Raw genomic sequence first — 51,572 nt, forward strand, 5'->3', positions numbered from 1 at the left:
AACAAGAGCGCCAACGCGCCGAACGAGCAGAGGCGCAACTGCAAGAAGAACAGCAGCGCTATCAGGCTCTCATCGAGAGACTGCGCGCGCGAGGCATGGATCCGGAACAGTTGTAAGCGCGCCAGGGGGTTCACCCACAAGACACAGTGGCGATCGCACCTCTAGGGGCGATCGCCACAAGTGACTGACTGGCATTTAACGCGACCCCTCAAAGGTTTTTGGCGAAACCTCAACCGCGTCCACCTCAATGGTTCCCGGCGGCGTCAACCGTTCGAAATGGTCTTGTGCTCCCTTCAGCGGTTCCCCACAACTGGGACATTGAAACTGAGTTTGATTCAAACCGGTAATTTCATAACTGCAAACCGGACAGCGATCGATAATGATATTGCGCTTCAGCCACCAGCGCAAGCCAACAAATGCCACCACTGGCGCGATCGCTATTAATGCGAGTATAATCAAAATCGACTTAACGACCCATCCCAAACCAATCGACACCAACAACCACACGATTAACAGTGGCACCACCCATCGGCTCAATTCCGAAAGGGCAAACATAAAATTTTTAGTCGTTCCTTGATTCACGATTTACTCCTGTGTCATATTATCCAACACTTCCATACTACTCAGAAACCGCGAGTAATTGTTGGAGGCGGTGAGTGAAGGCATCCGTACCAAATGCCGCCAACGTCTCTTGACGCAACCACTCCCCGTCACAGCGCTTGTCCTCGCCTTTGAGGATTTCGATGCAAGCTTTCGCCACCGCCTCCGGGTCGCGATGGGGCACTCGCCAACCCAACCTGCCATCTTGCAGGGGATCTGCCGATCCATCCCTATCCCCAGACAGCACCGGTTTTCCCGTGGCCATCGCTTCCATGTACACGATGCCAAACCCTTCTTGAGAGGGCATGATATAGGCATCGGCAACCCGATAATGTGCGCTTAATTCCTCCGCCGGCACGAACCCGGCAAAGACCACCCGATCGCTCACCCCCAACTCTCGCGCCAGTTGCTCCAATCGCGGGCGATCTTCCCCCCGTCCGATAGCCAAATACTTGACATTGGGAATCGCTTGTGCTATAATTGGCAAAGCCCGAATGGTGACATCCACCCCTTTATAAATATCCCCGGGCCACAGACGTGCCACGGTCATCAACACCCGGGAATCCGCCAACCCATACCGTTCCACTAACTCCGGCGGTTTCGGACCGGGGGTAAATAGGGTTCCATTCACCGCGCAAGGGAGCAAGGCAAACTGTTTCCGATCCAATCCATTCTCCTCACAAGCGCGATCGCGACTGTACCGACTGATCGTCCAAATCCGATCCGCCTTCTGCAGCGACTTTTGCGCCCTAGGGTCTAACGGTTCCCACACTTCCTTCCCGTAGGTCAACACCGTGTAGGGAATTCCGAGGGGTTTGCACAACAGTTGTACCAACGGCCCTAAATTAATATGACCGCAAAACACCCATTGAGGACGCCGCTGCACCAACAGCGCCAGTAATGTCATCGCCAGACGCCAGCGCCCCCGCCACGGCGGTAGGGTTTTGAGATAATGAAATTCAAACGCCTCATTATCGGCAAATGGATTATCGCACTCCGGATCGTCGCGCAATAGCAACACCTGCGCCTTCATCTGATTTTTCGAGGCAATTTGCCCGTAAGCTTGCAGAATATCTTTCACATAAGACTGAATTCCCCCTTCCCGGGAAAAAATTTCTAAAAACACGAAGATATGTTGGGTTTTACCTGCCACGTTTTGCTCCCATTTTTAACCGATAATCTTGGCGATCGCCCCCTAATTTTTTCCCAAAAAGATCATCCCCTTGCAACAGCTTCACCCTGCGGATTTTCCCATCGCCTGACCCGCCAACCAACTGGTGGTCCAAGCACTTTGGAAATTAAACCCTCCCGTTACCCCGTCAATATCCAGGATTTCTCCAGCAAAATAAAGACCGGGACAGCACCGACTTTCCATTGTTTTAAAATTCACTTCTTTGAGTTTGACACCGCCGCAGGTGACGAATTCTTCTTTAAACACCCCTTTCCCCGTAATTTGATAGCGTCCCCGCGTTAATTCTTCCACCAAGCGATTAAACGCTTTTTTGGAAATTTCCGCACAACGGGTTTGGGGGTCGATCGCCACCGTGGCGAGCAATCGTTCCCAAAGGCGGCGCGGAAGGGCAAAGCAGTTACACTTGGCGATCGCCGATTTTGGCGCAGCAGACTTTAACTGTAGCAACTCGGCCCGCGCGGTTTCCGGGTTATATTGCGGTACCCAATTTATTGTTAATGGGGCGCGATACTTTTGTGCGGACAAATATCTCGCCCCCCATGCAGAAAGTTTGAGCGCTGCAGGACCGCTCAGTCCCCAATGGGTAATTAACACAGGACCAGTTTGCTGTAATTTGGCCTCGGGTAATTGCACGATCGCATTCGCCACCGAAATTCCCGCTAAATCCTTTAGGCGATCGCCCTCCAGATTAAACGTAAACAAAGACGGTACCGGCGGTTCGATTTGGTGTCCCAGGGACTTGGCAATTCGATACCCGAGGGGATGACTTCCCGTTGTTAATAATAGGCGATCGCATTCCAACTTTGCCCCAGACTTTAACAAAATTTCAAACTTTCCCCCCTCAACCCCCTCAGTTCCGGAGTTTGCAGGATGTGCGATCGCCCCCACCACCGCCACCCCCGTGCGAAGTTGCACCCCCGCTTGTTTTGCTTCCCCCATCAAACAACCCGCAATCGTTTCCGAATCATCGGTGATGGGAAACATTCGCCCATCCGACTCAGTTTTCAGCTTCACTCCCCGCGATTCAAACCACTCCACCGTATCCCGGGGTTGAAACCGCGAAAAAGCACCGCGCAACGCTTTTCCTCCTCGGGGATAATTTTGCACTAACAGCGCCGGTTCAAAACAATGATGCGTCACATTACAGCGCCCCCCACCGGAAATTCTGACCTTCTTCAGCGGATCGCGTCCCGCTTCCAATATCGTCACCTCCGCATCGGGATGGGTTTGGGCGCAGGTAATCGCACCAAAAAATCCCGCCGCACCTCCCCCGACGACGATCGCTCGCAATTTATCTGACCTCAAGGCCGATTTACGCTTGATAATTGACACTCCACCTGACGATAAATAAGTATGCCAAATAATTCTAACTCATTCTAACTCATTCTAACCCATTTGAATCCATTTAACTCGTTCCCAGACTCCTGCCTGGGAACGCCCTATTTGAGGCTCCGCCTCCCCCCGTAACCATGCCAAATAACTCGCCCACTGTGGCTATTTACCCCTACAATTGAAAGCGAAACTGCTGCAACTGTTCTCGCAAATCCGGCGGATTGTAGCCCAATGCAAACGCCTTTGAACTATCCAACGACACATCCGGTGGCCGTGGTGCCGCCATTTTTACTTCCGCTTGCCGACCTTCTTTTAGGTTAGCATCCCTCAGTTGCAGCACCTCCACCGCTATCGCCAAAAACTGATAGCGCGACACCCGTTCTTTCCCGCCCAAATGTAGCAATTCCGGTGCTTTTTCTAGGGCTAATAACAACCCCTCTGCGCCCACTTTCCCGCTGACCGGGGTGCGGAATTCATCCACAAACAAACTCAGTTCTTTTCCTTCCCGCAGGGTTTGCAACATCGGTTGCAAGAAACTTTTCGCCACCGGCCCGCCATAACCAAACATTAACGGCATCCGACAAACCACCGTTTTCGGATAGCGATCGCGCATTCCCTGTTCCGCCATCACTTTATGCTCGCCATAAATGCTCACCGGACACACCGGATCTGTTTCTTTGTAAGGCGGATTTAACCCATTAAATACCAAATCAGTAGAAGTAAAAACGCAAGCAATCTCCGCATCGGCACAAAGACCCGCCAGATTGCAAGATGCCTTCACATTGATTTTATGGGATTCCTGGGGATGAACTTGACAAAAATTCGGTTGAGATTGGGCCGCCGTATGAATCACCGCATCCGGTTTAATCTCTTCAAACAAACGCTTCATTGCCGCAAAATCCCTCAAGTCAACCTGTAACAAATTTACCCCGGGAATGCTGCTCGGTTTTAGGGAAAAATAAGTCCCATAAACCTGCCAGTTTTGTTTGGCTTTTTGACCCAGATTCCATCCTAAAAAGCCGCTAGCACCAGTAATTAACAGTTTATTAGTCATTCGTCAATTTTTATTAGTCAATTGTCATTGGTCATTGGTCATATTGGTCATTGGTCATATTGGTCATATTGGTCATTGGTCATATTGGTCATATTGGTCATTGGTTTTGGGGTGTAGGGTGCGTCACCCCCGCCACCCTATCACACAAATCAACCAATCCCCGACGGGGGTGACGCACCGATTCCCGTGCGGCTCATTGGTCAATTGTCATTGGTCAAGTGTCATTGGTCATATTGGTTATATTGGTCATTGGTCATATTGGTCATTGGTCATCTGGTAACAGGTCATTGGTACTCCTTCAAAGGACAAATGACAAATGACAAATGTCCAATGACAAATGTCCAATGACAAAGGACAAATGACAAAAATCCCTACTGTGGTTCAAAATCGGTTTTATCCACACCACATACCGGGCACACCCAATCCTCGGGAATATCTTCAAAGGCGGTTCCGGGTTCGATTCCGCCGTCAGGATCTCCTTTTTCCGGGTCGTAAACGTAACCACAGACGGTACAGACATATTTTTTCACGATCGCTCTCCACTTTCATCTCGGCGTGACTCTTATTTTAAGGGAAAGGCGATCGCAATCTTGCTTTGCTCTCCCCAAAGCAGCGATCGCCCCATCCAATCCACCGGATCTTCCGTCATAATTGGGAACGATTTACACTCACCCAATCCCTGCTGCACTCTATGACCACTCCCAGAGACCCAAACACCAACCATCTGCGCCGCCTTCGTACCCTGTCTCGCCTCCTCGATAGCGCGATTACCATCCCCGGAACCCGCTACCGGGTCGGATTGGATCCCCTCCTGGGACTCCTCCCTGCTGGGGGCGATATCGCCGGTGCCCTAGTTTCGGCGTATATCGTCTTTGCGGCGGCGCAAATGGGCGTACCGCGCAACAGTTTATTGCAAATGGTCTACAACATTCTCTTGGAAACCTTAGTGGGTACAGTTCCCGTACTCGGCGATTTGTTTGATGTTGCTTGGAAAGCCAATCTCAAAAATATGGAGCTGTTGGAGTCTCACCTTGGTTCCCCCCGCCCCGCCAAACCCGCCGATAAATGGTTCGTCTTCTTGCTGTTGGCGGGATTAATACTGGCTGTTCTGGCGATCGTCGCCCTCGGTCTCTGGATCCTCAGCCTCATCGTCGGCGCGGTATTTCAATGAGCAAAATAACTTTTTTCTGCAAGGTTTGAAAATCGCATAATTTCTGATTTGCTTGGCTTACAGGCTAGCAATAGCTTGCAAAAAATTAGCAATTTGTACTGACAAAGTAATAAATCTCCGCCAAGGGCGCTTTCGGGGTTGACAAAAAAATCAACCTCGGTTATATTGATTCTAGAGCGTTGGGAGGGTAGCGGGTAGAAACCGGATGGCTATACCCACTCTTTGCCTGGGCAACGAATGAGTTATAGAATGTTTCTTCGCCTTGTTATCTACTACTAAACCGACGCTTTAGTGGCACGCCAATTGGGTTATAAATTTATCCCCCGGAGGTATATCAATGACGATGAAAACCATTGATGTTTTGTTCAGTTTTGATACCACAGGCAGCATGTATCCTTGCCTGACGCAAGTTCGCAAAAAAATCAAAAGCACCGTCACGCGCCTTTTAGATGAAATCCCCGGAATTCGTATTGGAATTATCGCCCACGGAGACTATTGCGATGCAGGCAAAACCTACGTCACGAAAACCTTAGATTTTTCCGGAGATCTGGATAAAATTTGCCACTTCGTGCAAAATGTTGAGGCAACTTACGGCGGCGATGCCCCGGAATGTTATGAATTAGTCTTGCATGAAGCGCGATCCCTATCTTGGCTTCCCGATAGTACGAAAACCGTGGTAATGATTGGGGATTCGATTCCCCATGCGCCGGCCCAAACCCCTGAAAAATTGAATTGGCGCAAAGAATTAGACAAATTAGCAGCGATGGAAATTCCCGTTTATGGGGTGCAAGCGCTGAACCGCTCTCATGCTACGCCGTTTTATCAAGAACTCGCCGATCGCTCTGGTGGCTTTCACATTAGTTTAGACCAGTTTTCCTACATCACTGACCTATTTTTTGCTGTCTGCTACCAGCAATCCTCCGACGAACAACTGCAAGCATATGAAAAAGAAGTTGCCTCCCAAGGGCGCATGAGTCGCGGATTAAACAAAATGTTTAATTCCATGATGAATCGCGAGGTAGCAGTGTATGAGGAAGCTGCCGATTTGCGTGCGGTTCCTCCGGGACGATTCCAGGTTCTCGAAGTAGATAAAACCTGTGCGATTAAAGGATTCGTCCAAGAAAATGGCCTAATTTTCAAGCGCGGACGCGGCTTTTACGAATTCACAAAAACCGAAACTATCCAAGGTAAAAAAGAAGTCATATTGATGGATCGCAAAACCGGAGATTTATTTGCCGGCGAAGCAGCGCGGGAAATGCTGGGATTGCCAAAAGGGGAAACCGTGCGGATAAAACCCGCCAACTTGGAACAGTATGCAGTGTTCGTGCAAAGTACCTCTTACAATCGCAAATTGATGGCGGGCACGCGGTTTCTCTACGAAGTAGAAGACTGGGACAAGTAATTAAACAATCACAGGTTTTTTGACTTATTACCAGGATAGTGCTGGGAACGAGAGCATAAAACTCTGATAAAATATCCGGCATTGGGGGTGGGGCAGCTCATCCCCAAACTGGGATGAAAAGCGGCTATAATTCTTAACTGGATAACAGAGGAAAAGGAGACTTGTCCCTTGCCAGAATCGACAGCAGAAATTAAACAGCGCGCCAAGCAACTGCGCCAACAGCTACAACAAGCTAGTTATGCCTATTACGTCCTCGACAATCCGATAATGGAGGATGCGGTTTACGATAAGCTTTATCGGGAATTACAAGAGCTAGAAAATCAATATCCGGAACTGATTGCGCCGGATAGTCCGACGCAGCGGGTGGGGGAAAAGCCGGCGACGCAATTTGCTACGGTAAAGCATAATATTGCGCTGTACAGTTTGGACAATGCCTTTGATTTGGAAGAATTTGCCCAATGGGAGTCAAAATGGCAGCGGATTGCACCGCGAGAGGAATTTGAGTATGTGTGCGAATTGAAAATCGATGGGTCGGCATTGGCGCTCACTTATGAAAATGGCCTGTTGGTGCGCGGGGCGACGCGGGGCGATGGGGTGACGGGGGAGGAGATTACGCAAAATGTGAAGACGATTCGCTCGATTCCCTTGCGGTTGAAGGGCGAGAATCTGCCGCCAGTGGTGGAGGTGCGCGGGGAGGCATTTTTGGCGCTGGATGTGTTTGAGCGGATTAATGAAGAACGATCGCGATCGCATGAGGCAGCATTTGCCAATCCGCGCAATGCGGCGGCGGGCACTCTGCGCCAGCTAGATTCACGCATTGTCGCACAGCGGCGGTTGGATTTCTTTGCCTATACCTTGCAGGTGCCGGATGTGGAGGATATCCAGGTGGCGCAGACTCAGTGGGAGTCTCTGGAATTATTGCAAAACATGGGGTTTAAAGTCAATCCCCACCGGACATTGTGCCGATCGCTCGATGAAGTGAAGGCATATTACCAGTATTGGGACAAGCAACGGGTGGATTTACCCTACATGACTGATGGGGTGGTGGTGAAACTCAACAGTGTGACCCTGCAAAAACAACTGGGATTTACGCAAAAATCCCCCCGCTGGGCGATCGCGCTCAAATATCCCGCCGAAGAAGCCCCCACTCGGGTGGAATCCGTCACCGTGCAAGTGGGACGCACCGGCGCGCTGACCCCAGTGGCCAATTTATCCCCGGTGCAATTGGCGGGCACTACCGTGTCGCGCGCCTCCCTGCATAACGGCGATCGCATTGCTCAGTTAGATTTGCATATCGGCGATACGGCGATCGTTCGCAAAGCCGGTGAAATCATCCCGGAAGTGGTGCGAATCCTGCCGGAATTGCGCCCGGACAATGCCCAACCCTTCCGCATGCCCACCCACTGCCCGGAATGCGGTCAACCCACGGTCAAACCCGCAAGTGAGGCAGTGGCGCGCTGTATCAACGCCTCTTGTCCCGCCATTTTGCGCGGGTCTCTCGTCCACTGGGGCAGTCGCGATGCTTTAGATATTAACGGATTGGGGGAAAAGCTGGTCCAGCAAATGGTCGATCGCCAATTCGTGCAGTCCGTAGCGGATTTATACGACCTCACGATAGATAAACTCTCTGCCTTAGAGCGATTTGGCCGGAAATCCGCCCACAACTTGCTCCAGGAACTGGAAAAATCCAAAACCAAACCCTGGGCGCGGGTATTATACGGATTGGGCATTCGCCATGTAGGCAGCGTCAACGCCCAATTGCTGACAGAAAAATTCCCCGATGTGGAGCAATTGTCCGCCGCATCCCCGGCGCAAATCGAAGCAGTTTATGGCATCGGTGCGGAAATTGCCGATTCTGTGGCGCAATGGTTCCAAGTCCCGGCAAACCAAACGTTAATCCAGCGATTAAAAGCGGCAGGATTGCAATTCTCTGCTGCCCCCAGTTCCCCACAATCTGCCGCAGAAAAACCCGCCCAAACCTTCGCCGGGAAAACCTTTGTCCTCACCGGCACTTTGCCTACCTTGACGCGCAATGACGCAAAATCTTTGATTGAAAATGCCGGGGGAAAGGTGACGAGTTCCGTGAGTTCTAAAACCGATTATTTGGTGGTGGGAGAAGATGCCGGCTCTAAGTTGAAAAAAGCCCAAGATTTGGGAATCGCGCAATTGGGAGAAGCGCAGTTATTGGCATTGTTGGAGCAATAGTTGCAAACCCCTGGGAAACTCGGGGATCCGGTTAGTAGTGGTGAGAAACCGGGTTTTTTTACCGCATATTTACTGATTCGGCAAGCCCACGTCGGGTGCTTGTATCCCCTCGGTGGGAGAATTGCACAACCGAATTGGGGGGTTTATGCACCCGACGCTGGCTGATTTTAATGCCTCTTGGATTGGGTTACAGCTTTTCGATGGTCTTCATCGCCGAAACTTTGGGATTTTTCCGGGTCGAACCGGTTCCCACGGGTACCCGACCGATTAATTGCTGAGGGAAGTCATGGGCCGCGATCGCCCGCGCCCGCGCCCGGGCGATCGCTTGTTGGGCGCGGGTTTTTTCCGGACGACTCTGGGCGCTGTGCAAACTTTCCCGGGCAGTTTCTAAAGCACTATCCGCCATCGCACAATCGATTTCGTCTCCGCGTTCTGCGCCATTGACCACCACCGTCACTTCGTCTGCTTCAACTTCGGCAAATCCTCCCATCACGAATATCGGAAGCCAATCTTTTTCAAACCGCACCCGTATCACCCCGACTTGGAGAAATGTTACAATCGATACATGACCCGGGAGGATGCCAATTTGACCGTTAGTGGTGGGCAAAATGATTTCGGGGGTGGGCGCATCCCAGACGACTTTTGTGGGCGTGACGACATGAAGGTTCAAAGTCATAGCAATTTTAGATTTTTCGATGTTACATTCAACATGAATTCACCATGCAAATCTTAAACTGTGAAATTATAGCACTGCTGTGGGTTCCTTTTTCTCGTGAGACTTCCCCCTCCCCCACCCGATCGCGCCTTTCCCCCCGATCGCCCGCACTGGCGTAGGCATCCCACCCGCGATCGCGCAATCGCCTCGCCATTTTTCCCTTGCTGATTGCCGATTCATCATCTAAAATCATTACCCATCATTAACTTGAGAGTTGCAGATTGCAGGGATTGCAGAAACATCGGCGGCTGACGCCGGGGCCTTGGGAGAATAAATTGCATTGTGTTCACGAGAAAAACCGGTGGGGTCCCCCAGACATCCCTGGATCCCGACAGTGAGCCCGGGGGAGATTTGTTTAAAAATATGTTAACCGAGCCGTCAAATTTTTTACGATTCGCAATCTACACCTTTCACGTTTTATGATATTATGGTTAGTTGCTTTTTTTTAAAACAAGTAACCGCACCACAAAAAAGCGAGCGGCAGCTTGTTAAAAAATATTAAGGGCGATCGGGATAGACCCAAAGCAAAGAAAGGCCGGAAAATTTCAGCACAAACCAGAGGTAAAATAGAAAAAGTCCACCGGGTGCATCTGGGAAAAAAATCAAGGGAAAAGCACTGGCCGATGGGGGGAATCGAGGCGGCTGAGTAGGGGCAGAAACCCTGTGTCCGTGAACGTTGCGGCCAGGGAGAGATTGCGATCGGGCAACCGAATCGAAGCGATCGCATCTCTGATACTTCGGATAGATTTTTCGCCCTGAGATTCACCATCTGTGGTTTTTGTCGTTTAGGATCGAGATGAGCTTGTCGGAAATGGCAAGTCAAGAAACCCGATCGAAAAACAGAAGTGAAACCCTGTTTTCATGGAGACCTTATGAAAAAACTAACCTTTAGAAGACAACCGATTTAACAACTGAGGATATTCGACGCAAGCAGGTGAAACAGCCGCCATGAGAATTTTACTGGTGGAGGATGACGAGCCGATCGCGCAAGCGTTAGTCGCCACACTCCGAGAGCAAAACTATGTTGTAGACATCGCCACCGACGGACAAGAAGGGTTAGAACTGGTCGAAGCCTTTGGCTACGACTTGATTCTGCTCGACGTCATGCTACCCAAGCTCGATGGTATCAGTTTGTGTGGCAAGCTACGAAACTCCGGCTATCAGATGCCGATTTTATTGCTCACCGCAAAAGACACCACCGAAGACAAAGTTAAAGGACTCGATGCCGGGGCAGATGATTATCTGGTCAAACCCTTCGACATTCCCGAATTAACCGCAAGAATTCGCGCCTTATTGCGGCGAGGAAATGCCCCCTTATCCGCGATACTAGAGCGGGGACAACTGCAACTGAACCCCAACACCTGCGACGTCACCTATGCCAGCAAACCCGTCACCCTGACCCCCACCGAATATCGCTTGCTCGAACTCTTTTTGCGAAACAGCAACCGAGTTTATAGCCGCAGTGCCATCCTCGATCACCTGTGGTCTTTTGACGAACCCCCTGCAGAAGACACGATTCGGGCGCATATCAAAGGCTTGCGACAGAAATTGAAAGCCGCAGGCGCGCCTGCGGACTTAATCGAAACCGTGTATGGGATTGGATATCGGCTCAAACCCCTCAGTTCCGAGGACAAATACCGCGAACCGCCCAAGATTCTCATGGCGGGATTGCCAGAAGAATTGGGTTTTTGGTTACAGCAGCGACTGGGGAAAGTCTCGGTGCGAGTCACCCATACCGGAGAAGAGACCCTGCAAGAAATCAGCGCCGCGCCCCAGAGTTGGTCGCTGTTAATCGTAGACGTGCAGTTAAAAGAACCGGCAGGGGTGGAAGTGCTGCGCCAGGTAGCCAGCATGAGAAAAGGCAAACACGAACTGCCGACGATTTGGTGTGTGGAGAAAGGGGAACAGACGGGAAATGGGGAGCGCTTCAACGGAAAAGGGAAGGGAAAAACTGCCGGAAACGGAGCCAGCGATCGCGTGACTCATGCAACCTGCGTCTTAGTTCATCCCATCGATCGCGTAGAACTAGCGCGCCAAGTGGCCAAAATCCTGGAATTGCCCCTGAGTACGCGAGAAGACGGTTCCTCTGAGGAAGCCACCTTAGCCGCCGTAGGGAAAGTTTGGGAGCGGTTCAAAGACCGGATCGGCGATCGCGTCACCACCCTAGAGCAAGCCAGCAATGCCCTCAAAAGCGGCGAACTCAACTCAGACTTGCACGCCAAAGCGCAAAGAGAAGCCCACAAACTAGCCGGATCCCTAGGGACCTTCGGGTTTTCCAAAGGTTCAGAAATTGCCAAAGAAGTGGAGCAGTTATTGCGCGATCGCCCCTTGGAGTGTGAAGACGGGTTGCATTTATCGAAATTAGTAGTAGAACTTCGCAGCCAGCTCGAGCGCAGTCCCTCTCCAAAGCAGACTGCATCCGTGGGGGTTGCGGAAGACAAACCGATGCTGTTGCTGGTAGATGGAGACCCAGAGCAAGGGTCTCGCCTGACAGCAGAAACCCAGCAGTGGGGAATGCACGGAATCGTCGCCAATACAATTGCCAGGGCCAGAGCGGCGATCGGCGATCGGCGGCCCGAGGTAGTGATTTTAGACCTCGATGTCCCCGCCCCAGAAACAGACGGCAAACGCCCCCATCAAGAAGCATTAGATTTCCTCGCCGAACTCGCCAACCGCTTCCCCCCCATTCCCGTGGTGGTTTTAACCGATCGCAGCAGCGTAGAAGAGCGCTTAGAAGTCGCCCGACTCGGCGGACGCGCCTTTTTGCAAAAACCCCTGCGCCCCGAGCGCATTATGGAGGTAGTCACTCAGGTTCTGCAACGCGCCCACAACACCGAGGCGAAAATTATGGTGGTAGACGATGACCTGCAGGTGCTTTCCCTAGTGCGAACCTTTCTCGAGCCTTGGGGTCTCAAATCCCTCCCCCTTTCCGACCCCCATCGCTTCTGGGAAACCCTGGAACACACCATGCCCGACTTGCTGGTGCTGGATGTGGAAATGCCTCACATCAGCGGCATCGAACTATGTCAGGTAGTTCGCAACGACCCGCGCTGGAGCGGACTGCCGGTGCTATTTCTCACCGGACACCGGGATCCGAATACCGTGCATCGAGTGTTCGCCGCCGGGGCCGATGATTACGTCAGCAAACCGATCGTCGGGCCGGAATTGGTGAATCGGATTCTCAATCGCTTAGAACGAGTGCAGTTATTGCGAAATATGGCCGAAACCGATGCCCTGACTGGCGTGGCCAACCGTCGCAAGTCTACCCAAGAGTTAGAGAAGTTTCTCAAGCAAGCTGCCACTCACGACCAACCCATGTGTTTGGCGATTTTGGATCTCGATCGCTTCAAATGGGTGAACGATCGCTACGGTCATGCCACCGGGGATACTATGTTGCGTCATTTTGGCAAACTGTTATTACGCACCTTCCGCAGTGAAGATGTGGTCGCCCGCTGGGGCGGCGACGAGTTCGTCGTCGGGATGTACGGGATGACGAAAATCAATGGAATGAAGCGTCTGAGCGAGTTGCTCGATATCATGCACCAAGAATCGGCAATCCCGGTTCCGGAAGGAAACTGGCAAGTGACCTTCAGTGCCGGCGTAGCTGAATATCCCGAGGATGGGATAAAATTGGAAGCCCTTTATCGCTGTGCCGATGACGCCCTGTATCGCGCCAAGGAAGAAGGCCGCGATCGGATTGTGGCTCGTTAAGTGAGAATCGCGGCAGGGCATTGCCCACCCTCGGTTTCTCACTTAACTCGGTCCCCCCTGGGAGGAACGTCCCTCCAGAGCTACCGCCTCTCCCCCCAATAAATGCGACTGCGAAGGTTTGTACCCTTGCTTATCATCCCACAGCTTGCGATCGCCGATAAAGGCTTGCAAATCCGCGAATCGCGAAGTGCTTCATTGCTTTCCCCCGGGCTAAAAGTACCGCCTCAATTCAGTGGCAATTGTCTCGCGCTTATCCACCCTTTTTTGCACCCCATATTCCCCGATTCCCCACTTCTGAAACTCCGCTTTTCCGGGTGGATAATTCTCGGCTTTTCAAACCACCGCATTCAACCCCTCCGGGTTTCCTACCCCGGCGATCGCGCGCCTCTATCCCCAACCCAGAGAATGCATTGTTTATAGTAGAAGTATTCCACCTAAATTATCCTCTCAAGAGCGGGTATTTTCCATGACCAAAGCAGATAAAAACCTCGACAATCCGACAGCGAGTTCGGAACTCGCCAGTGGCGTCATTCGCCTCAAACCGCAACATTACATTCATGTTTTAGACAACAACACGGGGATTACCCGGTTGGAAGTCGGACCGCAAACCGTTACCCTGCGCGATGGAGAACGACTGCTATAGCAGGTCTAAATCAGTTGTACAATTCTTAACGGGAGTGGGAGCGTCTCGCTCCCTACACTGACAAGCGAGCTGGAAGCTCGCACTGCCATATCAATTGCATGAATCATTTAGACTAGCTATATTAAAACCGCAACCGGCAATTGTGGATGCGCGATGAAAACGGGGAACCGATCGCCGATTCTCCACGATTACAAAGAACGCACCGCGCGCACGGTATTCAAACCGGATTTAGTCATGTTAGGTCCGGATGAAGCGTTTACGATTTTAAGTTTATCCGGAGATAAGCCCAAACGTCCCAATGCGATTAAAGCCCTCGCTTTATTTTTAGGGCCGGATTTTATGACGGATATCTTCACCGTGGAAACTTCGGACCACGCGCGGCTGCAATTGCAGTTATCTTATAATTGGCATTTTGATGTCGATCGCACCAACGAAGAACAAGCCGGCAAATTGTTTCAAGTGCCGGATTTTGTCGGGGCCGCCGGGGTGCAATTTGACGAATTTCACCGCAATTCAGCCCGCATCATTCGTTAAGCAGTGTTTGGGTTAGATGAACAGGGACGGATTCGCGAAGCGTTCCGGTTTCCGGCGAATAATTTGGTGATGACCAACATCGACATCCAATCCGTGGAACCGGTGGATGAAGAAACTCTAAAAAGCCTGCAAAAGTCGGTACAATTGGCTATTCAAATTACCACCGATGCCCAAGAAGCCGCCGCCCGCCACGATGCCGAACGCATCGCCCAAGAAGCCCAAGCGCGACTGGAACGACAGGCAATTGTAGACAAAGGAGCTGCGGAAGCAAAACGGCGCAATCTGTTAGCATTAGAAGCAGAAAATGTGGCGATCGCCTCTGCGGGACAAGCTACCGCTGAAGCCCGCGCCAAAGCCCAAGCCGCACAAATTCAAGGGCAATTGCAAGTGGATTTGGCCACCCAAGAAGCTGAAGCTAAGGCGATCGCTTCAGCAGTGGCGATCGCCACCACTCTTCCAACGCCGATTCTATGTCAGTAATAAAACCCCGGCTCTTTCCCTCCCGAAGACTCTACAACAGTTTTGAGGGAGGATGCCGGTTCGACCAATAAAACGATATTGTAGCGTCCCACCACATACAGGATTTCCCCGGGAAGCAAGGTAATATTTTGCTGACACAAGGCGGGCCACCAAGAGTTGTGAAATCGTACCCGCCCACCGAAATGCGGTACAATGGCTTCGTCTACGATCGCTCGGTTTTCTAACGCCTCTCGATTGACCCCCGAGGCGGGGGGAACACCTGTGTTATCCCTAACTTTTTCCCCTTTTGAGAAAAGTCCGCCAAAAATTATCTGGAATGGATTTGACTTCATCTGATGCTGTCCTCCCCAGTAGCACTCCGATGCGAGCGAGGGTCCTGTGTTTGTGCTTTCTCTTGGGAGAAATCCGCCAGTGTTCTTGACCAGGGTGTTGGTCGTATTTTTTGTACGATCTGGCACAGAAGCACAGGCGATCGCCCGACTATAGCGTTAGTGGCATTGCCCTCCCGCAAATATGCAGCGCCAGAGCGATTTTTCCTCAAACTAGGACAACAGATTAACAATCACTAACAAAAAAGGGGGAATGACCCCCGTAGCGATCGCGGGGGGAGTCTGGTAGAGTCAAAAAAAATCAGCAGCACCCTTGCATAATTGGCGACGGAGTGTCCTACTAAAGTCATAGGCTCCTGAAAAAGCGCTTTCCAGCGGCTCACTTTGTTGTCTAAAGGAGAACGAGAATGTTCAATCCTTTTCACCGCGATCGCATCCCAACGCCACCCAAGCGTTTGAATAACGCCGAGCGATTTTCCACCTGTCTGATGGTGGATACGCAGCAGGGGCGTGTAGTGTTGCAATGGATTACCCAACCGCGTTTGAGGCGCAACTTTCAGTTATATGCGGCGCGGGATCCGAACTTCGCGCGCTTGGGCGATCGGCGAGAAAGCGCCTTAGAAGCGTTTTGGATCGACCTCGCCCTGAATCCGCCACCCCCCCAACCCTGGGAACCCACCAATCGCGAGCAACTCGCGTTGCAACATTTAGCCAGTTACTACGAACTCATTTGTGACAAAGCTGCCAAATGGATCGTCAACAAACATGGCCAACTTTTATGGCAAGATGCGTTCGATATTGCCAGAATCCTAGTCCATGACGAGGAAAAATTGGCAAGTATTTTAAGTCAATATCAAGCCAAAGGAGACGCTAAATTATCCACCTATTTGCAAGAAGTTTTAATCAGAACGATTAAAAGCGAAGCCTCAGTGGGTCGGTATTCTTACTGGCGGTTAGTCTGTCAAACGCCGCAGTATAAATTAATCGATGCCTTAGGGAGATTCGGATGTCAAGAGCCGGAAATTTCGCAGATTATTTTTGCGCGAAAGTATTTCCACCAAGTGTATTTATTTAACCGGGTGAAAAGTCCACACAGAAAGCCGGGAGAAATTTGGCCCGTGCCCCAACCGGAAGACTTTGGCGAAACGGCAAATTGCTACAATGCGGAAAGACTACTGCCTTCCGCACCCCCTGAAGTAGCCGCCAATCCCAATCCCGTCACTGGCGAGCAGATGAAAGCCTGGATGGAAACCTGTTTTGAAGCCTTAAAAACCACCAAAAAGTTAACAAAAGAATGTTGGTCTCTTGACGTGCTTCGAGAAAAAGGCAGAGAATTTGCAGCTCCGGAAACGGAAAGCGAAGACTATTTTATTAACATAGTGGGAGAGGGTCAATTTAAGGGAGGTTACTTGAATGAAGCGAAAGGAATTAGCGAACGGTTGGAAACCGAGCTGAGAAACTGTAAAAATGTTATCGAACTGCAAGTGGAAAATGGTCGGTGGTTCATCGATGAAACGAACCTGCTTCCCCTCACCTACGGATTCGGCTTGACCCAAACGCAGATTGCTGCTTTATGCAACCTAAAACAATATCAAGTCAGTCGAAAGCTGAGTTACTATAAAACTCAATTGCTGAACGCTTTAACCGAGATTAGTCAGCCCGAGGAATGGGTTTTGCCCTATGTTAGGGAGTGGTTGCAGAAATATTTTCCAGCTCCCAACCGTGCGGATATCATTCAAGCGGCTTTAGTCGAAGCGCTCAAAGAGATTACAGCCTCAGAACGAGAGTTATTGTCCCTGTGCTACGGAGAGCAACTCGATGTCAGGGCGGTAGGCGATCGCCTGGGAATCTCGCCAGAGGAAGTCGAAGCGAAATTAAACCGCATTGAAACCCAGTTGCATAATGCGTTATTGAAGCACCTAGATAAATGGATGAAAGAGTATATCAAGCAATGGCTGTATGAGGTTTACCAACTGTCCATTCAACAAGTCTTAATCCATCATGTCCAGGAGCTGCCATTGCCAATTCAGAACAGCTTGCAAATTCATTATCAAAATTATGCCAAACCGGAACAATTAGCGCGGGAGGTGAGACTTAGCGAATCAGAGGATAGCCAGCTTTTTTGGAAAGGAAGGTGCCAGGTAGAAGAGGATTTAGTTCGGTGGATTTTGGAGGAACTAAACATTAACCTGACTGGAAATAAAGAACGGGAAAGAATTAATAAAATCGTCGAGCGAAACTTGATAGCCATCTATAAACAAGGTAAAGGAGGACAAGACAATGAGAGCTAGAAACCATCGCAGAATTAACCCGATTGATGACTCGTTAATGTTGAAAATCGCACCGGAAGACCAAGAACGAGGGTGGCAGCTTGCTCAGAGCCATTCCAATGCGATCGCCCGCTATCATGGATATCTCAACTGGCTGAGTGTTAAAACAGTCTTACCTTGGCTGGAGGAATGGGCAGCGGAAGAAAATTTACCCAGACCCGCAATTTGGCCCGGGGAAGAAAGAGTGCCGAGCGTTTTAGAACTCGTCCATAATGGCACTGCCATTCAAGTGGGTAACAGGCGATTAATCCTGATTCCATCAGATGAAATGGAACCCGAATTGTTTACCGTACCCCAGGAATGGGTAGACAATCCGAGCTGGATGGGAGATTATTATTTAGCAGTGACAGTTAGTGTGGAAGGAGAAGAGGATGACTGTTGGATGAAAGTATGGGGATTCGCCACCCACCGACAGGTGAAAAATCGAGGAAATTATGATGCAAACCATCGCAGTTATTCCCTAGCGCTTGCAGAGTTAACCCGTGACTTAACGGTAATGGAAATTGCGTTAGGACTTCAGGTGCGCGAGGTAGTGAAACCTTTACCACAGTTATCGGAAACCGAAGTAAAACAATGGTTAGAGCAGTTGGGAGATGCGTCAGTATATTCGCCGCGCTTGCAATTGCAGGTGCCTTTTGAGAAATGGGCCGCCCTGTTGAGTGACGATCGCCTCAGACAACACCTGTGCGATCGACGCATGGGAAAATTAGCGGCGGAGGTGGAAAATACCTCGCCGGTAAAGTTGCGAGAATGGTTAGAGAATGTGCTTGACTCGGGAAAGAATGCGTTAGAAGATGGATGGCAACAGTTTGAGTGGCTGGTATCTCCAGCAGAACCCAGTGCGGTGCGCGGGAAAAGCGAAGTGGTAGACGCCATTGCACCAGTCATTCGCTTGCTGCAACCCAAGGAATTAGAACAGACTCGTCGCCATGCGGCGGGGGTATTGGGAGAACTAGGGGTGGGCAATCCAGAGGCGATCGATGCGTTAACCCAATTGTTGCATACCGCTCGCGAGGAGGAAACCCGTTGGCAAGCGGCGCTGAGTTTGGGTAAAATCAGTCCGGGGCATCCGCAAGCTGGAATTAGAAAAGCCAGGTATCTGGATTTTGGATTGCAGTTGGAGGGTCACTCGATTGCGTTAATTGTTGCCATTATGCCCAGAAATGATAACCGACTCGGCGTGTTTTTGCAAGTGCAACCAATCGCGGGAAGGAAATTGCCACCCTATCTAAAATTGAGCCTACTTTCGGAATCTGGAGAAACGAAAAAAGAAGTGGAAAGTCGAAGTGATGAGGAAGGAAAAGGAAAGGATAACTTAATTCAATTGCGGTTTAGTCCGCCTTCGGGCACTCGATTTAAGGTGCGAGTTTCAGTGAATGAAGTTAGCGCTACCGAGGAGTTTATCGCATAACATATGCCGCAGTTAAGCGAATTAGCAGGGAACTACAGTTATGGGAAAGGCGATCGTTTTAAAAATAGTGGCGGGTGACTTTGACAGCGGATTTCCCGTTGTGTTACAAGTCTTGGACGAGCGCGGCGGTCTTCCTTTGGCAGAACGCTCGGGTTATCTTCCACCGCATCCGCATTTGGAAGGATATTATTTCAATTGGCAAACTAGCTTTCGCAGTCTGACAAGTCAGAGAGGGAGGGATTGGGGAATCGATCCAGATTTACCCTCTAATGTTTCTAATGAATACGATATAGAAGCTTGTCGCGAATATGCCAAATTGCTAGAAAAAAATATGAAAGAGTGGCTGCGGCAGACAGTTGATGCAGGATGTCTAAACATTAGAGAGAGATTGATTGAGGATTTGGCGGAAAATAGGGGTAACGTTCGCATAACGATCCAAGCCAATCCCAAATTATGGAAGATGCCTTGGTTGGAGTGGGATATATTGTCAAAGTATGCCGATTTGGGGATTGGGTTTAGTCTGCTGGAGTATCAGAAACCCGACGCGATCGCTCGCAGTGGAAAGCAAGGTGCTGCCGTGCGAATTTTGGCGGTGTTTGGCAACAACGAGAATATTGATTTGACACCGGATAAACAGGCGATCGCGCAACTGCCGAATGTCGAGTTAGAACCGTTGGAGCAACCCTCGGCAGCAGAAGTGATTCAGAAGTTACGAGATAAGAGAGGATGGGATATTTTCTTTTTTGCCGGTCACAGTCAAACCAAAGGCGATGAGGGAATCATTTATATCAACGAACGGGAAAGTTTAGAAATCGGACAGTTTAAGGAGGCGTTAAAGGAAGCGATTCGCCAGGGATTGCAATTAGCGATTTTTAATTCTTGCGACGGATTGGGGTTAGCGGAAAAGCTGGCGGGATTGCACCTGCCGATCGCGATCGTGATGAAAGAACCCGTGCCCGATCGGGTAGCGCAGCGCTTTTTAACAGAGTTTTTGAAGGAATATGCATCGGGAGCGTATTTATATACGGCGGTGAGGCAAGGGCAAAAATGTTTAGAAGAATTTATCGATTTACCGGGATGTACCGGGTTGCCGATCGTCTGTCAGAATCCGGCTGAAGTGCCGCCGACATGGGAGGAGTTGCGGGGTAGGGAAAGGGGAAGTGTATTGATTCCCGAATCGATAGAGATAAGCGATGCCGGAACTATTTTCCGCGATCGCGAAAAGCAAGTGCCGGATGAACTCACTGGTTCCTCAGTTCGCGATCGTAAAATTGTATGGAGAAAACTGGGTCGCTCATTAGCTGTGAGTTTTGCGATCGGGCTGTTTGTCCTCAGCGCACAATGGCAAGGAAAACTTGAAACCTGGGAACTGCAAGCCTTTGACCATTTAATGAGGCAGCTTCCCGTGGAAGACATAGATCGCAGGCTTTTAATTGTGGGAGCCGATGAAACGGATTTGAGCTTGTATGGACACCCTTTACCGGATGCTATTTTAGCAGAAGTTTTAGAAAAAATCAATGAGTATCAACCTGCGGCAATTGGGTTAAATATTATTCGCGATCGTCCAGTGGAAAACAGAAATTATCCCGGCGAACATAACGCTTTCCTGACTCAGATAAATACTTCATCAAAAAATGTGATTTTAGTCTGTTCTATCGGAAATGACTTAGACAGTAGCACAGAGCCTTTACCAGGACTGGTGGATAGCGAGCGACAAGTGGGATTTATTGATGTGTTTGACGATCGTGATTTAGCCCTGGACAATCGCTTACGTCGCTATCTCTTATATCGCAGTGATAATCCAGTTCCCGAGCCTACGAAATGTCATACTCCTTATTCTTTAGTTTGGCATGTAGTGGAGCGTTATTTCCAACATCATCACTCTATTGACGTGACCCTATCCCATAGCCACTCAAAATTTGGCTCAGTTGGGATTCAACGGATCGCAAATCGCAGTGGGGGATACCAGAATTTGGGGGAATATGCTAAAGGCAATCAAATACTGATTCGTTATCGCCATACTCCGGATCCGAATCAGATCGCTCACCAAATTACCGTGCGAGATGTGTTGGAACAACGCCATTCGTTTAAACGATCTCGAATCGAAGGAAATGTTGTTTTGATTGGCATGACCGCTCCAACGTTACAGAAGTCGTTTTCTACCCCTTATGGGAAAATTAGCGGGTTAAACATTCATGCCCATGTAGTGAGCCAGATCCTTAGTACCGTTGAGGGGGAATTGAAGGGCAAAAATAAGCGACCCTCGATTTGGTGGTGGCCTCAATGGGTTAATGCACTTTGGGTATTATTATGGTCATCTATTGGTGGAACGATCGTCTGGCGTTTTCAACAACCTTTACAGCGATGGGTAGCCATTAGTGGTGCTATTCTGATATTATATGGAGTCTGTTTGTTTGCCTTAACTCAAGGAGGCTGGATTCCACTAATACCAACCATTTTAACCCTCCTGACCCCCACCTTTTGCTTGAGTTTATATACCCTATTCAAGCTGAAGTCGTTTGATTAAACTAATGCACTGATTTGTGTTTCTATTTTCTATGATGAAACTGCTGATTCACTTGTTATTTGCGAGCGTCATTGCTCTTGCCAGTATGCTGAGGCTCCCTGCTTCCATGAGTACGGAAATGGGGGGACAACAAGTAGCCCAAGAGACAGAACCAACAGATCCAGGAACACCAAAAGGAACATCTGAACCAGCGGGAACCCGACCCGAATCAACTTGTCCGCCAACGGAAACACCTCTAACAGCCATTAATCATGGAAACGAGAGTGATTTTACCCTAGCGGAATATCCGATTTTTTTCTTTTATAATCCTTATTCCCGCGAAAATCTGGATGCCATTGAATTTTCCCTCTATGACAGAGCCGAACGCCGCACTATTTATAGAACTGAGATAGAACCCCGTGAAAATCCAGGAATTATCCAACTGAGGATTCCCGAACAGGCTGATTATGGCTTAGAGGTTAATCAAACCTATCGGTGGTATCTTACCGCCTATTGTTCCGAACGCCGTACTGATGGCCCGGATGTGGAAATTAACGGCTGGATTCATCGCAAACCGATGACGGAACAACTGGAGGCTGAGCTAGAAAATCCCTCGATTCCCCAATACATCACCTATATGAATGAGGGAATTTGGTACGATGCCGTTAGCCTTCTCGCCCAAAGTTATGCATCTAATCCACAGAACCAAACATTTAAAGAAGCGTGGGAGAATTTGTTGCAAGCGTTAGGTAGAGAACACTTGAGTCAAGAGCCATTGATTAACCCGGTGGTGAGTGGAGGAGAGGCAGACGAGTAATACCTTGTTGGTAGCAAATCTCTCAATCTAAGATTTTCTGGTGTAGGGGCAATTCATCAATTAAACCTACACTATTAATTGAGGCGCTATCCTCCTGGGGATTTGGACGTTTATCGCCAATTTCCGACTAAAATGTAAGGTGCCCAAGATTTGGGGTTTTGATACTTGAGAGTTTTTAAAAGAGCTTTTTGAGCGCGATGAAGTGCCTCAGCTTTCGTGACTCCCCTTTCGATGAATTCCAAATAAAACTGTTTCATCAGTTGATTGGTTGAGTCATCCTGAACTCGCCAAAGGGTAGCAAGGGTACTGCGAGTTCCGGCTCGGACTGCTAACCCGGCTAATCCTAAAGTAGCGCGGTTATCCCCATCGGCGGTTTTACAGGCACTCAAAACGAGTAATTCAATCGTGCTAGAGGGAGTGCGATCGCGAAGCAGTCTATCAAATTCGTTAGGTCGGATTAATTGACCAGTGGAGTTTGCTGAACCATAAACCAAGATATAAGTATTCTGTGGATTTGAACTAAATTGTCCATGAGTTGCCATGTGGACGATAGAAAACGATCCGATATTTAACTTTTGTTTGAGTCGGGGCTGGGTAAACTCTGAGTTTAACAAAATTTGAGTCGAAACTAGATTGCTAATACTTTCTAGTTCAGTGCGGACATCTAGGGGTTGAAAGTTTTTATCTTCTACTGTTAGAGCTTCAGTAACTCCGGTTGCCAATACGCTGAGTTGGGCTGACTCTTGTTCTAAATCGAAAGTTTGTAAATTTGGCAATAGAGCAATCGCATAATCCTTTTCCACTAAATATTTTTCGGTTTGGCGATCGTATAATGCTGCGATGGGAATATTTTTTAACTCCCCATCCAAGACAAAAACTAGGGTTTTGAGTTCAGCGCTAGTTTCTAAGGCGGGTTCTAGGGGTTGGATTAACCAGCGATAAAGATTATCAGAGTTCTCTAACAGATCTTCCAATGATGAAGGGTTGGCTAGTTTACGTCGGAGTGTTGCGACATTCTCTTGCACTTCTGCCCGAGGAATGGGAATCATCCGACGTTCTAATGATTGTTGGGGTAATTTAAACAAAACTTCTATCCGATTTGGCAAGAGAATCGGATAAATGAGGGCAGCATCTCGGGTAATCTCATTGAGCGATCGCTCAATTCGAGCCGATGAATCCAGCGATCGCCCGGCGTTAGAAACGGCTAGATTGCATTGCAGGAAGTTTTCGAGTTCAGCGAGTTGCAGCGCATCAATAAACTGAATTGCATTTTGCAGGCGATCGCGATTTTGGTCAGCGGTTTGTAACAGCAGATCGACAAATTGCCGATACATGGGTTCAACATTATCTCTCAACGAAAACTGCACATCGGCATTAACGGCCAATAAATCATTTCGCAGCGAATCTAGGATTTCAACGGCAGCGGTATAGTTACCGATCGCATCTTCTACATTCCCTTCACCCGCTAACAACCGTCCCATCTGCCACTGCCACTGATATCTCAACTCTGGCGCATTACTTTGTACCGCTAACTCTAACGCTTCCTGAGTTAACGTTTTCGCTTTCTGTCTGTTTGGGTTATCTCCCTGCTTTTGCGCTTGTGGTGGCAAGAAAGATTCATAGCGTTTCCCTTGAGTCCCGATCGCATACGATTTTAGTCGCGCATCCCGTAATGTCTCCGCTTCTGTTACCGCCTGCTGCAATAATCCATCAATTTCTTCCCTCGAGACAAGCGCCAATTCTGCTGTCTCTCCCTGCCCTAATTTTTCGCACTGCATCAAACTACAGGCTAACTTAATTCGCGCTTCTACCAGTGGTTTACTCAGTTTCATCTCGCTCATCTGAGATTGAATCGCCGCCAATAAGGATTGTAATTCTGTGCCTTGAGTTTCCGATTGACGCAGCAAACTGAAGAGATTTAATTGCGCTAGAAGTTTGATGGTAGGTGAAGGCGCGATCGCCAGCGCCTGGTGGTAATAATTTATTGCGGCTTTTCGATACTCCTCAGCCTCTTGTATCTCTCCATAGTCTTCTTTTTGTTTGGCTAAAGATTGTTGAGTATTAGCTAGGAAAAATAAGGTCAAGCTTTTTTCTCTCGGCGAATCGATTTGACTGATTAAAACCCAAGTATTCTGTAAAATTTGCTCCGATGCATCAAGCTGCCCGATCGCTCGCAAAACATTTCCCAAACTCCGCAATGCGATCGCTTTGAGTTCCGGATTATATTCTCCCGCGAAATGCCGTTGCACCAATTCAATCTCTGACTCGGTTTCTATTGCATCACAAGACAAATTCTCTTCTGCGCCAACCACTTCCAATAACAGATTACAGGAGCGCCGATAATAGCCCATTTGTTCCAATGCCTGAGCTTGATTCACCAGTGCCCCGAGTTGTCCTTCTTCATCATTAAGGTGCTGGTATTCTGCTGCGGCATTTTCCCAACTGTCAAACGCGGTTTCTGCGTTTCCCAAAGCCAATAATAAATGACCTCGAGTATTCAATGCCACTGCACGAGCAATGCGATCGCCTCTTGTTTTTCCCATCCGTGCTAATTGCAGACTGGCCGAGCTGGCTTTTTCGGCATTGTCCCATTGTTTCAATTTTTGATAAGTTAAGGACAAATAACTCAATGCCAAAGACTGATTTAAGCGGTTGCCGTGTGCCGCATAAAAATCCGCCGCTTGTTGGAGTGTTTCTGCTGCTTCAGAATAGAGATTGCGACGATAGAGTTCCCTCCCCCTTTCCATCAGTTGTTGGGGCGTAGCGGATTGCGAGATAAGCTGGGACACTTCCCATGAGTGCCCTATCTGCAATCCGGGGATGCCGAGGGCGAATATTACCCCCAACATCCCTAACAGGAAGAATCTCAACCCCCGTTTCAGAACGGATTCCACCTGACGGAAAAATACACCCCATTTTCTTGCCACGTTCTGTCCCTCGAATCAATCTCAACTAAAGGTAGACCCCAGTCTAACCGAGCAGAGAAGTCATTCCCCAGTTGCAATTGTAAACCCAATCCGGTGGAAAGTAACGTATTTTTATCCGGGTTGGCGCGATCGCCTTCATCCCAGTTCCACCCCACCCCCAAATCCACAAAGGGAATCACCTGCAAACTGCCTTGCAACTGGGGAAACTGGACAATCGGATATTGTAACTCTACCGAAGCAAAGGCCCCATTATCCACCAGTAATGCATCTTGGCGATAGCCCCGCACGCTATTGAATCCACCGACGCTAAACTGTTCTAATGGCAGTAGGGAATTCGTCGCTAACTGGATATCTCCGCGCAGGATGAGTAACGGATCTGTGCCCCCTGTTACGCCTAAACCGTCTAACCGACGCACCCACTGTCCCTGTCCCCGCCACGCCAAAAATCGGCTATCGGGTTCGTTGTCATTTACGGTGGCATCAAACCATCCGACACCCAAACTGAATTCGGACCGGGCGGCAAAGATTTGTTGACTGTCTTGCCATAAGGCATCTTGAAAGAATCGAATGGCAGAAACGCGGGTTTCACCGTTGTTGTTTGCGCCGGGGGAAAGGGGGAAATCTACGCCTAATAAAGAGGTTTCGCTTTCCCGACGCGAGGCGGTGATTCCTAATGCCAATTCGGTTCGAATTAAGTTGCTGGCATCTTGCAGGGATTGGTTGGGAGATTTGGGAATAATCCGTTGAATAATGGGTTGACGATAGCTGAGTTCGTAGGTGCGAGAATTCGCTTCGATATCCACTTCATCGAAAGGGGGTTCGACGATTTTGCTGTCGCCTGTGCTGTAGCGGAAAGTGAGGGTGCCATTGTTAGGGGTGAGGGGGAGGGCATACCCGAAATCTAAGTTGTTACTGCCATCGGTATTGGCATAGTTGAAGGTGGCAATGTCACCGAGTCCTAACAAATTGTATTGTGTGAGTTGCGCTTGACGACGCAAACTGCCAACCGAGGGCGATCGCCCGTTATCAATTGCCAATTGAGGGCTAAAAAATCGCGCTTTTTCGACGCTGACGGCGAGGAAACTGGTATCGGGTTCGATGCCTGCAGCAAGTTCGGCGGAGATGGTTTCCAGGCGGGGGTCGAATTGCAGGAGGTAGAGGGATTCTAGGAGGGTGTCGGTATTGACGATATCGCCGGGGTTTAATCCCAGACGGTTTCGCACGTAGGTGGCATATTGGTTGGTGAGGCGGGAGTTGCCGATGACGCGGATATCTTCGAGACGGTTTTCGATCGCTTGGATGGTGACGACGCGATCGCGCACGATTTGCGGCGGGAGAAAGGCCCCTGAACCGATATATCCTTGTTGTTCGTAAAAGGTGGCGATCGCTTCTGCTGCTTCCTGAAGTTCGGTAAACGTGAGATTGCGGTTGGTGTAAGGTTCGGTGATGGCGGCGAGTTGTTCGGGAGAAAGGGCGCTGCTGTCGCGCAGTTCAAATCGCGCTACGGTAAGGGTTTCGGGGACGGAAGCCACGGGAGTGGTGACAAGGGTTTTCGGTTGTTGTGCCGAGAGACAACCGGGGGAGAGTGAGGATTGATTGGTGAGGGGAGTGGCGGCGTCGGGTGCAATCAGTTCGAGTTCGCCGCGATCGTTGATTCTCATGCCGGTTGCTTCGATTTTGAGGATGCGGCGAGGTGGTACCGGTGAGGGAGTGTTGGGGAGGGGTTCTTCGGTGGCGGGTGTTTCCTCCAGTTGCAAGACGCGCCAATCTTCCCATCCCTCCCGAGGGGTGAGGGGATCGGTGGGACTGGCGGGGATGCCCCCTTTGCCGGTTTGGACAAATTCGCTGTTTTGGACGATGCGACAGGGATCGCGATCGACGAGGGATGCTACATCTACGATTTCGTCTTCTAATTCGACAACGCCGCGACTGGGGTCGATGTCGGGAGTGTTGAGGGCAATTTGTCCGCTTAAGGTGGGATCGGTGCGCGAAATGGCGGTAATATCGCTGGTATCGGGGAGGTCTATAGTGGGGTCGAATTGACTCAAGTCAGCATCTAAAACGTTTTCCAATTCCTCTCGCGATCGCGGTTCTAATCCAAAGATTCCTTCAGCAGTAATATTAATAACGCCACCGCTGCCATCAAAGGCATTGGCAGAAATATCGCTATTTTCTAAAGCAGCAATAATCTCGGTATTGATGTTAATATTACCGCCATTTCCAGGTAAATTTGCGGTTCCAGCAGTAGTGGAAATTTCGCTTTGGCGACGCAGGAACATATTATCGGATTCTACGATAACATTTCCTCCTTCACCGGAGGCAGTTTCTGCGGTGAGTCTTCCGGTCTCGAGACGGAATTCAGGACTGATAATTTGAAGATTGCCTGCTGCACCTCCGCCTAATGCGGCATCGACGGCTACTTTTGCTCGATCTTCGATATTTAATTGTTCGGTGGTAATGCTCAAGCTTCCCGCATTCCCCGTTCCGGTGGTGATAACGGTGATGCGACTGGGTAATAAACCGTCTGGATCTCGCGAGGGTAAGGGTTCAGTTGGGGGGATTGCCGATCGCCCAGTCACTTCAACAGAATCGGCATTAATAATCACAGAACCGCCTTGTCCATTGCCAAAAGTATCGGAGGAAATTGCTGCACCATCACCGACGATAACGCGATCGGCGGAAACCGTTATATCTCCTGCATCTCCCAGTTGAGCGACGGGGACTCGGGGATCCGGTCGAGATTGACTAACTGCACCACTAGGCAATCCATCTGCATCGGTTCCGAGTAATTCTAGGGTTTCTGAAGCGTTTAAATTTAAAATGCCACCGCGTCCGGATCCTACGGTGAGGACAGAAATTTGTCCGCCTTCTAACACCGTTAAATTGCGGGTATTGATGTTAATATTGCCGCCGGTAGATGTTCCAGTAGTTAAGGCAGTGATTTCAGCGCGATCGCTAACGATTAACCCTCCCGTGTTGATGGTAATGTTACCTGCTTCTCCGGTTGCATTTGGCGCAACAAAAGCGGCTATTCTGCTCCGATTTAATTCTCCACGGGGATTGGTAATGCCGCCACTGATTTCCAGCAATCCTGTATTTTCAATAGTCAAATTTCCGGCATTTCCACTGGCTGATGTGGAGGTAGAAATCACAGCGCCGTTCAGAATGGTTAAGCGATCGCTGCGAATGGTGATATCTCCCGCAGTTCCCGTTGCTGGAATGGGATCGATCCGCCGGAGTGCAACAATACTTAACAAGCTGCTCGGGCCGACTGGAGAAGCTCCGCTTAATTCTATTTCGCCAGCGTTAATCTCTAAATTTCCACCCCGTCCTCCAGCATAGGTACTGGTCGAAATTTGTGCGCCATTTCGGACTGTTAAGCGATCGGCTTCAATTGTTAAATTGCCAGCATCACCCGCTCCTTCCGTTTGATTGAATAAACCGGCTGCCAGTGGAGGTGGAGGTTCTGCACCCGCTGGAATATTGGGAGGAATTGGTCGTGGTAAAAAACCACTCACTTCGATTTCTCTTCCTTGAATGGTTACATCTTGTCCCGGTGCGAAACCATAGGTGCTACTGGTAATTCCTGAATTTTCCACAATCAGGCGATCGCCGCGCACTTGAATCGCACCCCCTCCCCCGCGTGCATTGGGAAACATTGGCGGCAAACTGCTGGCATCTACCACAGAATTATTGATAACTTGAATGTTACCAAACTGTTCTATTTCCTGATAAGACAATGAAAATCCTGTCTCTGCGGGGGCTAAATTGACGGTGCCATTCACCACACCACCCAGTTCGATTCGTCCTTCTAATGCGGCGAGGTTCCCATTATTTAAACTAACCTCTCCCCCCACCAAACCCAACGTTTGTCCCGGCGCAACAGCCAACCCTAACGGCGCACCAATGCTATTGACGGGAAATTGTTCGGGAGTTGCTTGGGATTGATTGATGATTCTGCCGGTATTGCTCTCAAATTGTAATTCTGTAGGAATGCTAATGGTTAAAATGGGTGTAGTTGTGGCAAGGTCGGTGCTAAACAAGCTACCATCGGCAAACCCAATCCGATTGGCGGTAGTTGCTAAAAACGATCCACCGATTCGTAATTGAGCGTTGGGTCCAAAAATAATCCCATTGGAATTGATTAAAAATAAGTTTGCAAACCCATTGGCACTCAAAATTCCATCTATATTTGAGATTGAATCTCCGGTGATGCGAGAAAAGATATTTTGGATGGCGGGAGAATTGTTAAAAAAAGCGCTGCCATTAGTGGGGATAGAAAATTCCTGGAAGCTATGGAAGAGATTGCCGCCTCGGATGGTTCCCCCGTTAATCTCGAAGCGGTTCCCGTCAGAATTGATGAGGGAATTGTCGGGAAGGGTGGTATCGGGGACAATTTGAGGAAATGCTGGAGTAGCGATCGCTACAATCGCTAGAGAAAAACCGCTCAAAAACCAGCACCCTGAAAACGCATTGGGTTTCATGTCGAATCGAATTAAAAAACTGTTCTAATTTTAGGATATTTTAATTGAAACGTACAACAGACAATAGAAGATCGATTCCCCATGATTCAGGAGCGGATCCCCCCAACCCCCCTTTTTAAGGGGGGCTTAGGTGTTTCCCCCCTTAAAAAGGGGGGACGAAGGGGGGATCTTAACTGTTTCGTCGTTAAAGAAAAATGGGATCGGGACATTTTGGCAACAAAAAAGCGATCGCCTGTGACATATTTTCCTCCAAAAGTTTCTTGGCGATCGCTGACAAAGTTACACCGGTTCCGGGTCAATCCCTAATTCCCGCAGTCGCGCCTCCAACTGTTGGATGCGCTGTTGCGCTGCTTGCGCTTGTTGTTCTGCCTCTTGCGCTCGGCGATCGAGTTCGATGGGAGTTAAAAATCGTCGTCCATCGGGACGATAAATTTCCAATCCGCTTTCGGTCATTTCAAAGCGAATTCCCAGACGCGGTGACACCCACCCATTCATCTCTTCAATAACCGTTAATTTATTGTCAGAACGCTGCCAGCCGTTTAAATCGATGCGTTCTGGATCGTAGAGATAATACTCTTCTACCCCATAGCGATCGTAAAATTGCAATTTTTTCGCCATTTCCTTCAAAGTGTTGCCGGGGGATAAGACTTCAAACACCACTTGCGGGGGGATATCCTCCTCTTCCCATTGTTTGTAAGAGCCTCTTTTGCCTTTAGGACGGCCAAACACCACCAAGGCATCGGGAGCTTGACAAAGTTTATTCTTTCCCTCCACAGGATACCATAGCAAATCCCCGGCTACAAAAACATCGGCATTGTCAGCAAACAGGATTTCTAAATTTTCTTTAATGACGACAATCCAAGTAAACTGCTCGGTGTTTTCTGCCATTGGTTTGCCGTCACTTTCGGGATAGATAATCTCTGACTTTGGGGAAGCTTCAAGTTTTTGGCTCATACCGCGTTATGCCTCCAGCGCTTTCCATTCCGATTTTAGTGTATCATAGGCGGCCTTCAAGTATGGTAGGGTGGGCAGTAACCTGCCCACCCTACATTTAGAGTTTATGTGTAACTCCCGAAAAAGCGATCGCTCGTTTTACCCCCCTTTGATTTTAAGGTAAAGCTTCTACAGTAACCTCTACGAATCCAGCACTTCCTCCCGAACCGGAACCGGAATTCAATACTGTCGGTTCTCCATCAATAATCGCAGCAGAAATCCAGTCATTCGTTCCCGCTATCCGATACCACAAGGAGCTAGACTGTCCTAACTCTGCGGAATAATCCACAAAGTCACCTTCCGTCCATTTGTCAAAGGTTAAGTTCGTTCCGTAGGGATATTCATTAACTTTTGGAAAACTGGTTCCTGGGCCAGAACGGACATTCGCCCCAATGGTTGATAGGGTACTTCCGGTAAAGTTAACTGTTTCCCATGATAGATCGAACTCTGCACCACCCCGTTCTTCATAAAAGTCCGCATAGACTTCATAAACTCCATCTTCAGGAACGGTAAAATCAACGACTTTAGCCCCGCCATATTGTTGTTGCCATTGATTTTGTGGCGTCATGTAAACCCATTCATTCGTGGTCTTATTTTTCGCGAGTAGCTGGAATCCATCATCCCCGCGTACAAATGCGCGATAGTGGCGACCCGCTTCTAGATTTTCTTCCGTATAGGCGCGAATGGCAAAGTTATTATCGGGCAAGCGCACATCATTTAACGCCGCAGATTCTCCCCAATTAAAGCTAATCCCTTTTTTACCATCAGTGCGAGTATCCGATCCTAAATTAACCACACCGATCGCATTGGTCGGATCTCCACCATTGGCAAAGTAATCTCCCGCCGGTTGATTTCCCAGTTTGCGATCCCACCAGTAGAATGTGGAGTGCCATTCTGGGGATGGGTTCACTGCATCTTGGAAAAATTGAGCTTCTTCTACTGTAAAGTCAACCACACTATCAATCCCTAGCTCGTAATAATCCACATAGAAATCATACTCGCCAGTTTCCGGTACTTTAAAGAAAATGGTTCGAGAAGGCATAGTTGTCTCGCGAGGACGCCAATCGGCACCATCTCCTCCTAAGACGACACTATCATCAATCCATTCCCCTGTTTCAACGTTCTTAACCCGGAACCAGACGCCATCATCAGATTGCGTGGTAATTTTATACAATTGGCCGGCTTCAAACGTAGTGCGCGTCCAAGCTTCCATTGCAAAATCATCATTTTGCACAGCACTATCGGGACTACCAGTATCCCAATCTTTGAACAAACTTAGCTTGCCATTTTGAGATTGATTTCCTAGATCGAGAATGGCTGCGGGATTGGTGAAATCGTAGGTACTGCGATCGCTGACATTTTCAGGAGTGCGATTAATAAACCGGGCATTCCAGTGGGTTGTGGGGATGGCATAGTTGGCAATTTCCACCGTTCCACTCTCATCGGTTCCGATCGTATAAGCATCGTCTGCGGTAAGCGTCAGTTCTACTGTTTCATCTTCTTCGTCGAAGAGGGTATCGTAAATCGGATTAATATTAATCGGTGCCGAGTTTTGTCCTGCGCCAATCGTGACTGTACCTGTTAGCGGTTGATAGTCTTCTCCATTGGTAGCACTACCAGCGATCGCATAATTCACCGTCAGCGGATTTTTGGTATTCCCGGTGCGCGTTACGGTAAATTGACCTGGAGTGCCATCTTCTGACGCATTGGGTTGCGTCGCAGCAATGGTAACGGTGGGAGGAGTACCGTACAAATTCAGTTGCCATGACAACCATTCCCCTTCGATTTGATTGCCTTTTTCGTCGTACACCTCTAACGTCCATTCTCCCAGAGAAGATTCACCCCAATGATGAATTGAGGTAAATGTCCAGTGATTCGATCCGGGGTGAACTTCGTAGGTTTTGCCAATCCCATAAGGATCGTCGGGAATCGAGTTCATCAAGCGGGATTCGGTGCCATCGGGGGACTTGAGAACGATGGTTAAGTCTTTCCAGTCTGCATGGTCGATATCAACCAAAACCTCTGCATGTTCCACGGTGATATCTTTGGCGATGGAGATGGAATCCGCCAGTGCTTCGTTATCTCGGATTTCACTGAGGACATTTTTCAGTTTATTCTTGCCGCTGACTTTGATTTCTTCTCCCACTGTGGTCCAATCTTTCGCCGCCGTCACCGCCGCTACCGGATCTACTGCACCAAATCCATAGTGCTCATTGATGTGATATCCTCCGCCATTCTGCTGCCAATCGGGATGAGTGTTATCGGTTTTATAGGCGGTTTTGGCGAGGATATGCTGCACGTCTCGTGAGGTTAAATTGGGATTGGCTTCTAACATTAAGGCAATCACACCGGAAACAAACGGTGCCGCCGCCGATGTGCCGCCAAAGTCAGTCACCCTGCGCTGATTGAGTGCGATCGCAGTGGTGGTAATTCCCTCTCCATCCCCAGTTCCACTATCAGAGTATGCTACCACAAATGGTGCTTGGGTGCTATATTCCGAAAGAATGCCTTCGCGAGAAATGGCACCGACAGGAATTACGGCGCGAGAATTGGCTAAATTATTGTAGTTGACATGACCAATTTCTGCGCCATCATTTCCCACGGAGAATACATAATTATTCCCTAGTCCATTTCGACCGAATTTAAACCCAGAGTCTAAGGCAGCGATCGCCAGGGGAAGTTGCCGCATATATTGCGGCCCCCAGCTATTATTAAACACATCAATTTCCTGGTTGCGATTTAGGCGTTCTTCGGACTGTTTTGCATCAAACAAGGCATCGGCGATCGTATAACCTTGAGAATCATAGCTATAGTTCACGGGGTCGATACTTCCAATCAGCCTAAGCGCGGCAAATTCCGCTTCTGGCGCAACTCCAAACACTCTATTTCCGCCTGCTTTACCCACTCCTGTCACTAAAGTGCCATGAGGATTTGCAACTTCCAGTTCCACCGACCAAGACTTTATTTGATTGGTAATCTGTTGGAGGAATTTTGGTGGATTTTTGTGGTAAGCATCCACGGAAATTTCTAAGTACCACAATCCCGCAGCATAAGTGCCTTCAAACCAATTATCTAACGATAAGTTTACCGATTGGCTGCCTTCCTGAACCCCTAACTTTTTGAATTGGGTTGCGCGAGAGTCCTCCCACCCCGGAAAACTCCACCAATAACCTGCAAAAGATTGCCAGTCAAATGGGTCTTTTTCGGTGTGAGTGGGACTGTACAACCGAAACTCTGCCTCGTCAAGAGATAATGGTTTTTTGCCCTTGAACTCTAAGTTAAAATTCGTATCCATTACCAGTCCAGTTAAATTAACCGGAACGGGTAACAACACCCGATTGCCATCGATAACGGGTTTGCCAACATCTCCCTCAAATCGCTGTTGCGATCGCGGGGATGGATCGGCATCGAGATCGGTAAAATCCCAACTTATATTGGGGTTATACCGAGGAAGCAATTCGGGATGTCCATAATAGACCCCATCGTCCACAATCCCGATCGTTGCATTTCTACCTCTGATGGGTAAATTCGTCACTGGATCGATGATTTCCCAGGCATCAGTAACACTAGAAGAAGCGCTGGAATTGATATCTGACCACAAGTTCCAGTGATCCTTAAACCAATCCTCCGATAGGGTACTCATCAATTTCATGGGAACCGGCACCTCTGGATAGGCAAATTCCACTCCGTCGAGTTCGGCGAGGAGATTGGCGATATATTCCGGAGTGGTTTTCGGTTTTGACCCTTCGGCAAATTCCCATATATAAGTATTGGGAATCTGGCCCGTTTCTCCCAAATTCACCGCACCCACTGATGCGGCTAGTTCCTCCGCCGATTCCCCCGGCGTGACCCACACTACCCATTCCCGAGTGTCGGCTAATTCTTCAGCGGTGTAGCGATTCAAATTGGCGGCACCAGCAATATCTAATTTCAGTTCTTCTGATAATCCTTCTCTACCAGGATCGGTAATGACGGCAAAGTTTTCAGTGGCAATATTGCTTTCCGCACCTTGTTTATCCCAAGCAATGGCTCGCAGTTCGTAGCTACCCGGTTCTAAACTGCTCAATTCGTAACTAAAGGCAAACCGACTCGTTCCACTACTGCCCGGAGTGAACTCCGTCACTTCCCCGACATCCAACCACGCCCCGCCGATTTTACGCATGGAAAATTCGATGCGATCGAGATCGCTGATGCCATCGGCATCGAAAACTTTACCGCCTTCAAAACTCAGGGTTTCGCCGTTCGTATAAAGGGGGAAAATACTAAAGCGCAACTCTCCCGGAACCGAGTTGGGTAACTCGCCGCCTAAGCTGGGTGTCATTGGTGGCACTACGGGCAGAATGACTTCGGGTCTTTTCTCCGTCGGTGGGGAAACCGGTGGTTTATCTTCCGGTGACCCCTGGGGTGCGGGTTTTTCTGGAGTCTGTGGTGGCGCATCCACAATGGTAACTTTTTCGATCGCTACGTTACTGGATTTGCCTGCCAAATCGTAGGCGATCGCTCTTACTTTGTACTCACCCGCCCCTAACTCCTCGTTCCACTGATAGCTAAAGTTAGCAACAGTATCGTCTGAAGCTTTCGCCGCGAAGTTCGTCACCGAATCGATTTCCCTCCATCCTTCCCCTGGAGTTTGCAAGAACAATTCCACGCGCTGAATATCCTCAAACCCATTGCGATCTCTCACACTTCCGGCGATCGCTGTCGGTGCCCCTAACGAATCTGTTTCAACAATCCCAAACTCTAATTTTTTCGGCGGAATATTGTTATTTCCCGGTGTAGCGCTCTCCGGAACCTGGATTTCTGGCGTCGGAGTTGGTTGCGGCTGATTGTTTTCCTCGGTTTCCGATGTGGGTTCCTCGGTTTCCGATGTGGGTTCCTCGGTTTCTGGTGTCGGTTCCTCGGTTTCTGGTGTCGGTTCCTCGGTTTCCGATGTGGGTTCCTCGGTTTCTGGTGTCGGTTCCTCTATTGCGGGTTGAGGGGCGATCGCATCTTCTGGATCTTTCTCTACATAAATAACGATATCTTTTGTATTGCCATCGTTATCCTGCTTTCCTCCTTCTCGTTCCAGGGTGAAAAGCGTCCCTTCTTCAGTTTCCTGTTGCCGAAAATGGAAACCGCCACCAGAATTCGTATCTAGGGAAAACACCGGACGATTGTTGCCATTCAGTTTATTCGGATTGTCGAATACCTCCTGAATCGTTCCTTTCGGAACCATCATCAATCCAAACTTATCCCCGGCTTCCATCGAGAAAGTCTGGCTGGTGCGATATTTTACCCCGTCTAACTCTTCATTTAACTGATTTTCCCAAGGGAAACTGCCGCTGACAGAGGAGGGTTGACTTGACTGAGAAATTAACTGTTGTCCCAAATGGGAATTACTCAATACTCGTCGGGCTACTTCTTGAGAGTAAGCGGCTGAATCCGGGGCGAATTGTTCCATCCCCTTCAGACTAAACAAGCCAATTTCGCGATCGTGCTTATCCGCGTAGGCAATCTCGACTTTTACTTCTGTATCCTTCGTTACCACAGAACCGGGTTTTAGGGGCGATCCCGTAATCGGATCGATGTTCAGGGTATAAGCCGTATCGCCATCGCGTCGCAGAATTTCCAGGGAATAGTCTCCGGGCAATAAATCGTTGAGGGTAATGACACCCGCTGCATCGGTGAGTGTTGATGTCCGCAGAATTGTCCCCGCCGCATTGCGAAGCACCATTTCCACATCGCTTTCCAATCCAGTTACACCCAATCTCCAACTCCCCACTTCTCCCACTTGAAACAGGTAATTATCCTCGGGGTAGAGAGCGAGTACCGAGTCGCTGTAGTTGTAGTTATTTGTCAGTAAACCCAAGTCGATTGACATTTCTTTACTCCTGCGGTTCTATTCTCGGCTCCTCGATCGCGCAATGGATTTGCTGGCTTGGCTGTTCCACTGCTGCGAGGGCATTTCAGCGGTTGGGGCAACGATTGTGATTCCGGAGTTGTGTTTGGGAGATTTGAGCTAATAGGTTTGACTGTTCGATTATTTTCCGATTGGAGCATAAAATAGATCTCTCAATCTGTTCTGCCGTTACCGTTGTGCATTATTTCATCAAAACTTTACAAGGCAGCCTATGTTTGTAAAGTTTTGATGAAGAAGTGGCGCAGCGAGTCCCCCGGGGTTCGCGAATCGGGCGATCGCGTCTGCTGGGGGACAAGCGGAATCTGGCTTGGTAACGTTTTCATCGGCAACCTCCCTGTCGGTTTAACTCCCTTAACCCTTTAGTGGGAAAGGCACGAACCGATTATGCAAGGCAGTTCGCCCGCCGTTTTCCGGTTCGCTATTTGCTTAGTGGGAGAGGGGATGGAAAATTATGCACGGCTGGAAAAAAATTCCTGCTGCAATCTCGAGATGTCTGCCACCCTGGGGGGCGATCGCCAATTGTGTAGCTTCGCAAACGCCTTCGCTTGGATCCATCGCCACAGTGGCTCCCAAAAATTGCGGTGGGATGGAAACCGACTGCTGCATAATTTGCCAATGTTTTCCCCAATAAATAGATAGAAGATTGCGAGGTCATTAAATATGGCGATCGATATCTATGTTCCATCGGAGTTCGACAATTTCGAACCCGAAGAGGTTAAACTTTATAATCTCGTCAACGAATATCGTGCTGAAAATGGCTTGCCTACCATTCCGGCATCCAAAGCTCTGTCTCTGGTTGCCAATCGGCACGTTCTGGATTTAGCCGAAAATATTGGAGAAGTGACCCACGACTGGAGCGATGTTTCTTTTTCCAACAATCCAGAGGCGATGTGGAACGCTCCTGAGCGATTTAATACCGGTTATCCCGGTATTGGCTACGAAAACGTTACCGGATTTGAGGGATTTAATGGACCGACGATAACCGCAGAACAAGCAATCAGTTCTTGGAAAAACAGCAATACAGGTCATCGGGAAACAATCCTGAATCAACTCGGCCCCAATGGCGACTGGCGAGACAACCAGTGGAATGCTTTGGGCGTTGGAATGCATGAGGGATATGCCGTTTTGTGGTTTGGCGAAGAGGTCGATCCCACGGGAGAACCAACACGAGATCCAGTCTCGGAGGAGACGCCTCCACTTCCAGAGCCACCACCGCCGCCAACGCTACCAACACCGCCACCGCCACCGCCACCACCCGCACCAACACCTCCGCCCGATCCTCCAGAGCCGGTACCGCCTCCAGAGCCGGTACCGCCGCCGATTCCAGAGCCACCACCGCAGCAGAAGGCAATTTACCGTTTTTTCGATACGGTAACGGGAACTCACTTTTACACGGCTTCGGCAGAGGAACGGGATAACGTGAGGAATACGTTGCCGCGATATGATTACGAAGGACCCACTTTTGCGGCTCCTGCTGTACCCTCGGCTGAAACGGCGTCGATTCACCGCTTGTTCAATACGGAAACGGGAACGCATTTTTTCACGATTTCTCAAGAGGAAGTGAACCAAATTCGCGCGAATTTGCCGCAGTATGTTTACGAAGGGATTGCTTACGAGGCGTATCCGGAAGCCGTCGCCGGTACTGCGCCACTGCATCGGTTTTTTAATACGGAAACCGGGACGCATTTTTTCACGCCATCGGCACAGGAACGGGACGCGGTAATGGCGAATTTACCGATTTACGACTATGAAGGGATTGCCTATTATGTCAATGAGATCGGTTTGTTTTAAATTGTTGGCGATCGCAGTGACACCGTGCGTGCGCCTGTGATGGTTGAATGTTAACGCAGGCTCAAACATAGGGAATTTTTTCCCATTCTCAAAATGCTTTGAGTCAGAATGCGATCGGGGTGCGTCTATTTTACCCGATTCCGGTTCAATACCTCATTCCTCTGTTTTGCCCCTTTCGAGGGTTATATCGCCACTGAAGGTTTGTGCCAATCCGTGGGCACCGAAATCAATATAAAAAACCCAATTTTAAAAGAGTTTTTTGCCAGGTTTTTTGTAGATAATATAACTCGTGAACTCGTTCCCAGGTTGTGCCTGGGAACGAGTTAAACCCTTCCCCTAGTCCTTGTCATGCGGACTATAGCCCGCTTCGGGCATGGCTACGCTAACGCCTGCACAGGCGCGATTTCAATCCCCCGAGTGATGTTTGCACGCGCCGCATGTTTGCACGATCGCGATTTCAATCTTCTGCCTCATGTTCCACCGCACCCAACGCCTTCAGGGTGGATTTTTGCGCCTCAGTCAGCCCGATCGCGCCAGTGATATTCATTCCGGCATAGGGCTGATTCACGATCGCCTGTACGCAGTCTCCGGAGGGCACCTCCCACAGTTTCATCCATTCATCTTCACTGCCCGACACCAGGCGATTTCCCTGGGGATGAAATGCCAGGGAGAGCACTGCACTGGGATGCGCTTGCCAACTGGCGACAGATTCGCCGCGCTGGATATCCCACAGATATATCCGACCCTCCTCGGTTCCCGAGGCGAGGGTATTGCCATCCGGGCCGATCGCGATCGCCACCACGGACTCGCAACGCTGTATGGTTTTCACACATTGTCCACTGGCGACCTCCCAGACATTTATCGTGCCATCATCAGTTCCGGAAACCACCCGTTTGCTATCCCACGCAACGCCTACGGATATCACTTTACTGGTATGTCCGGGGAAATTCGCCACACAGACACCGGTGTCGATGTTCCACAGTTTCACGGCGCGATCGGCACCGCCAGACGCCAGGGTGTTGCCATCGGGGGCGATCGCCACTGCGCCGACTGCACTGGCATATCCGGATCGGGTGGCGATACACTGGCCGGTTGTCCGGTGCCAACGTTTTACGGTGCCCTCGGCGCAGAGACTGACCAGGGTTTCTTCCCCGGGGGCGATCGCCACTGCCATCACTTTACTGTGGTGTCCGGCGAAGGTTTTGGCGCACTGGCCTGTTCTCACATTCCACAGTTTCACCAAGCGATCGGCACTTCCCGAGGCGAGGTACTCCCCGTCGGGGGCGATCGCCACGGCTGTCACCGCACTGGCATATCCGTGAATCGTCCGCAGGCACTCGCCGGTGCGAATGTGCCACAGTTTCACGGTTTCATCCGCACTAGCGGAGGCCAGGGTTTGCCCGTCGGGGGCGATCGCTACCGACCCCACGCGGTTGCTATGCCCGGTCCAGGTTTGCAAACACTCGCCGGTTTCGAGGTCCCACAGTTTCACGGCGCGATCGGCACCGCCAGACGCCAGGGTTTTCCCATCCCGGGCCACATCCACGGACCACACGGAGCTACTATGTTCTGCCAAGGTTTGGCTACAAGTGCCGCTCTGGATATCCCACAGTTTCACGGTTTCATCCGCACTGGCACTCACAACGGTTTTCCCATCTGGGGTGACGCCCACGGAGAGCACCCAATCAATATGTCCCTGCAAGGTTTTCAAGCAATCTCCGGTGGGGATATCCCACAGTTTCACGGTTTGGTCTCCACTGCCACTCACCAGGGTCTTGCCATCGGGGCTGATGGCTACGGACCACACCACACTCGCATGTCCGTACAGGGTATGCAGGCATTCCCCAGTCTGCAAATCCCACAGTTTCACCGTGCGATCGGCGCTACCGGTGGCGAGGGTTTTGCCATCTGGGGAGATGCGGGCGCAGAGGACGCGACTGGTATGCCCTGTCAAGGTTTTGATACAATTCCCGCTCTGCACTTGCCACAGTTTCACCGTGGTGTCATCGCTGGCGGACACCAGGGTGTTCCCATCCGGGGCAACGGCGAGGGACCACACTGCCCCCGCATGTCCGCTATAGCGCCAGATGGGCTTGCCATCGGCTACCTGCCACAAGTATATATCTCCCGGCTGGTCTCCTGTAGCACAATATTGACCGTCTGGGGTAAAGGCCACGCTCAGTACCATGCCGAACAAGTTGGCGAATATACATTGTGATACCGTGGCCTCGGCAAAATTGGTATTTCGCAAACTGGCATGGCTGAAATCCCCCCCGACCACCACGGTTTGACGCAAATCGCGATCGTCCAAGGCATTGGGGTTGAGTTGCAACAGCAAGGCGATCGCATTCGCCCCGAGATACCCCACTTCGGTTTCGGTTTGACCTTTGGTTCCCTCCACGAGCTGCAATAACCGCGCTTCCGTGGCGGATCCGGGGGCGATCGCGGGCAATAATAAATCTAGCACTGCTTTCGTCAGGGGCGATCGCCCGAAGGTTTCGCGCAAGGGTTGGGAAAATGGATAATTCTGAATATCCCCCAGTTCGGCAAAATCCGGCGCTAATACCCCCAATTGCGCCGCCAACTTATACGCCACAAAAAACTCCAATAAGGAGCGATGGGCTGGGGCATAATCTCCATCCGCATTGCGAATTAACATGGTTTGCCCCATCATATCATAATGCCAGTGGTCTAAATCTTTTTGCTGCTGCACCACCGGGCCGAATAACTGACGAATGCGATCGGGAAATTCGCGATAGTTCAAACTCATGCGATCGCCGGCGAGCATTTCCCACGACAACTCGCACAGGAAAAATAACTTATCCGCCATCGACGTAAACGTGCGCTCGGTTTTGATATCCCGCTCCATCTTTCGGCGCACTGCATACCAATAGATTCGCGCCAAATCAATCGGCTTGCCCGACTCGATTTCCGGTAAGGCTTCTAAAATTAATTCAATCATCACCGGGCGACGGGCTAAATCCACCAATTGCGGATGACTCATCACCTTCTCCACAATCTCCGGGCTAGCGCGTTTCCCCAACACTTCCCCCACCCGTTCTGACTGAAATTTTTCTAATTCCAGCACCTCAAATTGGGGGGTTTCCCCCGTTAAATTCGATGTAGATGCCTTTAACTCGGCATTGAGCAAATCTCGCCCTTCCCGCGCTTCTGGGAAATGCTCCGTGCGACAGGTTAAAATCACTTTCGAGCCGGGAACCACCACTTTGGCCAATTGCCAAAAATTATTAATCATTTCTTGGCGATCGACTTTGGCTGCCATTTCGTCGAACCCATCAAAAATTAGCAGCAATTTGCCCATCCGGTTGAGGCGATCGAAGGCAGAATATCCGGGCAAACCGATTTCGTGCTTGCGGAAGAAAAACTCGGAAAATAACGATTCTACGCTTACGGCTTTGGCATAGTCGCGTAGGGGAATCACCAAGGGAAGCCGGGGCCGGATGCTTCCTTCTTCCTTGGCGACGCGATATTTTTGTAAGGTTTGCCAAGCATAATGGAGGGCAAACCAGGTTTTCCCGGTGCCGAATTCGCCTAAAATGGAAATATGTTCTTTGGCCGGGTCGTCTAACCAGCGATTGATATAGCGATCGATCCACCCGTTGCGACCATCGTAGCGGCTTTTTGCAAGTCGTTTTTTGCTTATCGGATCGAGTTCTTCTTTGGTGCAGGCGAGGGGGACGTAGAGTTCTTCGATGTGACGTTTTTTCACTTCGGCTTCTAACCACTGGAAGTAACCGCTAAAGTCGGCGGATTCGTCAATCAGTTCGTCGAGGGTGTAGCAGAAGAGTTGGGGGTCGTTTTCTACGGCATCGACTGCGGCTTGACTGATTCGCCGGGGGGCAACTAACCATCCTTCATCGACTTTTTGTCGGTCTACTACTTGGCCTAAATCGTAAACGTCGCGGATGGTGACTTCGCCTTCGATACCGCGCACTAAAATGCGATCGAATCCGCGTCGGGCGCGGATGTTAATTATCCATTCAAAATACTTTTCGGTGATGACTTGGTAGGTCTCAAAGTCGTACAATGATTCGAGCCAGTCTCGCACTTGGTGGGCAAATGCGGAGGGAAGGCGTTTCTCGGCAGGATCCGGATTGGCTAATAAGGGGTTCGGATCGCTTTGGGTGAGTTTGGCGAGGTCTTGGCGAATGTCTTCGAGGGCGTTAAGATTGTTGAGTTGGTCTAAAATTTGGGAGGTTCTTTGGTTTAAGTCTTCGATTTTGCGAAATTGCAGGACTTCGGCGGGGGTGCGGGTGCGGTTGGTAATGTCCATAAAAATGGCGCTAAATTTTGCCAATTCGCGCTGATGTTCGATGCCTTGTTCGCGGATTTTGTCTCCTAAGGCGTAGCTGTAGATGTAGTCTTCGGCTTCTTGGAGCAAGCGACTGGGGTCGTTGCGATCGAAGGCGTTGCGAAAGGCTTGTTGAATTTCGATTTGGCGAAACAGTTCTAAAATCAATCGCAGTTTTTCGACGCCTACATGTTCGAGTTTTTCTAGTCCGTATTCCACTAAGGTATAGCGATAAACGCCGGTAAAATCCGCTGGGGGATGATCGGGATCGAATTGAAAGCGTTTGAGTAGTTTGATGACTAATTCGTTGCGTTGCGCGGTGTTGATGATGACGGGGGTTGCGGTGCGCGCGATCGCCAATATTGCTCGAATGATTTCGTCAGTTCCGACCATAATACCCTTCTTTTTTGTTCGCCAAAGCGATCGCCTCTCTGCGCGCTACAGTGCAGTGGTCTGTTCGGTTTCTCGGATATCCCGAACCGATTTCGAGGCCGGTGCCCCTGCGCCCCCCCCTTTCTGCCGGAAATTACAGGTTGCCATTTTGGAATATGGAGCAATGGCAAGCGGATACTTCCGAGTGGGGAATCATCACTTCGGACGTTTGGCGGGGGTCAAACCTCGACGGCAATCTCGAGACTATTTTATTATCCCACAACCGCCATGTGCGAGGATGCCCCGGGAAAATGGCGGATCCCCACCGGGATGTGGCGCTAGAATGCGCCATCGGCGAAGGGGGGAATCTCTGCACCGGAGCGATCGCGATTTACTATAGAATAAACCACCAGATCGAGAAAGCCGATGAGTTACTGTCTCAATCCCGCTTGTCCGAATCCCCAAAACCCAGACCCCACAACGTTTTGCCAAAGTTGCGGCACGAAACTCATCTTGGCACAACGATATCGACCCCTAAAACTCATCGGTGCGGGGGGGTTTGGTCGGACGCTGTTGGCTATCGACGAGTTTAAACCCTCAAAACCGCGCTGCGCCATCAAGCAATTTTACCTGCAATGGCAACAGAATGCGGCGAAAGCATCACAATTATTCCACCAAGAAGCGGTGCGTTTGGAACAGTTGGGCAAACACCCTCATATTCCCGAACTGTTCGCCCATTTGGAACAAGACGATCGCCAATACATCGTTCAAGAATTTATCGAGGGGCAAAATTTAGCGGATGAATTGGCAGAAAATGGTCGCTTCTGTGAGTCCAAAATTATCAGCTTGCTGCAAGATTTATTGCCGGTTTTGCACTTCATTCACCAGGGACATGTGATCCATCGCGATATCAAACCAGAAAATATTATCCGGCGTCGCAGTGATGGCAAATTGGTGTTGGTGGATTTTGGGGCGGCAAAATATGCTACGGGTACGGTTCTGGGCAAAACCGGCACCACGATTGGCACCAAAGGCTATGCCGCACCGGAACAAACTTTTGGTAAGGCGGTATTTTCTAGCGATATTTACAGTTTGGGGGTGACTTGCATTACCCTGCTGAGCGATCGCGAACCGTTTGAGTTGTATGACGCGATGGAAAGTACCTTCGTTTGGCGGGAATATTTGGGCACCAATTCCGTCAGCGATCGCCTCGGGCAAATCCTGGATAAGGCGATCGAAAGTAGCGTCAAGCGCCGCTTTCATTCGGCGCAAGCGGTGATGCAAGCGTTAAGTTCCCCCGCGCCGGTCAGACAGGGTAGACCCCCGCGACCGGTGGCGCGGGCGCAACCCCCTACCCGCACGCGATCGCAACCGCCAATCCCTACACCGCGCCCGCGCACTCCCCCGGTGACGATTTCGGAGTTGGGCTGTTTTGGCGGTCATCCCTCGGCGGCGATCGCCCTGGCGATCGGCCCGGACGGACGATTGCTGGTCACGGCAAGCAAAGGGGGCATCAAATGGTGGCAATTAAAAACCGGCCAAGAATTACCCACTCTTCGCACGGAGTTGTTCTCCCACTCGGCGGGCGTCCATTCGGTGACGTTTTCCCCCGATGGTCGTCTGCTGGCGGCAGGAGGTGCCAATGGAACCATCTCTGTATGGGAAGTGGCCTTTCGTCGCCAAATTCGCACCCTCTCCGGGGGTCGCGGACCGGTCCGCTGTGTGGCGTTTTCTCGGAATGGTCGTCTGTTGGCGGCGGGGTTTGATGAGGGGGCGATCTCTCTGTGGGATGTGGCTACATGGCGCGTTCTTCGCACCCTGGAGGGCCATTCGGGGGCGGTGAATTCGGTGGCGTTTTCCCCGGATGGTCTATTGTTGGTTTCTGGAAGTGCGGATACTTCGATCGCTCTGTGGGATGTTCGCACCGGTGAGGATAAGCAGGTGGGGTGGGGGCGATCGCGAGCAGTGAATTCGGTGGCTATTTCCCCCTGCGGTCAGTTCCTCGCCTGCGGTTGCGCTAACCGCACGATTCTCCTCTGGGATTTCCGCGCTTGGCAACAACTGATCCCCCTCACGGGCCACTCCGCTTCGGTGAATTCGGTGGCGTTTTCCCCCGATGGTCTGACCCTCGCCTCCGCTAGCGACGATACCTCGATCGTCCTGTGGGATGTGAAAACTGGTGACGAAAAACGCACCTGCTGGGGTCGATCCGGTGCCGCCTATGCCGTGGCATTTACCCCCGATGGCGAAATCTTTGCCGGCGGTTTTGAAGATAAAACGGCGAAAATTTGGCAAGTTAAGAGGTGAATTGGGTGTTGGTCATTGGTCAATTGTCATTGGTCATTGGTCAATTGTCATTGGTCAATTGTCATTGGTTATTGGTACTTCCACAAAGGACAAACCACATTGGACAAACCACATTAGTCATTGGTCATTGGTAATTCCACAAAGGACAAATGACTAAGGACAAATGACTAAGGACAAATGACTAAGAACAAATGACTAAGGACAAATGACTAAGGACAAATGACTAAGGACATTTTTTATTCTTCATTCTTGGCTACGGGTAACATAATTTCAAATTCCGTTCCGATACCGACTTGGGAGTTTAAATTAAGTTTGCCTTTGTGCTTGTCTTTGATAATTTCGTTGCTAATGGCCAAACCGAGTCCGGTGCCTTTGCCGACGGGTTTGGTGGTAAAAAATGTCTCGAAAATCCGCTTTTGAATGTCTTTGGGGATGCCCGGCCCGTTATCGCGAATGCGAATAACGGCCCAATCGGAATTGTCTGAGATTTGTAACAGTTCGGTGGCGATTTCGATGCGCGGTTTCCAATCGGCATCGGCCTTGGGATTGGCTTTTTCTGCTTCCAAGCGCTCCATCAGGGCATCTACGGCGTTGCTTAGCAGATTCATAAAGACTTGGCTGAGTTGTCCGGAATAGCACTCTACGGGAGGCAGTTTGCCATAGTTTTTATTCAGTTCAATATCGTATTTAATCCGGTTATGGAGAATCAACAGGGTACTATCAATGCATTCATGCAAGTCGGCGGGTTTGCGGGCGGTTTCGTCCATGTGGGAAAAGTTTTGCATGCCGCCAACGATTTTGGTTAAGCGGTGGGCACTGACTTCGATCGCTTGGACGATTTTGGGGAAATCTTCGCGCAAAAATTCTAAATCGATGTCGGATTCGAGTTCCCTGAGTCTGTCGGATTTTTCGGTCATTTCTTCTTCGTAAACCGAGAGCAAATCGAGGACGTCTTGGACGTAGTTGGTTAAAAATCCCATGTTGCCGCTAATACAGTTGACGGGATTTTTGATTTCGTGGGCGACGCCGGCCACCATGCGCCCCAAACTGGCCATTTTTTCGGTTTGAATCATGTGGGAGCGGGTTTGCTCCTGTAGCATTTTGGTGGTCAGTTCGTGAATTTTGGACTGGGCGACGAGGAGTTGATGGACGTCGAGGAGGCGGTAAACATCGGGTTCGAGTTCGACGACGATCGGTTCGTAGAGAAGTTGGGGCGATCGCTGTAGCGATCGGCGGGCGGCGAGGACGATTAAGGTGTTGCTCGGAATAATTAAATGTTGAGTTTTGGTAAAGTTATGGAGGGTTCTCAGGGGTCGTTTGGAAAATAGTTCTAATCCGTAGGGACGACTCAGATGCTCTAAAAATCGACGTCTGGAAATCATGCCTACGAATTTCTCGCCTTCGACTAAAATCGCTCCGGGCATTAGCGGATTTTGGGCAAAGGCTCTGGCTAGTGCTTCCCCGGGTTCGGATGCTTCGATCGCAAAGTCATAGAGTGTCAGTTCTTCCAGTGTAGATTCTAAATTCAGTTCCGGCGTCCATTGCCGTTCTTCTGGTTCTTGCAGGAATAATTCGGGATACTTGTCTTTTACGGCTAGCATTCTCTGTTCCCTCACTTGCTTTGTGTTTTGCAGGGTGTTAAAACTCTGGTATTCTTTTTACAATTTTATAAAATTTTTGGAGCTATAGTGTTAACTCTAGTAAATTTTTTAGCAAATTTAACGGGGTCTTAACCTTGAATTAACCTAGAAAAAAAGTGGTGGTGGCTTACAGTTTTTTTTGAGAAAGAAATAATCGGATTCGGTGGCCGATTTTTCCGCAACTTGGGGAGATAAACGGGAAAATCCGGTGGCGATCGCCGATTGGTTTGCGGAGATTTCCCGGCTGAATGCCCTTTGGCGGGTGAAAATGGCCAGAATGTTTGGCATTGGATGTTTGTCGGCCATCATCCCCGAGGGGGTATGTTAACTGTACCGCAATCGGCCAAAAATCGGCAGTATTTTCCCGCCGATCGCCGTTAGTGCAATGAAATGTTACATCAATCGAAGTCATCATTTTGGATTGAGTGAATTTTGATTGCCAATCCGGGGCGATCGCCAGGGGACAACCCCCACTGGAGGGTTTGCAATCCGGGCAATGACTGACCACGGATTTGAGAAACCTTAGCTGCAATGGGCCACGCAGCGATCGCGTCCCAGTTCTTTTGCCCGATAAAGGGCTTCGTCTGCTGCCCCCACGAGGGTTTCGGGAGTATGTTTGCAAGTCGGAATCATTGTCGCTACCCCTACACTCAGGGTGACGGTAGAACAAACCCGGGACTGGCGATGGGCAATATTTAACCCTTTGACCTGTTTGCGGATCTGTTCGGCGACGGTGAGGGCACCGGCAGGGGGGGTATGGGGCAAAATCACGGCAAATTCTTCGCCGCCATAGCGGGCCACTAAATCTGCGGAACGCCGAACCGCCTCGCGCAAACGCTGGGCCACCTGTTGTAAGCAGCGATCGCCGGCTAAATGCCCGTAGGAGTCGTTATAAAGCTTAAAAAAGTCGATATCGCATAAAATCATGGATAACGGCGCATTTTCTCGCATCATTCTGCTCCATTCTTGCTTTAAGTAACTGTCAAATCTTCTGCGATTGGCGACTTGAGTTAACCCATCTAAACTGGCTTGCCGTTCTAATTGTTGGTTGGCGAGTGCTAAATCGCGATAGAGTTTTTGCAATAATTCCGTGGCTAATTCGTGAATTTTTGACTGGGCTAAGAGTAACTGGTGAACGTCGAGCAATCGATACCTACCCAACCCCATGTCTACGATAATGGGTTCGTAAAGTAAGTCCGGCGATCGATGCAAGGCTCCTTGGGCGGCGGCGACAATGGTGGCGGAACTGGAAAAAATCAAAGAGTCTGTACGGGCAAACCGATACAAAGTTTTGATGGGTCGTTTGAGAAATAACTCCAACCCGTAGGGGCGACTCATATGCTCGAAAAATCGCCGCCTAGATATCATCCCCAATAGTTCGCCGGATTCGATGAGGATGACTCCCGGTAACAGGGGATTTGCATTAAACGCTTCGGCAATTTCGCGCCCGCCTAATGACGATTCTACTTGAAAGTCATAAAGCGATAGTTCTTTCAGGCTGGATTCTAAATGTAAGGGTTGACTTTGCACTCGCGAGGAAAGTAAAAAGGAATTTTCAGTAGGGGAAGCACTCGACATTGTAGACTCTCCAGAAGTTATCGCCAGAAATTGATGAGCGCTCATCATTCATCATTCGGTGGAAGTAGAAGCATTTGCTCGCGATCGCGTCTAGCCGGGAGGCGATCGCGATCGCCAGGGAATCTATGGCCGTTTTTCGACTGCGATCGCGCAGAGAAGCTGCAACCGTTCCGTCTGCGTGGCTCCCTCGAGGGAGCGAGAGAATTTAGATACTAATATGTTAAACATTCCCCCGCTAATTGCAACATTTAATAAATATTTTTTAATCATTAGCAACATTTTTCCTCAATTCTGTCATTTTTTTTAGCATTTCTGATAGTGCGTTGCCCCCTGAATATTACTATTTATTAATACAAATTTAACCTTTTCTTAAGTCTTGACCCTGGATTGTCCGGAAAGGGCGATCGCGTGGCGGACAATCCAGGCAACGGCGGACGTACCACTTGAGCTTGTATATTGTTATGATGTGGTCTGCCTAACATCCGAATGCCGCTTTGCGATGCGGGGGGTGTTTGGATCCAGGGTGCTGGCGCTAGCTCCCCTTGGAGGGATCGGAGCGCTGATGGTTCGGATCCCTCAAACCAGTTCCTCACTGCGAAACATAGGCCGTATGAATCAACTACACAACGCCTTTACGCTCTTTATGAGTCTGCTCGTCGAAGCAATGCCCTTTCTGCTGCTCGGAGTCCTGTTCTCGAGTTTGCTGCTGCTGTTTGTAGACGAGCGCCAATTGCTTGCGAAGTTACCGCGCCATCCCCTCCTGGGAGCCTTTATCGGCAGCTCGATCGGCTTTCTGTTTCCCGTCTGCGAGTGCGGAAACGTTCCGGTGGCGCGTCGCTTGCTGATGCAGGGGGTGCCTTCTTCGGTGGCGATCGGGTTTCTCCTGGCGGCCCCGACGGTGAACCCGATCGTGATTTGGTCTACCTGGAGTGCCTTTCGCGATCGCCCGGAAATGGTGGTGCTGCGAGTGGTCTTTTCCCTGGCAATTGCCACGATTATCGGCTGGGTCTTCAGCGCCCAAGAGGATTTAAAACCCATTTTACAACCCAGTGTGGTGCGCGCGATTCCTAAAGCTGCGCCGAAACGGGAAAAAGCGGCGATCGCTTCCGACTCCCCCCTGTTGCAGTCGGGGACTTTCTTATTGGGAGAACCGGGCAAACCCATGCGCCTGGATACCGCTACCCTGCCCCCGGTGGAATCCGCTACCGCCGCACCGCCCAAGGGCTGGATGGGCAAATTACCCCTAAAATATCCGATCGACGCTCGCCGATGGCGGTTGTTTGTGGATAATACAATGGCGGAATTGCGCGAACTCGGCGGGGTGCTGGTCCTGGGAAGCGCGATCGCGGCGATCGTGCAAGTGGCTGTCCCGCGCGAAATTATCCTCAGCTTGGGTCAAGGTCCGGTTACTTCAATTCTGGCAATGCTCGTCCTGGCAACGGTGGTCTCGATTTGTTCCACGGTGGATGCCTTTTTTGCCCTGTCTTTCGCCTCTACCTTTACCACCGGCTCTTTGCTGGCATTTCTGGTGTTCGGTCCGATGATCGACCTGAAGGCGATCGGTCTGATGTTGTGGATTTTCAAACCCAAACCTATCGCTTATATCCTAATTCTCGCAGCACAATTAACCTTCTTCTTAACCTTGGCTTATAATCTAAAAATCGCCTAATTCCTTCCGCCTGCTGACTTCCCCACTGCCTTTTCCGGGCATAAATTCAGCGGTAACTCTCTGCAAAAACTCTGTGCAACACTCCAGGATTTCGGCTGTGTTTCCCAGCAATTTATCCTCAATTCTGCACTGGCACCTCTACCCGCAAAACTGCACAATGGTTGTTCGTCGTTCTAATTCTTCTCGGTTCTCTCGGTTTGTCCCTTGGATTGATGTTCTGGCAATTTTGGCTTGGGGTATTTTGCTGCTCAAATATCGGGTAACGGGAGAATTAAATATCCTCATTCACCCCAACTATTTTGCCCTAACGGTTCTCGGTGGGATTGCGCTGCTAATTGTAGGCAGTATTAAAGCAAAAGATTTACTCGATCGCCAGGGGATGTTCCCGGGAGGGGGAAACAATTCCGCGCGGGAGACGTTTCAAAGTAACGAACAGCATATTACTCTCTTTGCCCCGGGATGGAGTTCCGGATTGCTGTTGTTTGCGGCAATTTTGGGCTTTATTATCAGTCCCAGTGTATTTGCCAGCGAAAAAGCCCTGCAGCGCAGCGTGAATGACTTTTTGCCTGTCACCCGCGTGCAACCCCAGGCGTTTACCGCTTCTGTCAAACCGGAGGAGCGATCGCTCATCGATTGGGTTCGTACCTTAGCCGTTTATCCGGAACCGGATGCATATGCGGGTCAAAAAGTCAAGGTGCAAGGCTTTGTCATTCATCTGCCCGAACCGGAACTCCCAGAGCAATATCTCCTGGTGGCGCGGTTTATCATCACCTGTTGTGCCGCCGATGCCTATCCGGTTGGTTTGCCGGTGAAACTGTCCCAAAGTCGCGACGCCTATCCTCCAGACACTTGGATCGAGGTGGAAGGTCAGATGATGACGGAAACCTTGGCGGACCGTCGTCAGTTGGTGATTCTCCCGAGTTCGATTCGCGAAATTCCCAAACCGAAAAATCCCTACGAGTATTAAACCCTTAAATTGCATCCCCCCACCCCCGGGGGCGATCGGGTGGAACCCACCCTCACCTGCTTGCTGGAGGCTTACGCAATTAAAGCATTGCACATACGCCCTGCCTGCGCCTACGGCTTCATTATACCCCATGCTACTCTTGTTTGTCAAGGGTGAATCTGGATAAATGCTGGGTTTGGCTTACGCAATTAAAGCATTGCA

General features: G+C 50.0%; 31 protein-coding genes and 1 pseudogene. 14 read left to right on the plus strand and 18 right to left on the minus strand.

Annotation, left to right across the window (positions count from 1 at the left end; translation table 11 throughout):
• Positions 1–195: 195 nt before the first annotated feature.
• The 6 genes from LKK83_RS24640 to LKK83_RS24665 form a co-directional block, all read right to left on the minus strand.
• On the minus strand, positions 196–582 hold the full coding sequence (locus LKK83_RS24640; RefSeq protein WP_324634071.1) for a hypothetical protein: 387 nt from the start codon (positions 580–582) through the stop codon (positions 196–198).
• Between the two features lie 37 nt (positions 583–619).
• Positions 620–1,753, minus strand: coding sequence for a glycosyltransferase (locus tag LKK83_RS24645; RefSeq protein WP_324634073.1), 1,134 nt, complete (start codon positions 1,751–1,753; stop codon positions 620–622).
• Positions 1,754–1,834: 81 nt separating this feature from the next.
• Positions 1,835–3,097: an NAD(P)/FAD-dependent oxidoreductase gene (locus LKK83_RS24650; protein WP_324634074.1), complete on the minus strand. Its 1,263-nt coding sequence runs from the start codon at positions 3,095–3,097 to the stop codon at positions 1,835–1,837.
• 199 nt (positions 3,098–3,296) lie between these two features.
• Positions 3,297–4,178: an SDR family oxidoreductase gene (locus tag LKK83_RS24655; RefSeq protein WP_324634076.1), complete on the minus strand. Its 882-nt coding sequence runs from the start codon at positions 4,176–4,178 to the stop codon at positions 3,297–3,299.
• A 371-nt stretch (positions 4,179–4,549) separates the two neighbouring features.
• Positions 4,550–4,708: a rubredoxin gene (gene rd, locus LKK83_RS24660; RefSeq protein WP_324634077.1), complete on the minus strand. Its 159-nt coding sequence runs from the start codon at positions 4,706–4,708 to the stop codon at positions 4,550–4,552.
• Positions 4,709–4,740: 32 nt separating this feature from the next.
• A complete protein-coding gene (locus LKK83_RS24665; protein ID WP_324634079.1) occupies positions 4,741–4,866 on the minus strand; it encodes a hypothetical protein in 126 nt (41 codons plus the stop codon).
• 3 nt (positions 4,867–4,869) lie between these two features.
• Here LKK83_RS24665 and LKK83_RS24670 point away from each other — a divergent pair, with 3 nt between their 5' ends.
• From LKK83_RS24670 to ligA, 3 genes are all read left to right on the plus strand, one after another.
• Positions 4,870–5,349, plus strand: coding sequence for a DUF4112 domain-containing protein (locus LKK83_RS24670; protein ID WP_324634080.1), 480 nt, complete (start codon positions 4,870–4,872; stop codon positions 5,347–5,349).
• A 337-nt stretch (positions 5,350–5,686) separates the two neighbouring features.
• Complete coding sequence (locus tag LKK83_RS24675) at positions 5,687–6,751, plus strand: vWA domain-containing protein (protein WP_324634081.1); 1,065 nt, start codon at positions 5,687–5,689, stop codon at positions 6,749–6,751.
• Positions 6,752–6,919: 168 nt separating this feature from the next.
• Positions 6,920–8,956 carry an NAD-dependent DNA ligase LigA gene (gene ligA / locus LKK83_RS24680; RefSeq protein WP_324634082.1) on the plus strand — a complete coding sequence of 679 codons (2,037 nt, stop codon included), beginning with the start codon at positions 6,920–6,922 and terminating at the stop codon, positions 8,954–8,956.
• Positions 8,957–9,143: 187 nt separating this feature from the next.
• Here the strand turns inward: ligA and atpC are convergent, their stop codons facing one another.
• Entirely contained in the window at positions 9,144–9,632 is a 489-nt protein-coding gene (gene atpC / locus LKK83_RS24685; RefSeq protein WP_324634083.1) for an ATP synthase F1 subunit epsilon, read from the minus strand.
• A 66-nt stretch (positions 9,633–9,698) separates the two neighbouring features.
• On the minus strand, positions 9,699–9,854 hold the full coding sequence (locus LKK83_RS24690; protein WP_324634084.1) for a hypothetical protein: 156 nt from the start codon (positions 9,852–9,854) through the stop codon (positions 9,699–9,701).
• A 765-nt stretch (positions 9,855–10,619) separates the two neighbouring features.
• On the opposite strand from LKK83_RS24690, the gene LKK83_RS24695 reads away from it, so the two are divergent.
• The 3 genes and pseudogenes from LKK83_RS24695 (at position 10,620) to LKK83_RS24705 (ending at position 15,039) form a co-directional block, all read left to right on the plus strand.
• Complete coding sequence (locus LKK83_RS24695; protein ID WP_324634085.1) at positions 10,620–13,382, plus strand: response regulator; 2,763 nt, start codon at positions 10,620–10,622, stop codon at positions 13,380–13,382.
• 466 nt (positions 13,383–13,848) lie between these two features.
• On the plus strand, positions 13,849–14,025 hold the full coding sequence (locus tag LKK83_RS24700) for a hypothetical protein (protein ID WP_324634087.1): 177 nt from the start codon (positions 13,849–13,851) through the stop codon (positions 14,023–14,025).
• Between the two features lie 153 nt (positions 14,026–14,178).
• Positions 14,179–15,039: pseudogene (locus LKK83_RS24705) on the plus strand (hypothetical protein).
• Here the strand turns inward: LKK83_RS24705 and LKK83_RS24710 are convergent.
• Complete coding sequence (locus LKK83_RS24710) at positions 15,033–15,371, minus strand: NfeD family protein (RefSeq protein WP_324634088.1); 339 nt, start codon at positions 15,369–15,371, stop codon at positions 15,033–15,035. The pseudogene LKK83_RS24705 and the gene LKK83_RS24710 overlap by 7 nt on opposite strands.
• A gap of 404 nt (positions 15,372–15,775) precedes the next feature.
• Here LKK83_RS24710 and LKK83_RS24715 point away from each other — a divergent pair, with 404 nt between their 5' ends.
• The 4 genes from LKK83_RS24715 to LKK83_RS24730 are packed head-to-tail and all read left to right on the plus strand — an operon-like array spanning position 15,776 to position 22,432.
• Positions 15,776–17,659, plus strand: coding sequence for a hypothetical protein (locus LKK83_RS24715; protein ID WP_324634090.1), 1,884 nt, complete (start codon positions 15,776–15,778; stop codon positions 17,657–17,659).
• On the plus strand, positions 17,649–19,109 hold the full coding sequence (locus tag LKK83_RS24720; protein WP_324634092.1) for a DUF1822 family protein: 1,461 nt from the start codon (positions 17,649–17,651) through the stop codon (positions 19,107–19,109). The genes LKK83_RS24715 and LKK83_RS24720 overlap by 11 nt, the downstream gene beginning before the upstream one ends.
• A 40-nt stretch (positions 19,110–19,149) precedes the next feature.
• Entirely contained in the window at positions 19,150–21,636 is a 2,487-nt protein-coding gene (locus LKK83_RS24725) for a CHASE2 domain-containing protein (protein WP_324634093.1), read from the plus strand.
• Between the two features lie 31 nt (positions 21,637–21,667).
• A complete protein-coding gene (locus LKK83_RS24730) occupies positions 21,668–22,432 on the plus strand; it encodes a DUF928 domain-containing protein (protein WP_324634094.1) in 765 nt (254 codons plus the stop codon).
• Between the two features lie 110 nt (positions 22,433–22,542).
• On the opposite strand, the gene LKK83_RS24735 is transcribed toward LKK83_RS24730, so the two are convergent.
• The 5 genes from LKK83_RS24735 to LKK83_RS24755 form a co-directional block, all read right to left on the minus strand.
• Positions 22,543–25,359: a CHAT domain-containing protein gene (locus tag LKK83_RS24735; protein WP_324634096.1), complete on the minus strand. Its 2,817-nt coding sequence runs from the start codon at positions 25,357–25,359 to the stop codon at positions 22,543–22,545.
• Positions 25,311–29,810, minus strand: a complete 4,500-nt coding sequence (locus LKK83_RS24740; protein ID WP_324634097.1) for a two-partner secretion domain-containing protein — start codon at positions 29,808–29,810, stop codon at positions 25,311–25,313. The genes LKK83_RS24735 and LKK83_RS24740 overlap by 49 nt, the downstream gene beginning before the upstream one ends.
• A gap of 312 nt (positions 29,811–30,122) precedes the next feature.
• Positions 30,123–30,797 carry a Uma2 family endonuclease gene (locus tag LKK83_RS24745; RefSeq protein ID WP_324634098.1) on the minus strand — a complete coding sequence of 225 codons (675 nt, stop codon included), beginning with the start codon at positions 30,795–30,797 and terminating at the stop codon, positions 30,123–30,125.
• Positions 30,798–30,951: 154 nt separating this feature from the next.
• Positions 30,952–36,696, minus strand: coding sequence for a S8 family serine peptidase (locus LKK83_RS24750; RefSeq protein ID WP_324634099.1), 5,745 nt, complete (start codon positions 36,694–36,696; stop codon positions 30,952–30,954).
• A gap of 465 nt (positions 36,697–37,161) precedes the next feature.
• Entirely contained in the window at positions 37,162–37,341 is a 180-nt protein-coding gene (locus tag LKK83_RS24755; RefSeq protein WP_324634101.1) for a hypothetical protein, read from the minus strand.
• A 54-nt stretch (positions 37,342–37,395) separates the two neighbouring features.
• Between LKK83_RS24755 and LKK83_RS24760 the strand changes: the two genes are divergently transcribed.
• On the plus strand, positions 37,396–38,526 hold the full coding sequence (locus LKK83_RS24760; protein ID WP_324634103.1) for a CAP domain-containing protein: 1,131 nt from the start codon (positions 37,396–37,398) through the stop codon (positions 38,524–38,526).
• Between the two features lie 457 nt (positions 38,527–38,983).
• Here LKK83_RS24760 and LKK83_RS24765 read toward each other — a convergent pair whose 3' ends face one another.
• Positions 38,984–43,231 carry an NACHT and WD40 repeat domain-containing protein gene (locus tag LKK83_RS24765; RefSeq protein WP_324634104.1) on the minus strand — a complete coding sequence of 1,416 codons (4,248 nt, stop codon included), beginning with the start codon at positions 43,229–43,231 and terminating at the stop codon, positions 38,984–38,986.
• A 405-nt stretch (positions 43,232–43,636) separates the two neighbouring features.
• Between LKK83_RS24765 and LKK83_RS24770 the strand changes: the two genes are divergently transcribed.
• On the plus strand, positions 43,637–45,517 hold the full coding sequence (locus tag LKK83_RS24770) for a serine/threonine-protein kinase (RefSeq protein ID WP_324634105.1): 1,881 nt from the start codon (positions 43,637–43,639) through the stop codon (positions 45,515–45,517).
• A 236-nt stretch (positions 45,518–45,753) separates the two neighbouring features.
• On the opposite strand, the gene LKK83_RS24775 is transcribed toward LKK83_RS24770, so the two are convergent.
• The 3 genes from LKK83_RS24775 to LKK83_RS24785 all read right to left on the minus strand — a co-directional run bounded on the left by LKK83_RS24775 (position 45,754) and on the right by LKK83_RS24785 (position 48,735).
• Positions 45,754–47,118 (minus strand): sensor histidine kinase, encoded by a 1,365-nt coding sequence (locus LKK83_RS24775; protein WP_324634106.1) that lies wholly within the window; start codon positions 47,116–47,118, stop codon positions 45,754–45,756.
• A 166-nt stretch (positions 47,119–47,284) separates the two neighbouring features.
• The gene (locus LKK83_RS24780; RefSeq protein WP_324634107.1) at positions 47,285–47,665 is read right to left on the minus strand and encodes a hypothetical protein; all 381 of its coding nucleotides are present in this window, start codon (positions 47,663–47,665) and stop codon (positions 47,285–47,287) included.
• 14 nt (positions 47,666–47,679) lie between these two features.
• Positions 47,680–48,735: a GGDEF domain-containing protein gene (locus LKK83_RS24785; protein WP_324634108.1), complete on the minus strand. Its 1,056-nt coding sequence runs from the start codon at positions 48,733–48,735 to the stop codon at positions 47,680–47,682.
• 610 nt (positions 48,736–49,345) lie between these two features.
• On the opposite strand from LKK83_RS24785, the gene LKK83_RS24790 reads away from it, so the two are divergent.
• Positions 49,346–50,404 (plus strand): permease, encoded by a 1,059-nt coding sequence (locus LKK83_RS24790; RefSeq protein WP_324634109.1) that lies wholly within the window; start codon positions 49,346–49,348, stop codon positions 50,402–50,404.
• Between the two features lie 157 nt (positions 50,405–50,561).
• Positions 50,562–51,371 carry a TIGR03943 family putative permease subunit gene (locus LKK83_RS24795; RefSeq protein WP_324634110.1) on the plus strand — a complete coding sequence of 270 codons (810 nt, stop codon included), beginning with the start codon at positions 50,562–50,564 and terminating at the stop codon, positions 51,369–51,371.
• Positions 51,372–51,572: the final 201 nt, after the last annotated feature.

The organism is Phormidium sp. CCY1219 (assembly GCF_035615515.1).
Taxonomy (GTDB): domain Bacteria; phylum Cyanobacteriota; class Cyanobacteriia; order Cyanobacteriales; family Laspinemataceae; genus CCY1219.

What these genes read in the sequence shown, in the direction of transcription:
- LKK83_RS24785 (WP_324634108.1), bottom strand. Translation starts at nt 48,735, where the DNA reads ATGTCGAGTGCTTCCCCTACTGAAAATTCCTTTTTACTTTCCTCGCGA.
- LKK83_RS24775 (WP_324634106.1), bottom strand. Translation starts at nt 47,118, where the DNA reads ATGCTAGCCGTAAAAGACAAGTATCCCGAATTATTCCTGCAAGAACCA.
- LKK83_RS24655 (WP_324634076.1), bottom strand. Translation starts at nt 4,178, where the DNA reads ATGACTAATAAACTGTTAATTACTGGTGCTAGCGGCTTTTTAGGATGG.
- LKK83_RS24745 (WP_324634098.1), bottom strand. Translation starts at nt 30,797, where the DNA reads ATGAGCCAAAAACTTGAAGCTTCCCCAAAGTCAGAGATTATCTATCCC.
- LKK83_RS24730 (WP_324634094.1), top strand. Translation starts at nt 21,668, where the DNA reads ATGATGAAACTGCTGATTCACTTGTTATTTGCGAGCGTCATTGCTCTT.
- LKK83_RS24670 (WP_324634080.1), top strand. Translation starts at nt 4,870, where the DNA reads ATGACCACTCCCAGAGACCCAAACACCAACCATCTGCGCCGCCTTCGT.
- LKK83_RS24795 (WP_324634110.1), top strand. Translation starts at nt 50,562, where the DNA reads ATGGTTGTTCGTCGTTCTAATTCTTCTCGGTTCTCTCGGTTTGTCCCT.
- LKK83_RS24710 (WP_324634088.1), bottom strand. Translation starts at nt 15,371, where the DNA reads ATGAAGTCAAATCCATTCCAGATAATTTTTGGCGGACTTTTCTCAAAA.
- atpC (WP_324634083.1), bottom strand. Translation starts at nt 9,632, where the DNA reads ATGACTTTGAACCTTCATGTCGTCACGCCCACAAAAGTCGTCTGGGAT.
- LKK83_RS24690 (WP_324634084.1), bottom strand. Translation starts at nt 9,854, where the DNA reads ATGATGAATCGGCAATCAGCAAGGGAAAAATGGCGAGGCGATTGCGCG.
- LKK83_RS24715 (WP_324634090.1), top strand. Translation starts at nt 15,776, where the DNA reads ATGTTCAATCCTTTTCACCGCGATCGCATCCCAACGCCACCCAAGCGT.
- LKK83_RS24770 (WP_324634105.1), top strand. Translation starts at nt 43,637, where the DNA reads ATGAGTTACTGTCTCAATCCCGCTTGTCCGAATCCCCAAAACCCAGAC.
- LKK83_RS24675 (WP_324634081.1), top strand. Translation starts at nt 5,687, where the DNA reads ATGACGATGAAAACCATTGATGTTTTGTTCAGTTTTGATACCACAGGC.
- LKK83_RS24790 (WP_324634109.1), top strand. Translation starts at nt 49,346, where the DNA reads ATGAATCAACTACACAACGCCTTTACGCTCTTTATGAGTCTGCTCGTC.
- LKK83_RS24755 (WP_324634101.1), bottom strand. Translation starts at nt 37,341, where the DNA reads ATGCAGCAGTCGGTTTCCATCCCACCGCAATTTTTGGGAGCCACTGTG.
- LKK83_RS24760 (WP_324634103.1), top strand. Translation starts at nt 37,396, where the DNA reads ATGGCGATCGATATCTATGTTCCATCGGAGTTCGACAATTTCGAACCC.
- LKK83_RS24725 (WP_324634093.1), top strand. Translation starts at nt 19,150, where the DNA reads ATGGGAAAGGCGATCGTTTTAAAAATAGTGGCGGGTGACTTTGACAGC.
- LKK83_RS24695 (WP_324634085.1), top strand. Translation starts at nt 10,620, where the DNA reads ATGAGAATTTTACTGGTGGAGGATGACGAGCCGATCGCGCAAGCGTTA.
- LKK83_RS24750 (WP_324634099.1), bottom strand. Translation starts at nt 36,696, where the DNA reads ATGTCAATCGACTTGGGTTTACTGACAAATAACTACAACTACAGCGAC.
- LKK83_RS24700 (WP_324634087.1), top strand. Translation starts at nt 13,849, where the DNA reads ATGACCAAAGCAGATAAAAACCTCGACAATCCGACAGCGAGTTCGGAA.
- LKK83_RS24765 (WP_324634104.1), bottom strand. Translation starts at nt 43,231, where the DNA reads ATGGTCGGAACTGACGAAATCATTCGAGCAATATTGGCGATCGCGCGC.
- LKK83_RS24720 (WP_324634092.1), top strand. Translation starts at nt 17,649, where the DNA reads ATGAGAGCTAGAAACCATCGCAGAATTAACCCGATTGATGACTCGTTA.